Annotated in this window: 46 protein-coding genes, 1 pseudogene and 1 riboswitch (2 of these 48 cut by a window edge); of the genes and pseudogenes, 24 read left to right on the forward strand and 23 right to left on the reverse strand. The window is 41.2% G+C overall.

Annotation, left to right across the window (positions count from 1 at the left end; genetic code table 11):
- On the reverse strand, positions 1–658 hold the 5' portion of the coding sequence (locus tag ACX6CI_RS09870) for a mechanosensitive ion channel family protein (RefSeq protein ID WP_458777994.1). It extends 182 nt beyond the left edge of the window; only the first 658 of its 840 coding nucleotides appear in the window; the start codon lies at positions 656–658; its stop codon lies off the left edge, out of view.
- A gap of 444 nt (positions 659–1,102) precedes the next feature.
- Between ACX6CI_RS09870 and ACX6CI_RS09875 the strand changes: the two genes are divergently transcribed.
- Positions 1,103–1,945 (forward strand): rhodanese-like domain-containing protein, encoded by an 843-nt coding sequence (locus ACX6CI_RS09875; RefSeq protein WP_458777995.1) that lies wholly within the window; start codon positions 1,103–1,105, stop codon positions 1,943–1,945.
- Positions 1,942–3,051 carry an NAD(P)/FAD-dependent oxidoreductase gene (locus tag ACX6CI_RS09880; RefSeq protein ID WP_458777996.1) on the forward strand — a complete coding sequence of 370 codons (1,110 nt, stop codon included), beginning with the start codon at positions 1,942–1,944 and terminating at the stop codon, positions 3,049–3,051. Before ACX6CI_RS09875 ends, ACX6CI_RS09880 begins: the two co-directional genes overlap by 4 nt.
- Before the next feature lie 1,033 nt (positions 3,052–4,084).
- Here ACX6CI_RS09880 and ACX6CI_RS09885 read toward each other — a convergent pair.
- The 5 genes and pseudogenes from ACX6CI_RS09885 to ACX6CI_RS09905 form a co-directional block, all read right to left on the reverse strand.
- Positions 4,085–4,552: a DUF1643 domain-containing protein gene (locus tag ACX6CI_RS09885; protein ID WP_458777997.1), complete on the reverse strand. Its 468-nt coding sequence runs from the start codon at positions 4,550–4,552 to the stop codon at positions 4,085–4,087.
- Between the two features lie 88 nt (positions 4,553–4,640).
- Positions 4,641–5,108, reverse strand: coding sequence for a MarR family transcriptional regulator (locus ACX6CI_RS09890; RefSeq protein ID WP_458777998.1), 468 nt, complete (start codon positions 5,106–5,108; stop codon positions 4,641–4,643).
- A 1,107-nt stretch (positions 5,109–6,215) separates the two neighbouring features.
- A complete protein-coding gene (locus ACX6CI_RS09895; protein ID WP_458777999.1) occupies positions 6,216–7,067 on the reverse strand; it encodes a S8 family peptidase in 852 nt (283 codons plus the stop codon).
- An 18-nt stretch (positions 7,068–7,085) separates the two neighbouring features.
- A pseudogene (locus ACX6CI_RS09900) lies at positions 7,086–8,266 on the reverse strand (IS3 family transposase).
- A gap of 216 nt (positions 8,267–8,482) precedes the next feature.
- Complete coding sequence (locus ACX6CI_RS09905) at positions 8,483–11,836, reverse strand: SdrD B-like domain-containing protein (RefSeq protein ID WP_458778000.1); 3,354 nt, start codon at positions 11,834–11,836, stop codon at positions 8,483–8,485.
- A 190-nt stretch (positions 11,837–12,026) separates the two neighbouring features.
- Here ACX6CI_RS09905 and ACX6CI_RS09910 point away from each other — a divergent pair, with 190 nt between their 5' ends.
- Complete coding sequence (locus tag ACX6CI_RS09910) at positions 12,027–13,046, forward strand: hypothetical protein (RefSeq protein ID WP_458778001.1); 1,020 nt, start codon at positions 12,027–12,029, stop codon at positions 13,044–13,046.
- A gap of 111 nt (positions 13,047–13,157) precedes the next feature.
- Entirely contained in the window at positions 13,158–14,744 is a 1,587-nt protein-coding gene (locus tag ACX6CI_RS09915; protein WP_458778002.1) for a peptidoglycan DD-metalloendopeptidase family protein, read from the forward strand.
- Positions 14,745–14,777: 33 nt separating this feature from the next.
- On the opposite strand, the gene ACX6CI_RS09920 is transcribed toward ACX6CI_RS09915, so the two are convergent.
- The 7 genes from ACX6CI_RS09920 to ACX6CI_RS09950 form a co-directional block, all read right to left on the reverse strand.
- Positions 14,778–15,866 carry a hypothetical protein gene (locus tag ACX6CI_RS09920; RefSeq protein ID WP_458778003.1) on the reverse strand — a complete coding sequence of 363 codons (1,089 nt, stop codon included), beginning with the start codon at positions 15,864–15,866 and terminating at the stop codon, positions 14,778–14,780.
- A gap of 142 nt (positions 15,867–16,008) precedes the next feature.
- A complete protein-coding gene (locus ACX6CI_RS09925) occupies positions 16,009–17,628 on the reverse strand; it encodes a Tn7-like element transposition protein TnsE (protein ID WP_458778004.1) in 1,620 nt (539 codons plus the stop codon).
- Positions 17,609–19,138, reverse strand: a complete 1,530-nt coding sequence (locus ACX6CI_RS09930) for a TnsD family Tn7-like transposition protein (protein WP_458778005.1) — start codon at positions 19,136–19,138, stop codon at positions 17,609–17,611. The genes ACX6CI_RS09925 and ACX6CI_RS09930 overlap by 20 nt, the downstream gene beginning before the upstream one ends.
- 11 nt (positions 19,139–19,149) lie before the next feature.
- Positions 19,150–20,793 (reverse strand): AAA family ATPase, encoded by a 1,644-nt coding sequence (locus tag ACX6CI_RS09935; RefSeq protein WP_458778006.1) that lies wholly within the window; start codon positions 20,791–20,793, stop codon positions 19,150–19,152.
- The gene (locus ACX6CI_RS09940; protein ID WP_458778007.1) at positions 20,794–22,878 is read right to left on the reverse strand and encodes a Mu transposase C-terminal domain-containing protein; all 2,085 of its coding nucleotides are present in this window, start codon (positions 22,876–22,878) and stop codon (positions 20,794–20,796) included.
- A complete protein-coding gene (locus ACX6CI_RS09945) occupies positions 22,862–23,680 on the reverse strand; it encodes a TnsA endonuclease C-terminal domain-containing protein (RefSeq protein ID WP_458778008.1) in 819 nt (272 codons plus the stop codon). Before ACX6CI_RS09945 ends, ACX6CI_RS09940 begins: the two co-directional genes overlap by 17 nt.
- A gap of 237 nt (positions 23,681–23,917) precedes the next feature.
- Positions 23,918–24,154, reverse strand: a complete 237-nt coding sequence (locus tag ACX6CI_RS09950; protein WP_458778009.1) for a hypothetical protein — start codon at positions 24,152–24,154, stop codon at positions 23,918–23,920.
- 106 nt (positions 24,155–24,260) lie between these two features.
- Between ACX6CI_RS09950 and ACX6CI_RS09955 the strand changes: the two genes are divergently transcribed.
- Entirely contained in the window at positions 24,261–24,503 is a 243-nt protein-coding gene (locus tag ACX6CI_RS09955) for a helix-turn-helix domain-containing protein (protein WP_458778010.1), read from the forward strand.
- Positions 24,504–24,919: 416 nt separating this feature from the next.
- Here the strand turns inward: ACX6CI_RS09955 and ACX6CI_RS09960 are convergent, their stop codons facing one another.
- On the reverse strand, positions 24,920–25,819 hold the full coding sequence (locus tag ACX6CI_RS09960) for a WYL domain-containing protein (protein ID WP_458778011.1): 900 nt from the start codon (positions 25,817–25,819) through the stop codon (positions 24,920–24,922).
- Between the two features lie 259 nt (positions 25,820–26,078).
- Here ACX6CI_RS09960 and ACX6CI_RS09965 point away from each other — a divergent pair, with 259 nt between their 5' ends.
- Genes ACX6CI_RS09965 through ACX6CI_RS09980 form a run of 4 tightly spaced genes read left to right on the forward strand, consistent with a single transcriptional unit; the run spans position 26,079 to position 31,048 of the window.
- Positions 26,079–27,224, forward strand: a complete 1,146-nt coding sequence (locus ACX6CI_RS09965; protein WP_458778012.1) for a cyclic GMP-AMP synthase DncV-like nucleotidyltransferase — start codon at positions 26,079–26,081, stop codon at positions 27,222–27,224.
- Positions 27,221–28,939: a ThiF family adenylyltransferase gene (locus tag ACX6CI_RS09970; protein ID WP_458778013.1), complete on the forward strand. Its 1,719-nt coding sequence runs from the start codon at positions 27,221–27,223 to the stop codon at positions 28,937–28,939. Before ACX6CI_RS09965 ends, ACX6CI_RS09970 begins: the two co-directional genes overlap by 4 nt.
- Entirely contained in the window at positions 28,936–29,394 is a 459-nt protein-coding gene (locus ACX6CI_RS09975) for a Mov34/MPN/PAD-1 family protein (RefSeq protein ID WP_458778014.1), read from the forward strand. Before ACX6CI_RS09970 ends, ACX6CI_RS09975 begins: the two co-directional genes overlap by 4 nt.
- A gap of 49 nt (positions 29,395–29,443) precedes the next feature.
- Positions 29,444–31,048 (forward strand): SAVED domain-containing protein, encoded by a 1,605-nt coding sequence (locus tag ACX6CI_RS09980; protein ID WP_458778015.1) that lies wholly within the window; start codon positions 29,444–29,446, stop codon positions 31,046–31,048.
- Between the two features lie 165 nt (positions 31,049–31,213).
- Here ACX6CI_RS09980 and ACX6CI_RS09985 read toward each other — a convergent pair whose 3' ends face one another.
- The 4 genes from ACX6CI_RS09985 to glmS form a co-directional block, all read right to left on the reverse strand.
- The gene (locus ACX6CI_RS09985) at positions 31,214–31,792 is read right to left on the reverse strand and encodes a hypothetical protein (protein WP_458778016.1); all 579 of its coding nucleotides are present in this window, start codon (positions 31,790–31,792) and stop codon (positions 31,214–31,216) included.
- A 226-nt stretch (positions 31,793–32,018) separates the two neighbouring features.
- The gene (locus ACX6CI_RS09990) at positions 32,019–32,393 is read right to left on the reverse strand and encodes a molecular chaperone DnaJ (RefSeq protein WP_458778017.1); all 375 of its coding nucleotides are present in this window, start codon (positions 32,391–32,393) and stop codon (positions 32,019–32,021) included.
- Positions 32,394–32,568: 175 nt separating this feature from the next.
- Positions 32,569–33,192 (reverse strand): recombinase family protein, encoded by a 624-nt coding sequence (locus ACX6CI_RS09995; RefSeq protein WP_458778018.1) that lies wholly within the window; start codon positions 33,190–33,192, stop codon positions 32,569–32,571.
- A gap of 333 nt (positions 33,193–33,525) precedes the next feature.
- A complete protein-coding gene (gene glmS / locus ACX6CI_RS10000) occupies positions 33,526–35,367 on the reverse strand; it encodes a glutamine--fructose-6-phosphate transaminase (isomerizing) (protein WP_458778019.1) in 1,842 nt (613 codons plus the stop codon).
- 264 nt (positions 35,368–35,631) lie between these two features.
- Between glmS and pyrE the strand changes: the two genes are divergently transcribed.
- The 3 genes from pyrE to ACX6CI_RS10015 all read left to right on the forward strand — a co-directional run bounded on the left by pyrE (position 35,632) and on the right by ACX6CI_RS10015 (position 37,052).
- Entirely contained in the window at positions 35,632–36,183 is a 552-nt protein-coding gene (gene pyrE / locus ACX6CI_RS10005) for an orotate phosphoribosyltransferase (protein ID WP_458778020.1), read from the forward strand.
- A gap of 4 nt (positions 36,184–36,187) precedes the next feature.
- Positions 36,188–36,358 (forward strand): dual CXXC motif small (seleno)protein, encoded by a 171-nt coding sequence (locus ACX6CI_RS10010; RefSeq protein ID WP_458778021.1) that lies wholly within the window; start codon positions 36,188–36,190, stop codon positions 36,356–36,358.
- A 247-nt stretch (positions 36,359–36,605) separates the two neighbouring features.
- Positions 36,606–37,052, forward strand: coding sequence for a PilZ domain-containing protein (locus ACX6CI_RS10015; RefSeq protein ID WP_458778022.1), 447 nt, complete (start codon positions 36,606–36,608; stop codon positions 37,050–37,052).
- On the opposite strand, the gene hflX is transcribed toward ACX6CI_RS10015, so the two are convergent.
- Genes hflX through lon form a run of 5 tightly spaced genes read right to left on the reverse strand, consistent with a single transcriptional unit; the run spans position 37,044 to position 45,728 of the window.
- Positions 37,044–38,657 carry a GTPase HflX gene (gene hflX / locus ACX6CI_RS10020; protein ID WP_458778023.1) on the reverse strand — a complete coding sequence of 538 codons (1,614 nt, stop codon included), beginning with the start codon at positions 38,655–38,657 and terminating at the stop codon, positions 37,044–37,046. The genes ACX6CI_RS10015 and hflX overlap by 9 nt on opposite strands.
- Before the next feature lie 59 nt (positions 38,658–38,716).
- A complete protein-coding gene (locus ACX6CI_RS10025) occupies positions 38,717–40,519 on the reverse strand; it encodes a hypothetical protein (RefSeq protein ID WP_458778024.1) in 1,803 nt (600 codons plus the stop codon).
- A 5-nt stretch (positions 40,520–40,524) separates the two neighbouring features.
- Positions 40,525–42,171, reverse strand: coding sequence for an NAD+ synthase (locus ACX6CI_RS10030; RefSeq protein WP_458778025.1), 1,647 nt, complete (start codon positions 42,169–42,171; stop codon positions 40,525–40,527).
- A 56-nt stretch (positions 42,172–42,227) separates the two neighbouring features.
- A complete protein-coding gene (gene mltG / locus ACX6CI_RS10035; RefSeq protein ID WP_458778026.1) occupies positions 42,228–43,304 on the reverse strand; it encodes an endolytic transglycosylase MltG in 1,077 nt (358 codons plus the stop codon).
- 12 nt (positions 43,305–43,316) lie between these two features.
- Positions 43,317–45,728 (reverse strand): endopeptidase La, encoded by a 2,412-nt coding sequence (gene lon / locus ACX6CI_RS10040; protein ID WP_458778027.1) that lies wholly within the window; start codon positions 45,726–45,728, stop codon positions 43,317–43,319.
- A gap of 289 nt (positions 45,729–46,017) precedes the next feature.
- Here lon and ACX6CI_RS10045 point away from each other — a divergent pair, with 289 nt between their 5' ends.
- From ACX6CI_RS10045 to ACX6CI_RS10100, 12 genes are all read left to right on the forward strand, one after another.
- Positions 46,018–46,818 (forward strand): LbetaH domain-containing protein, encoded by an 801-nt coding sequence (locus ACX6CI_RS10045; protein WP_458778028.1) that lies wholly within the window; start codon positions 46,018–46,020, stop codon positions 46,816–46,818.
- A gap of 145 nt (positions 46,819–46,963) precedes the next feature.
- A riboswitch (cobalamin riboswitch) is annotated at positions 46,964–47,149 on the forward strand.
- A 199-nt stretch (positions 47,150–47,348) separates the two neighbouring features.
- Positions 47,349–48,071, forward strand: a complete 723-nt coding sequence (gene cobI / locus ACX6CI_RS10050; protein ID WP_458778029.1) for a precorrin-2 C(20)-methyltransferase — start codon at positions 47,349–47,351, stop codon at positions 48,069–48,071.
- 272 nt (positions 48,072–48,343) lie between these two features.
- Positions 48,344–49,312 carry a hypothetical protein gene (locus ACX6CI_RS10055; protein WP_458778030.1) on the forward strand — a complete coding sequence of 323 codons (969 nt, stop codon included), beginning with the start codon at positions 48,344–48,346 and terminating at the stop codon, positions 49,310–49,312.
- Between the two features lie 15 nt (positions 49,313–49,327).
- Positions 49,328–50,368, forward strand: coding sequence for a FecCD family ABC transporter permease (locus ACX6CI_RS10060; RefSeq protein ID WP_458778031.1), 1,041 nt, complete (start codon positions 49,328–49,330; stop codon positions 50,366–50,368).
- Entirely contained in the window at positions 50,361–51,158 is a 798-nt protein-coding gene (locus ACX6CI_RS10065; protein ID WP_458778032.1) for an ABC transporter ATP-binding protein, read from the forward strand. Before ACX6CI_RS10060 ends, ACX6CI_RS10065 begins: the two co-directional genes overlap by 8 nt.
- A complete protein-coding gene (locus tag ACX6CI_RS10070; protein WP_458778033.1) occupies positions 51,158–52,132 on the forward strand; it encodes an ABC transporter substrate-binding protein in 975 nt (324 codons plus the stop codon). The genes ACX6CI_RS10065 and ACX6CI_RS10070 overlap by 1 nt, the downstream gene beginning before the upstream one ends.
- On the forward strand, positions 52,132–53,472 hold the full coding sequence (locus ACX6CI_RS10075) for a cobyrinate a,c-diamide synthase (protein ID WP_458778034.1): 1,341 nt from the start codon (positions 52,132–52,134) through the stop codon (positions 53,470–53,472). The genes ACX6CI_RS10070 and ACX6CI_RS10075 overlap by 1 nt, the downstream gene beginning before the upstream one ends.
- Before the next feature lie 4 nt (positions 53,473–53,476).
- Positions 53,477–54,106, forward strand: coding sequence for a precorrin-8X methylmutase (locus ACX6CI_RS10080; protein WP_458778035.1), 630 nt, complete (start codon positions 53,477–53,479; stop codon positions 54,104–54,106).
- Complete coding sequence (locus tag ACX6CI_RS10085; protein WP_458778036.1) at positions 54,107–55,183, forward strand: cobalt-precorrin-5B (C(1))-methyltransferase; 1,077 nt, start codon at positions 54,107–54,109, stop codon at positions 55,181–55,183.
- Entirely contained in the window at positions 55,176–56,390 is a 1,215-nt protein-coding gene (cbiE, locus tag ACX6CI_RS10090) for a precorrin-6y C5,15-methyltransferase (decarboxylating) subunit CbiE (protein ID WP_458778037.1), read from the forward strand. Before ACX6CI_RS10085 ends, cbiE begins: the two co-directional genes overlap by 8 nt.
- Positions 56,387–57,190, forward strand: coding sequence for a precorrin-4 C(11)-methyltransferase (gene cobM, locus ACX6CI_RS10095; RefSeq protein ID WP_458778038.1), 804 nt, complete (start codon positions 56,387–56,389; stop codon positions 57,188–57,190). Before cbiE ends, cobM begins: the two co-directional genes overlap by 4 nt.
- Positions 57,190–57,671 carry the 5' end (the start) of a cobalt-precorrin 5A hydrolase gene (locus ACX6CI_RS10100; protein ID WP_458778039.1) on the forward strand. Its footprint extends 499 nt past the window's final position, so the window shows 482 of its 981 coding nt (coding positions 1–482); its start codon is at positions 57,190–57,192; its stop codon lies off the right edge, out of view. Before cobM ends, ACX6CI_RS10100 begins: the two co-directional genes overlap by 1 nt.

Here is a 57,671-nt window from a genome sequence, read left to right on the forward strand (position 1 = left end):
CTGTCTCTTCTTCGATACTCGGAGGATAGATAAACAACCCCGGAAAACGATCGGTAAACGAGATCATAGATGTTTCAAGCAGAGGTCTTAACTCAGGATAATGATTGTTACCAGAGATAGGTACGTCAATCAGACACCTGACATATCCTCTTGGATAATTGATAACGTTAGTAATGCTTCTGTTGGGAATATAGACTTGGGCTTTCATGCTGTTTTCAAGAAGGGTAAAGCGCATGCCTATTGACCTGATTATACCAGTTTGTCCACCTATCTCGACCATATCACCAATATCTATAAGATTTGAAAATACCAGAGTCAGTCCGGTAACCACATCCTGTACGAGGCCCTGAGAACCGAAACCAACCGCCAGGCCGATGACAGAGGCACTTGCAAGATAGGCCGTGAGTGAGACACCGAGAGTTTGAAGAATAAATCCTATCACCCAGAAATAGATGCTAAAGACAATGAAACTGTTCGCAAGACTTGCAATTGATCTGGCTTTAGGAGAAACTCGGCCCGTTTTATAATTGACAATTTTGGTGGAGAGATGTCGGATTGCAAGAATTGCCAGATGAGCAAAGGCTGCAAAAATCAGGATATAGATGATTTTTCCGGCAACACTGTCGATTCCAGGTGGATGATACGTGGAAAAAGTCATTTTCAGGTATATTTTTTATAGAGAAGATAAGTAATTGTCCTCTCAGTCTAACAGGGTCCTGATTTTTTTATCAAGAGGTAACATTGATACTGCCATAAATGTATCAAAAACATATTTGCAGGATGTATACCATTGCCCCGTTGCAGTCTTTAGCAGATAAATAGTATTAACACGAACCGACTGCACTATTTCTATACAGTTACGGAATTCAACACCCTGAACTATCAAGGATATTGTGCAAGGTTCTGCTGTAACTAACTGCAGTAATACTCATAATCTGGATTCATACCAATTTCACCTACCCTTTAGGAAATCAACTGAGTCTTACATTCAGAGAGAATATTAATCATTGAAGATATTTTAAAATATCGTGGTATAATGATCAACTAATCAGTCAGGCCCTGTCCTGTTCTCTACACTTTTTAATATTCAAGGAAGAAACCCATGAAATGGTTACAGTTTTTCACACCTGTCTCTTCAATTAATTGGGTCGAAGCTCACAAACTCCTTGAGCAATACCCGAAAGGTGATGTCGTTTTCCTTGATGTACGCCAACCAAACGAATATCAAAATGGCCATCTCCCTGGGGCAAAATTATTACCTGTTGGAGATCTTGGAGAGAGGATAGACGAACTGAATAAGGCCAAACCTCTTGTTATCTACTGCGCCACTGGTGGGCGCAGCCGGGTTGCTGCGCAGCTGCTTGCTGGAAAAGGGTTTGAGAAAGTCTATAATCTCACTGGAGGAATTAAGGCCTGGGAAAAAGAAGTTGCTGTTGGTCCTGAAGATTCAGGAATGTTTCTTTTTGTTTCAGAGGCGACTCCTGAACAAGCAGTTATCACTGGTTTTGGCCTGGAGGTAGGACTCAGAGATTTTTACGTTACTATGCAGTCTAAAGTTACAACAGAAAAAGCAAAAACACTTTTTGCCCAGCTTGCTGAAATTGAAATACTTCACCAAAAGCAACTCATAGAAATCTACATGACTATTACCGGAGAATCGACCACTCTAGAGGATTTTAACCAAAAGATAGTGCAACCTGCAATGGAGGGCGGCCTTACTACTCAAGAATATTTGAATCGATACAATATTGATCAAGAAAGTGAGGTTGAAATACTGTCTCTCGCTATGGCTATTGAGGTTCAGGCGCTTGATTTATATATGCGTGCAGCTGACAACAGTGGATTAGAAGCTACAAAAAAGACACTTTTAAAGATTGCCGATGAAGAGCGTAACCACATTACAAAACTTGGACAACATATAGATCAGCTAACGGAATCGGCATGAAACCACATCTTCTTCTTATAGGTGGAGGTCATGCGCACATGATCACCCTCCAAAATATCGATAACTTTACCGAAAAAGGTTATCAGGTAACGGTAATTCAACCTTCACCATATCACTATTATAGCGGTATGGGTCCAGGAATGCTTGGAAATACCTACCACCCTGATGACATTCGGTTTGCAACCCAAAAACTTGTCGAAAGTAAAGGAGGTACCTTCCTACAGGATACAGTTTATCGGATAGACCCCGAGCAGCAGATTGTATATCTTCAAAACTCCAGGCAAGAGTTGTACTATGATATGCTTTCATGTAATGCGGGATCTTATGTTCCAAAAGATGTTGTTCAGGGAACAAGCAGCAGTATCTTTACTTCCAAGCCAATTGAGGAACTGCAGCGTGCCAAGGAAACCATTTTAGAACTTACCCATAATAGTGGTGTTTCCATAGCTGTTCTTGGGAGTGGCCCGGCAGCAATAGAGATAGCCGGAAACATTCATCAACTCTGTAAACAGGAGTCGCTTTATCATCCTCAGATTCAACTTTTTGGAGGCCGGAAATTTATGTCAGGAAGGCCATCCAGAGTGCAAAAGTTAACTCGCAAAATACTACAAAATAAAGGGATTGAAATAATTGAGAGTGGTTACGTCAAAAGTGTTGTTGATGGTCAAATCACCCTGGAAAATAACACGAATCATAGGGCTGACATCATCTTCCCAGCTTTAGGTGTCAGGCCGTCAAAAATATTTTCCAGATCTGGATTAGCAGTTGGGCCTGACGGAGGGCTAAATGTTAATGAATTTTTACAGTCCACAAGCCATGCAAATATTTTTGGAGGCGGTGACTGTATCTACTTCGAGAAACAACCTTTAGACAAAGTCGGGGTTTACGCTGTTCGTCAAAACCATGTCCTTTACAACAACCTCATGGCGGCACTAGCTCAACAGCCTTTACAGAAATTTAGCCCCGGTGGAGATTACCTCTTAATCTATAATCTTGGAGATAAACAGGGTGTGTTATCGAAGTGGTCTTTTACCTTTTCGGGTAGACTCGCTTTTGAAGTTAAAAACTATATCGACAGAAAATTTATACAAACTTTTCAGGAGTAATGCTCAGGGTTGACTGCTAAATGACAGCTGATTGCAAGCCCCGTTAAATGAGGGCGCGGAGCGGTCTCATTTAACGGCGAGCTCAGCGGCAAAGTGGCCGCGCGCCGGTCACTTTGTCAGACTGTAGCGCCTTGTTGGGCGTAATCACTAAACCGCTGAAGTGCCCCACTTGGGGCTATAGTAATACGTAAAAAATCTATCTTAGGACATCTGAAATAAGAGGGTACACTTTCGACACTTCCTGCGCATACAAAACCTGCTCGCCTTTGAAGGTTGTACCATTTAATATCAGATCAAATTTTACTCGAACATACCAACCATCAACACACGGCACTGGTTCCAACTTTTCCGAATTATATGCGGTTTGGCCCTGTTGCCAGAACCCACCTGAATAGTCTTCGATCAATATCACAGGTTTTTGCCCTGGAAATTCATAGGAAAAGTTTCGAACAAGAAGTGATTCAATATTCGGATTACGGCCCGCTGTGGTGCCTGTAGTTCGTATAAAAAATTGAAAATATACCGATTGGGGAGCGTGTAAATTCTTATATAGGAAAGGTATGTGACTCTTAGTCTTTGGGAAACACGATGGAAACGTAGAGATGACTAATTCATTATCTTTATCGAGGGTGAAAACGTGTGATTCATACTCATACTTAGTGAACTTAGCACAGCTAGCAGAGACAACAGTGATTAGGACTATTGTAAAAAGTTTTATTAGGGAACAGCAGTATCTGTGTTTAATTCGCACTGATTAACTCCCTACAATATTTTTCATAGATTTTTTACACGGATATCGAGCTACCACCTGACCAATTTGTCGCCCAACGATCTCGCTCACCAGCTTAGCGAAGCGTAGTCTGTGTGAAGCGTTTAAATAACCTGCCACGGGAAAAGAGTATTGGAACTGTGGCGATTAAAAATTTTAAATACCTATGAATTCTGTTTCGGAGCTAGGCCCGTGGTCTGAGTTGATTTAGTGGTTACATTTTTTATGTTCTGTTTGTTTTTGAGCGACAGTTAGGTTTTCTTGTTACATGCTCATTTCAATTGGTGTTGCTGTCTTTTTCTGATACAGAGGATGAACAGGCTCACCACTAACATTTTGCTTCAAGCATTTTATGTTGGAGATTAGTTTTTTGATTTCGCTTGACCTGTTCATAAAAGAACCATGGTTTCCCCATGCTCCAACAATAACTCCTGCCTTTTTTGCGAACTTTATTAGGAAGGCATCATTTTCTGGACCGATTGGATCATCAGTATTTTTCATATCTGTTGGTTTGGTTGCTCTAAAACTAAACAGATTTACCATACAAAGTCCACCATATCCCCAATGCTTGGCGTAATTAATACATCTTCTTATTGTTGGATCATCTTCAGTCTCATCGGCAGTTGAAGGATTTAGACAGATAAACATTGCATAGGGTTTTTCAGAATCCCAAATTCTCCAAAGAGCATATCTGTACTTTCTACAATCCGAAAATTTCGCATCTTTAATCATATATACTCTGATGTTGATTTGAGAATGTAACGCCCAAGTTCATTTACGCGTTGTTTGCGGCCATTGAAACTTATGGTTGGAATGAAGTTTACATTACAAGGTTGTGCTTAAATAAATAGTCATGGCCTTCAGATGAAACATTCCATGTCTCATGTCTAAAGTAATAATGGGCGAGTTTTTTGTTTTCTAAGACCCTTAAACGATGATTTACAGAGGTTTTGGTTTGCTTTAATGAATCGCAAATGGTGTTAATATGGCTATCTTTATTGTCGGCAAGAAACAACAGAATGCTTTCGGTTTTCTCATCAAAACTCTCGCTCCCAGGAGGCTTTCTATCTATGCGCTCTGTGCACTGGCCACTATCTGTCAGTTCTGCTATCTCGTTTTCCTTGTTTTCAAGTTTGGATTTGAGATCCTCTATCTGAAGTTCAAGCGAATTCACCTTTTTTTCAAGAGCAGTATATTGATCCTGAGCGAGAGCGATCCTCTCCCGAAGGATGGTGGATGAGCCGTGTTCGTTTATCAGTTTCTCTATCGGAGCAAATATATTCATCATTTTTTTTAGGCTCGCTAACCTGTTTTATCAGGTTGAGCGTTTTGGTTGGGGCGGATTACGATTCCACATGGGAGACAATATCAAGGCCCCAACTAAAAGCGTTTTATTATTTGTCCCGCCAGCGTACCAACTCCCAACCTCCGTTGAATTCAATATTCCAGTCTCCCTTCTATTTGCTGGGGAGAAGCGGGATGATTGATAAAACGCTCTCAGTTAGTGTGTAAAAATGCCCCACTCCGAGCAACCGCTCAGTATGAGTCTTTACTCAGTATGATGCTTTATTGTCATCCGACAATATTTGTAGACAAGTAATAAAGTATCATACTCAAACTGACCTAACCAACTGATTTCAGGTAGCGTCAAAATCCACTTTTAGAAATAAAGTTTCATACTGAACGGTCGCTCGCCACGTTTGATGCAGTAAATTTGAATAATAAAGTATCATACTGAGCGATTCCTCAATATGGTGTTTTATTATTAAGGATGAGTCTTTACTACTCTCCGACAGGAAATAAATTCAACTTTTTTCTGAAAGTAGTTCTTCTCATAACAATCTTTAAAAGCTGTAAAATTAGACTTTATATTTCCCAATAACCCTCTATCTGACCAACAAACTTACTCTTTAATTCTTTATTATTTCCTAATTTAACTTCAAGAAATTCAAACATATAGTGACCATTATTTTTCCTCCTTAAAGCGAGAACAGAAGCATTCCAGACTTACCTCCATTGCCAACTTATCTATCTATAATTAACAACTCTTTTCGGTTGAGATTGTCTATGATTAAGCTCTGCTAAAAAGTCATTTCCTCACCATTGTTTACAGATTAATTTTTTTAACGAGATCGAGTCCAGTATAGTTTTTTGAAAAAAACAGACAACTTATCACGCACTAAAGAGAAAGCAACGATTAGCGTGTAAGCCTTTTGCGCGGGTATTTGCAGCAGATCATACAAGTCATGTAAATCTACTTATACGTCACAAATGAAAACTCAGATATTTTGACAGAAACTTTCATTTCAAATATACATTTCTGTGTTTATTGCGTAGGATTTATCCCACATATTTGAAAATATCAGCCACAATATTTTCAGCACTGTAACTTCGTTCAACTGAAATCTTTTGGATCAAGATCAAGTAAACTTTTTGCGTGTACAATGCCTGCACCGAATCCATCGTTAGGTAATTTGTGATGAGTATTCGCGGAATGTTTCAACATCCTGACAAACCCATCAGACAAATTCGCTTTACCTCCAAAAATTTCTACTAGATTTTGTTTCCCCCAATGAGCAAGCCACAATGCTGCAACACCTGCGATATTAGCCACCGCATAACTTGTCCCACTTGATCGCTTCACCTTATTAGGTGTATTGATATCTGCTTTCCAAACGTTCTCTCCTGGGGCTGTTATGTCAACTTCTTTACCGCGACAGCTGCCACTCCATTCCGAATTTGAGTAATTGCTGGCAGCAACCGCAATGACATTCTTGTATTTTGCAGGATAAACTACAAAACGAACTCTGTTACCTGCAGCTGCTAAAATAATACTCCCTGCTTTTTCTGCTCTGTTGATTGCCTTCTCTAACGCCTTACTCTGAGAAATACTTTTAGTTCCACCAAGACTGATGGACACAATGTTTGCACTTTCATTTTCAGCATGCTCAATAGCTTTCCTCAAGCAGCGCATCCCTCTACCAAGCAATACTGGCGCTGGCACCAATTTCTTTACTTTTGCAATTCGAATTGGAATTAACGATGCTTTTGGTGCTATTCCTTTTATAAGTCCAGTTTCATTGCCGAGGATTACACTCGCTGTAGCTAATCCATGGGTGGCTTTTGAGTATGCAGCATCATTGTCATTATCAACGAGATCAAGCTGTCTTTCATTTAGTACCCTCCCTTCATCTTGTGCTAATTCCCTGTGATCGATATAGCCTGAATCAGGATGTGATCTTGCCACAATAATGTGGAGCCCCAGTTAAGCCGCTTTCCTCTCAGACCACCACTCTTCTTCAAAAAGAGCAGGAGCCTTATACCCGTTGGTTGAATGCTTCCGTCGGCGGTTAAAATAAACTTCGATATAGTTGAACAGAGTTCGCTCTGCCTCCAGGGCGTCCTGGAGTCGAACATGATGAGTCAGTTGCGTTTTCAATGAATGGAAGAAAGATTCTGCCACTGCATTGTCCCAGCAATTTCCCTTGCGACTCATGCTCTGCACAAATTCGTGCTTCTTCAGAACAGATCGAAAACCGTTACTGGCATATTGTACTCCTCTGTCGCTATGAACCAACAAACCTTTCTCTGGCCTTCGTCGCATGATCGCTTTATTCAATGCACGAATAGCTGAGCTTTGCTCCAGGGAGTCACTCAGATCCCAGCCAACAACAACCCTGGAAAAGAGATCTATAAAAACTGTGAGGTAATACCATTTTTTTCCCACCCTCAGGTAGGTGATGTCACTTACCCACGCAACATTGGGAGTATGTACAGCAAAATTACGATTCAAAATGTTCGGTACAACTGGTTTGTTGTGTTTTGAATCAGTTGTAACAACAAACTTTCTGGTAGTTTTGCATTTCAGATCCATTTCCTTCATCATACGTGCGACACGAGGCCGACTCACTTTGGAAAATTCCCGATCATCACGAAGGTCTGCAGTAATAATAGAGCTGCCAACCATCTCATTGTGAGAAGCGAAGATTGCTTTTATTCGCTCTTTGATCCTTAAATTTTCTTCTTTCCTTGGAGAATGTGGCGATTTCAACCAACGATAATAACCGCTCTGAGAAACTTGTAACACCTGGCACATCTTCTTTACCGGAAATGATGAGCGGTTCTCTTTGATGAAGAGATATGTCATTTCGGTACCCTGCTGAAGATGGCCACGGCTTTTTTTAAGATATCTCGCTCCATCTCAGCATCTTTAAGCTTTTTCTCAAGGTCCTTGATTCTCTTTTCCTGCTCCATTAAAGCCTCTTTACCATGGCCGGGAAAGGCGAGTCCGTCTTTTAACCGCAATTCACGGCGCCAATTATAAAGAAGGTCTTTGGATATGCCGAGGTTGGCTGCTACTTCTTTTACTGTGCGACCAGGATCTTCTGTCAATCGAACAGCATTTCTCTTAAAATCGGAATCGTATTTTCTTCGTTGAACACTCATGGTTTCCTCCTACCAATTCTCTTAATATTGGCTTAACCATGTGTCCACTCTTATATAGCAGGATCATAGTCTCCTAAAGAATCCTGAAATGAAGTCATCTTTCGATATGATCCAGGCGCCACTCCAGCTAATTAGTTGCAAAAATAGCAACATTAGCTAGCTGTATCTGGTTAGACAGTAGTCATTTTTATTATCTATATTTGTCGGTTGCCTACCCTAAGGACTTGATATTGGTTGCCAAGACCATTCCATAAATGATTCTCCCATTTTGACAGGCACAGGCGAGCTATCTTGAGTATAGCCACTGCAATCACAGGATCTCTTATGATCTCTAGTTATTTTTGCATTATTTACATTCCTTTTACAATCAGGTTGTCCAGGGAGAGGAGAGCAGTCGTCAGGTATATGTGTATATTCATCACATAATCCAGTCTTAGCTTTCAGCATTTCCTCATTATCATTGAATTCATATGAATCTGTACCACAATCACCTGTGCTATATTGATCGCACCTACCTACTTGACCATCACACAATTCCCAATTCCACTTATCTTTCCACACTATTTTGAATTTTTGATTAATATGAAGAACTATTGTCCCTAAAATCGAATTGTTTGGATCTTTTAAGTATACTTCACCATCACCTTCTTTTGGCATCATGTTTTTATTAATTTTGAAGTAGATAAATTTATCCCAAGAACTATTACCCTCTTCAATACTTAATTCAGAGATCCAATTCGATCCTTCCAATTGAAAGTTACACCCATTGACACCAATTTTATAATTTCTACCTTCATTAATTACCCAGATTTCTTCATGCTCAATTTGGTCGACAACAGCTAATGTCTCGCCTTCATTCTTTCGGTATGAAACACCACCAATAGGCCCAAATTTTGGGTCGATAGCAGTCCATCCCAATCTAATTGATCCATTGGGTCTCACCTCTATTCTACCGGTCTTCAGGGTAAAAGGTCTTTGCCCAACGTTGTCGATAATCCCTTCTCCTGTAACCTTTGCAGTGTAAAAGTTCTCTGGGTCAGGCTCAAGCGTACCCTTCCAATAAAAGCTCCCCACTTGGGTGCCACCTTTAAACAATTTGTGAGTCAACTCAATTTTAGAATTCACAATTTTTGCATTTTCTTTGTGAGTATAATCTCCTAACTGTTTGCTGCATGATGTATATTTCCCATCATAAAAATGTGTTTCGACAAATCTTAAGACTTTAGGAGTACCCTTAAATGCACTGATGGGTAATGATCGAGGTCCTCTAGGTGGTAGAATATTAACAAAACATCTATTTGGCCCGCCAGTTGAAGAGATGAAACGGTTACTTCCAGCTGCAATTTCTGCGATACCAATATGTTTAGGCCAAAGCAGTATATCGGATGGTACAGTTGGAACATTTTTTACCAATGCCGCTTTAACTCCCCATCCTGATGGAATCTTCCAATTATCCGGACTACTTAGAGTGACCACATTCCCTTTTGCTTCAATACCTGCAAATTCAGCTATATTAGTAATAAGACCTGAACAATCTATGCCTGCAGTTAATTGGTAGTTACAAGAATCTATTGGTTTTGACCTAACGTATGGATTTTTGCCTCCAAAGACATAAGTCAAACCTTTTTGGGCGGGCATCCAATCTGGAAAAAAGATGTTAGCCTCTCTATCCCAGTCTGTACAGGGGGCAGGATCACTCCTGCGAGCACAAGCAAAGTGCTTGGCTTTTCTAAGCATGATTTTTTGTATAAAATCCAATTTGTCACCTGCTGAAGACTCAAGAAAAAGCTCCTTATCAACGGGTGGATCTGATAGTCTTGACCCATTTGGCATTATTATCTCATCTGGGGAAAGATACACATCGGGAAGAGTGGCAAGATAATTATCTTCTTGTTCTGATAACCCTTCCACTGCAATAGGATTGAATTTTATTCCTGATATATTACTGTCTTCAATCCTCATATTGATGGATTTTGGATCAAAATCATAAAACTCACTTTTAGGGGAAAGTGTGTAATTCCCGTTTTTTAGTCCTGTGAATATGAACTCTCCTAATATATCTGTGGCAACCTTTCCAACTGATGGTCCAGATAAATGAATGTCTACATTTGAAATTCCATCAACAACACCCGATATAGTGTATGGTTTACAACACCCATAATACAATGCGATACCATGAGGACCTCTACCATAATCACTCACTACTTCAACATTTTCTCCATTTAGATTTGATCGTTTGATCACACCTTTTATCTCTGTCCCACTGGCTGCCCAATAAATTTTCTTTTCACCCAAATCTAATTTGATACCTTTTGGGCTGATTTCGTTCTCAACAAGCGTTTCTAGCTGCTTATCAACAATAGATAGTTTCATTATTGAACTACTAAAACTACTTTCCGAATTTCTTATAATTGAACGAGAAGAATCTGTTTGCGAATTGAAAGATGTAAAATACAGTGCTCTTTCTTGAGGATCGAGAGCAAGCATATAAGCCTGTTGGTTGGTTAATTTTTCCGTTTCTGTTCCATCCAGATTAGAAGAAAAAATGCCGTCAACCTGATCTGCCCAATAAATCTTTTCTCTGATAGGATCAATTTCAATTCCTCTAGGAGACATTAATCCGCTTTTAATAACCCTTATCTGACCATTTGAGTCGAGTCTCAAAATCTGACCAACATCGTCTTGATACAATCTCCTTGTAAAATAGAACTCTCTTTTATCGGGTGCTATCGCGAATCCAAATATGCGGCCTTCTTTATCAGAAGTGACGTTACGTTGATTACTGCCAGTGAAATCTGAGCATACGATTACAGAAGTATGATTACTCCAAATCCAATTTCCTGTCCAACACAACTCTTCTCCCTCAATCTGTAAATCCAGTGGATAGACTATGTCTTTAACAAGTTCATTATTATTATTACCATCCCTATCCATTGAATAAATTCTTTCCAGGGTGCTATCTGACCAAAAGACATCAATATCATGATATTGCTCAACAAATATTAAATCTGATACATTTTTCTTCTCTATAACAATGTTTTTGTTTGCAGGCTTATATATATGACCATCCTTAGAAGGAGTAATGGTGTACTGACCAGTTTTAAGATTTGAGAAGACAAAAGTACCGAATTCATCAGTAATTGTACTCATTGAAGCAGTGCCATTCAGTTGGATTTTTACCCCCTCACTACCACCTTGCACTATTCCTGAGATAAAATAGTATCTTTCAAAATTCACACCACTTACATCCTCATCTAATATGCGGACTGCTTTTCTTTGGGGGTTAAAAAAATAACCCTCCTGCTGGGGGGTTACGGTGTAATCCCCAGCTTTTAGTCTAGTAAACTTGTATTTACCTTTATCATCTGTGGAAGTTGATTTTATTTTCTTTCCGGAGAGATAAACAGGAACCCCCTCAACAGCTTTGATTGATCCAGAAATCTTGTAACAACCAGTCAAACCTATTAAGCACAAAATTAGAACAAAAGGTGTTAATGAAAAACCCCAACTATCTTTTTCCATAGTTTCAGCTCCTTTAACATAATTATCTATTTTGTTTTCAAAAGGCATTACAGGGCATGAGATTGATAGGCACAGGGCCCTGTTTTATAAAACAGCAACAACAAATTCGATTAATCTTCCTTTCAATGGTCTTTATCACTATATTGCATATTGACAATCAATACAATTGATAATACCCTATACCCTATCAAATTGAACGACCACCTAATTGTGAACTACAATTATAAGGATATCCATCATGAGGACACTTGTACCTTGGGTTTTATTGATAATTTTAGCTATATCTCTATCAAGTTGCTGTGGGTTAAATAACTTTTCTGTTGAAGACCAACACCATCAAGAACAAGACATTTGGGGTATCAAGCAATCGTTGAATAATAAAATCGATATCGTTTTTGTTCATGGAATGGGAGGATACGCATCAGGTGATCCTACTACAGCTATTGAATATATTGTAAAAGAATTATCTCTCACAGAACAGTCACAAACGCTAGTGACAATACCATCAAACAATCCGGATATCCCCAATAGTGGGACAATAAAGATTATTAAAACAGAGAGTAAGGACAGAAAAAAAATCGTTGTTTTTTACATAGTTAAATGGAGTCAGATCACAAATTCATTCACTACTCCATTGTACAACAATGATGAATTTTACAATGACAGAATGGTTAAAGCGAACAGAAACATTAAAGAAGGACTACTCAACAATAGATTAGCCGACGTACTGCTGTACCAAGATACTATTGTTGGCCCCGCAATACGCAGCACGGTTGAGGGGGTTTATAACTACATTCAAGATGACTCTGATCTAGTTTTCATTACTTACAGCCTCGGAAGCAAGATAATTTTTGATCTCTTTTTTGAGAAACTTCAAACACTTAAAGACAAAAAAGAATCTAAAAAATATGCAAACCGTTTACAATCAGTCTTTATGTTGGCAAATCAGGTTCCATTACTTGGAATAGGGCCAGGTAATACCTTTTGGGCATCTGTAAAAATGATGACAAAACTACGCACAAACCCAAAACATTGGATGGTAGCCTTTTCTGACATAAACGACATTTTGTCCTATGCCTTAGACACAGACCTCCCCGTACTTGAAGATTCTTTTATAAACGTCTTGGTCACTAATGAAAGGTGCTCATACTATACTTTCAGTAAGTTTGGCAAAATAGTTAATCCCTATCCCGCTCACTTAGGATACGGAACAAACAATGAAGTGCTCAATATTATTGTTAATGGATACAGTAGATGAAAATGAATTTGATCGGACAAAAATTACTTTTCTATGACCTACTGTGGTAACTAAATTCATAAAGTACGCATAGACCAGACCTAATTTGTAATAGCAAAAGGAGTATTGGCAATGAGATCCTCGATACTTTTTATTACATTTTTTGCCTTGACGACGTTAATGGCGTCTTGTGCTAAAATAACGTCCATTCAGCCCAATCCTACTGTACCTGGTGCAAACGTAACAATAAAGGGCTGGGGATTTGGAACTGCACAAAACAATAGCCAAATTCTATACGATGATTCAGAGCTTACAGCTAATTTTTGGTCTTCCAGGAAAATCATAACACAGATCACTGACGGACAACGCGTTGGAAATTTTGACTTAAAATTAACCTTAAAAAATGGAAAAAAATTATCATCTAATTTAGCCATAGAATGCGCTCCTCCTGAATGCAGAAGTATCTTATTACCCCCTTCGGGTGGTGAAATCAGTCTACCTGGAGTTATTGTTCGTTTTTATGATTATGCATTCCCCTCTAATAGACAGGTTCGTGCCGAAATAACCGAAAACCCTGGTACTGATATTCTATTTAAATCATTAGCAGGGTACTTAACGACTGCTGCAAGGATCTCTAATGAAATTAGAATAAACACAGGAGAAACACCGCCACTCAATAGTAAAGTAACTGTTTCACTCTCAGTACCTCACCGTCACTTTAAGGCTTTGCCTCCTCGTTCAACTATTATTCCTTTTGTTCAAGTTGACGATTTCACAGACACTGAATTGAAAACCTCTTTCATTGCTATCAAGCCAACAGATAAAGTCGACACAGCAAATGATAAAGTGAAGCTGAATTTTGACCTTAGTAAAGACTTTTTTACTCAAAGCCCAGATGGCTCGTATGAAGCAATTATTATTTTAGCACCTACCTACAATATTGATGAAGTATCTAATGTTAAAACAACAAGTACTTGTCAATCCGTTCAGATTAGAGCACCTCTTTTAGGGAGTCCTAACGTAACCGATCCTTTCGACCCTACAGCCGGTCACCGCGGTGTTGATTTTGCAGTAGCAAACGGCACCACTGTAGTTGCTGTAGCTGATGGTAAAGTTGTGTCCAGTCCAGGGTCTCCAGGAAATCCCCAAATTCGGCAATGCTATCAAAATGAAACACGCTGTACTGCTTTGGGCCTTACACATAGAGGCGCTGGAAACTTTATAATAATTAAACATGGTACTGGTGATACCTCCAGATATACCACGTATTTCCACCTCTCAGATGATAGTAATTTCCCAGCAATGGGAAGTTCAGTCTCAAAAGGGCAAGCTCTTGGGCTATCTGATTCAACTGGCGGTGTTACCGGTCCACACCTTCACTTCGAGTATAGGAAAGCTCGTTTTGGTGAACACATCGACCCTGAACCTTGTTTCGATTGCACAGGTTGTATTGAAAAATATGTCGAAATGCTACCAAATGGTTGCCCTAACGATCCGCCAAATTACAGATCATTTGGGGTAACAAATAGCTGTGAATCAGATGAGTATATGCATTATCACTGTTTCAATCCTTCAGACTCAAATCCTTGTAAGGGTAAATGTGGACCACACTTAGTTGCGTGGTTCTGTAGAACAGGTCAGACCTGCCAAGGAAATGGCTGCTCACCAAGTTGTTCAGGCGGTGAATCCTACAGAATTCATAAAGCTCCGTGCCCTTAATAATGATTTTCGCCTATATTCTTCGTGAAAAAGTCACTGTTCAGAAATATCGATATCATATGGTGTACCTGTTTGTGAATTTACAACTTCCATATTCGTTCCATTCTGATCTGCACTAACCACTTCTCCCCCTTTTTGGGTCCAGTATAACTTTTGTCCCTCAGTATCGAGGACAATCCCATTAACTCTTTCTAAAGTCCCCCCTATAAGGTCTTCGGATTGTGTTCCGTCTGTGTTCACCTTTTTAATATACGAGTGTCCACCTGCTGTACTATAATAAAGTTGCCTATTCTCAATATCGAGGGTAGCGAAGAACGGTTGCCCCCCAATTACTCTTCCAGAGTCCATCCCATCTAGGGAAACCCAAGATATCCCATCCATGCTGTCAGTCCAATAAAGTCTGTCGTTTTTCAAATCTATCTCCAAAGAAAACGGAGCACGTAACCCTGTACGGATATCATCTATATCCCCACTACCGAACCTTCCTTTACGAATTTTGCTTTGGTTCTCCCCTATAGTCTCAATCCAAAACACTTGTTTTGGTCTTACATTTGGCCGAATAGCGACATCTGTAACATTCCCCAAATTTGTAAAAATATCTCTCTGGTTCGATCCGTCAGTTTTTGCTTCTACAATACGCCCATTTTTCGAGCTATCTACCCAATAGATATAGTTTTGATAGACAGTAATTCCTAAAAGGTTATTCAAACCAGATACAATTTCCTGTCTGACACCTCCAGGAATTTTTAAGCGTTGTATGCTCCCTATTGAGGGCTTAAACCCAATACGGTTTACCCAATAGAGATATTTGTCTTTTACTTTCTTGGAGAAGTCTATATTGTATACATCGTCATTAGTTATTGTAACGCTGGATTCTCCTGGAGTAAAAATAACATCTTGCTTTTTAGGTACGATGGTATAATCGCCTTTTTCAAGTCCTGCAAAATAGTAATTCCCATCAGTAAGGGTATTCGTTGAAATGCCATTACCAGATATAGTAATGAGAACATCTTCTGCACCCTCAATCTTTCCCGAAACATTTTTATGAGGACAACATCCAGCTATAGAAGACAAAAACAGCACGCTCCAAATTGCAATTATTTTATAGTTGAAATCTTTCATTTCCCCCTCCCTTTTTGATTAAGGCGCAATTACGGCTGCTCTGAAAATGCAGCACATATTCATCCTCCCACTTGTTTAAAAAAATTATTCCAATCAGAAAATGTCTAATGGTCCCCCTAACCAATCTTCATATCTTTCAACTTTATACTTCCCGCTTATCATAACAAAAGGTAGCCCAACTATAAAAACGCTCTGCCCAACTATTTATTGAATAAGATGTATCGTCCAAATCATCACCTGTACTTCTAGGGTGAGGAATACGCTTGTAACCTTTGGAACCACATAAGGTGTTCAAAAATGTGCTAGGCCAATTAATCGATTTCTTTAACAACTTCTTTTCAAAAGTAGCAACATTCTTATTCCATTTATCATGACTATCCAGCATCAACAATAACGTAGACAAGGGGACACCATCAGAGGTATCCACCTCAACGACATGGAAACACCGACCACCAACTTCTAGCTGCACGACTACATAACATCGGGCATCTTCCCCGTTTGCCATTACATGTTTCTTGCACCTTTTTATGGATGGGAGTTTTCTTTTTTCTAGGGATAAAATCTTGCACTTGTAGTCACTCTGCAAAACTTTGATCATCTGGAAAAAATTATTGAATCGATTCTGAAAAGTACTGTTCCCCTCTTCCTCCTCAGGAGTATCCATCCAGTCTATAGGTTTAATGGTTCCACTTATTGTTGATTCTTCTAGGCTACCGACATTTGATGGATTGTCAGAGATGGTGTCATCAGGTCTACCAGCACTACCGACCTTTTGCTTTTTATAGACAAGTTTCGTTTCTAATTTATTTACAAAACCAAGTGGAGCGATGCCAGCATCCAAGAGCCGATGGTTCATGTCAGCATTAGATTCATCATCAGTTAAACTATGATCGTCTGCTCCAGAATAGCTTGGAAATCTCCCCCTTTGACCTGATCCTCTTACATTTTCCTCCATCCCATGATGAAAGAATTCAACATAAGGTGGTGTCTTATTAATTAGCCGATCTACTGACAATATTTCATAAACATACAGACAATTAATCTCTTTTATGTACCTGCCCCGTGTCTCCATATACACACCTCTTAACGGAGGCGGGCTAAAACTGAAATCAAATCTACGATAATTTTGGGTGTCTTCCCCAAATTTTAACTGGTGCATCCCAATACTTTCGTACGACCGGCGAATCTCATCGTCTAATAAAATCCACGCCAATGTCCGCTTTTTTTCTCTATTTTGGACTGACGCTTTTGGATAACTAGACACAGGCTGGATATTAATAGTTATCCCACCATCTTCTGATGTATCAACGCTAAACTCAGTTTTCAATGAATTTGGCTCAAGTGATAACCTGGCTAAATATGTATCTCTAAAGAAAAGATAGCGAGCTAATTCAAACTGAGGAAGAACAATTTTTCTTCCTGTAATGTCTGTAAAATAAAAACAGTATTGGCTCTTCTCAACTTTTAACAATGGGATATTTTGCAGCACATCACATTCACCAATTCGCATCGCTTGCCAATCAGACGTATCTGAAATTTTTATTGGGAGTTCATAACCACTTGGAGCGTAGTTTTGAGTTGGATTAAGGTATTTTTTACGAGCTAGCAATGGAGCATATGAAAACGTTAGTGAGTCATTTTGTTGATAGGGCTCCACTTTGAGACGGATTTTCCATTTTCCAGGATTCTTAGGGCGATACAGATATCTCACCGACAGAATTTGTGTGTCATCCCCTAGCCCTTCAATTTGATATTTTTCCATTGCTTTTCACGATTTGTTTTAGAAACATTTTTGCTTTAAACGTTATCCTCTCCTCACTCAAACCTGACATCCGCAATATTTTCCAAATCACTAACTGTTGTTGCTGCCTTAATACGTTAACAGCAGTACGGATTCTTCGAATTTGAAAATCCTCTCGATCTTCACAGTATTTTTCAAAAAACTTGCTAACGACTGGAAGTTTATGGAGATTTTTCTCAACCGTAGATTTACGCTCAAGCTGTGCCAGAAACCAATTTTTTGTCATCTGTGGCGATGCGCAATTCTTTCGAGCCAAATTCTTTATTTTTATTAAATGTCGAAGAGTGTTTCTATCTCTTTTCAGCCAATCTACTCTCGTGTTTACTGGCTCAAAATCGATTTTATTTTTTCCATTTACCCTAAGGAACCATTCTCTGTCATTCCTATAAAGCCAGGCATAGATTCCCCCACCACCAGACAAACGAGCCTCTTTAATTCCCTTACAAGTCAACAACTCCAACCATTGACTACGGTATCTATCCCTCGCTTCTATATCCGTAGCGATACAAGATGGCTTAATTGATTTTTCACGTACTCTCTCAGAAGTTTTCTTCACTTCCTTTAATACATCTGCTATTTTCCAACCTTTCGGTAATAAAGAATCAAGAACGATAATATGCTCAAGATAGCTGAATGCCTTGCGGTGTTTCCTAAATATTGCGCGCAACCAACACGATTGTTTATCCGTCAATCGAAGGTTATGCTCTTCCAACCACCCTTGTGTCCATTGGTTCATCACCCGCTCGTGAATCTCCAAATAGTTTATATGATGCCCTCGACCACAGCCATTTTGTTGTGCCAATTGCTTATAGTATGAAGTCCACTGATTATATGAAGGCGATTTTAGAGGTGAACAATCCAACAGTTTCAAGACTTGTCTTGAAATTCTGAGCGACTCATCTTGTCTGTTATTCTGTGTTTTTGCAGGACAGGTTTTGGGGGATGCATCAACATAGGCATGTCGTTGATAACCAAAATTATCAATAGCGGCATCAACTAATTCACCATGCTCAATACAGCTATTGGCTCCACTTACCTGCCATCTTCTATCCCAATAGTACTCACCCTGTTCTAGTTCTTGGAACTGCATACATGTCGGACAATATCTCAGAACACTCAGTCTATTAATTTTTGATGCAGCAACTCCAAGTGCCAAGTGGGTGGCCCCTTGTGACATGTCTACCATATATTTCAGGCAGCGCTTGCGACGAGATTCTTCCACAAAAGGTGCATAAACCGGGAATAATGTATGTTTGTATATTAGTTTCTCTACAGTTATGTTTTTACTTGCAGGAAAATGCTTTGCAATACTCTTTATGTAGCAAGGTAGATCAAACGTAGCAATGACCTTTCTATTATTAAAAACTTCACTCAGGATCTGTTTTGGACTTAACAAACCCATATGCACGCCTGCCCTAGCAATAACACTATAAAGAAGCTCGTTTTGGTAAGGTAGCGGGAAATTTTGCATAGTTACCCTGTTCACTCAAGCCATTGTTCAATATCAAAAATCATATCTGTTTTTTTCAATTGATCATACATAGTTTCACCTTCTGATAACTGAGAAAACTTATATCTTAGATCTTCTGATTCCAGAGTATGCCATTCTTTTTGTTTTATTGAAGGAGCTGCTGTAGTTTTTGGAGGAGTCTTTGAGATAGGCGGTTTACACAGATCTAACGCAATTGGGACCAACTCTCTTGTATTTTTGCCTGGGTGCAACTCAAAAGCTCGTTTTGCGGAATCAGAAGCCGGCTGAGGTTCTATGTCACATGATTTTAGAATGTTGAACAAAAGCTCTTCCTTTTCGTCTCTATAAGAACTTCTTTCGGCTATATGGCTATCCTCCCTTTTGTGCTGGAGATGATTATTATCCCTTAATCCAAATAATTTCTTTTCAAAATTATGAAATTTAATATCTGAAAAGTGGATAATTTTTTCAGGGTCACCAGACCTCAATGCGTCCAGCATAGGATGAACCGGAGCCAACTCTTCATCATAGACCACTTTCATCATTTTTTCGTCTATACGTTCAATGCCTGTTGCAATTGCCCGAGCCTGACAAAGAATGAACAACTGCACTACAATTGCTAAAACACCTTGTGATAAGTCGTACCAGAGATTTTTAAGTTCAGTGCTAAGAACCTCTTCACGGTGATGCAGTAATTGATTTTTCCATAATGTGTTAGCAAAGTAAGTCCATTCACAATGCTTTTCCGATTCCCTCGGCTTCATATTTTCCCAAAACAACGCACCAAAGCCGGCACTGCGACGAGCAGACCTAAGATCCCTCATAAAAATTTCATTAGCCAAAGGAGTTCCTACTAGAAAGACTGGCAACCCAATAACATTTACAAGATTCACGAAGAAATTCATCATTTTACTCTCACCGCCAGACCGCTGAAGGCTCAAATGTTGTATTTCATCTATCACCAGTATGCCTATCGCATGAAGATTGGCAACTTGACTCATCAGACCAACCAGATCTTCTATACTGTGCCTTTTTAAAGCATATCTCTGTTCATAATTCGTTTGTAAAACAGCATCTACTCCACGAAAGAAATTGATACAGAGGCTTTTCAATGACCCATCAAAAGGACAATCTATTTTCAGATAAGGAATTTGTAGAAAATTGTGCTCTTCATGGAAAATACCCTGAGGGTAACCCGTAAAAATCTGTTTAAGGGATCTACTTTTCCCACAGCCAGAACATCCAACAAGAGAAGCGCTCAAAGCAGTAGACTCAGCTTTTTTAAACCGAAATGCCTCCCAGTCTCCCTTCATAATTCTTTCATAACCATTTTGCAGGTGGCTATTAAGTGATCCGTCCTGAAGGTTTCGCCCTTTATAACCTTGACGAATCATAACAGAAATTTTTTCTTCCAGCCTTATATGCTCAGCAAATGGCAAAAAGAACTTATCCACTATGGAAGCTATCCGGTCAACACGATTTGACCCGTCTTTAAAAATATCTTTGGACTCAAAGCTTACATTCTCCTCCAGTAACAAACCGACCTGTTCCTGATTCATTCTGCGAGGTAAAGCCTCTATAAAAGGATTTCCTCTATATTCAGGGACCCCAGTATCTCTATAGACGGCCGGCACAACACCTGGAGGAAGTGTCATTTAATCCTCCTTATCAAACTTCTTATTAATAAAGTTAGGATATTGATAGCTTGTCTCGTCTTCCTTAGATATAGGGATTACACGGGCAGAATCCCCTTTACGCTTCTTTGGTTTTACATATGATGCATTTTCACGCTCATTTTTAAGTGACTTTGCTCGATTTTCTCTAATACTCCCTATGCGTGTCTTTTTCGATTCGCCTTTTCTAGTAACAGTACCGCTCTTTGCGTCTTTTATAACTCCATCAATGTAATTCTCGAGTTCTCTTCTCTTTTTTTCTGAATTCAGCTTACTTTTAGCCAGTGTTTTTTTCTGTTCCTCCTTCAATTGCCAAACATCATAAAAAGAACATCCTGCAAACTCTCGACTCCTTGGTGTTAAGCTACAAATCCAATATTCGATGCTATTTGCCTCAGGAATCAAATAGATATTTTCAGCATTTCTTGGATCATAACGGACTTTTACTTTACCAGGCCTTTTGACCACTTTCGATCTATGCAGCCATCCTTGCTGAAGAATTTCTGAAGAAGTATAGTAAACCCCAAAAAGTTGCACTCCTTTCTCAGACACTGTTGCCAATGCATCTGGCATTAAGCTGACTTTCAATGCGTCTTCGGAAACAACCCTCAGCCGACCAGTTCGATTTGAGACGCCCCAATTCCACAGTGATAGCGGTGTCATTTCCAAATCCGGAGGAATATCAATATCTCGATCATATTTTGAAAGTGCCTTGTCGCAATTATGATACATAATCGATTCAATTATTATTCCAGTAAATTGGTGTAACGTGAATGTTGCATCTAAACGATAGTCTTTTCCTCCACGTTTTTTTATATTCGTCCCCAAAACAACACCAGGTGCAAACGGTTTGAATTCAGCCTGTAAGGTTTTAAATTTTCTCTCAACAATACCTTTTGCATCACCACGATAAGGTGGTGTATTTTCAATCCGAACTGAGAATACAGTTTCTAGAGCTTCGATCTGATGCCCAAACAATTCACCTCTGTCGGCTAGAATTGCGTCCGGAATACCAACCGTAGGCCACTCCTCAGCCAAGATTTCTATCCCAAGTGTTTTGCAGTACTCTACCTTATCCACCATTGCCATGGTAACAGCCTGCATTGCAGCAACATAGGATGGATTTTCCAAGCCGATATAAAACCCTGCAATCATCCTACTAAAAACATCAACGACCAGATAAATAACAGGACGTCCTATAATGTTCTGTCTTTCACTGTCTGATAAAAGATAAATATCTGCTATTGTTGCATCGATTTCATATCTGGAACCAGGACCGAGAACTTGAGTGTTTGCTGTAGATGTTAATGGTCGAACATCTTTATTATAATCAATGTTTGACAATCTCTTTTTTATACCGTCAGTAATGGAGTACTCCCGGTTATAAAAATGCATCATTTGGGAATAACTTGGTATTTCTGATTCCGCTATACCAGGATTCAAATTAACATAGAGAGATTTGAACTTACGATGTGCGTAACCAAAAGTATGTTGTTTCTTCGTAAGTATGTATCTGTCAATTGCTATACGGAACAGTCCTTCAATATGGTCGTCGATTATTGCACCAACACCGGGTGTATATTTCCGTGGTCTTCCAAGTTTCTTGTTTTTAGCTTCGCGTTTTTTCCCTTTTGCTCCAGACTTCCTATAATCGGGAATCAATGCGTTAGCGGTTTGTCCCCTTTGCCAATACCTTCGAATCAACCTCAACAAAGTTTGCTTGGTAGATTTTCCTTCAGCAACTATTTCCTCGATTAATGGCCCACGGACTTTTGGATGGAAAAATTGTGAATTAGTAACAATTGGTTTAATGAGCTGGAAATTATGGTCTCTTTTAACTTGTGATGTAGATCCCTCTTCCACTCTTAAAAAAGCTATATCTGAATTCGGGTCATCAATTCGAATTAGAGCTTCATCCAATATTGCTTGTGACAAAGTTTCAGTATTTTCGATGCAGGGAAAAGCTTTTTCATTATCAAGTTGAATCCATACGATTTCATCTTTAAGAATAGCTAATACCCGGTACCATTCTTTATCATATTGGAGAACTTCATTGACTCGAAACACGCCATGCCTCCTTTACTATCCCAACATCAGCAGCTTTCAAATCTGTTATTTTCAACTGCCGGACAGGTATATGCATATCAAAACTGAAGTACCCTTGGGCAATCAACTCTCTAATTTCCCGTAACGACTCTCCATTTAGCATATCGTAGGAAACATCTAGCTTTTTGCAGAGATTTATAATCGTATAATCTGGATTCTCATGAAATTGGTATACATAAAACTGAACACGATCTTCAATTTCACAAGCAGACAATTCGACCCTTTGAGCAGGATACAACCATTCAATATTCCTAAATGCTACAGAGGGTACCTCTTGCTCGGTCACAATCCACCAAGGTATGTTTTTACTCTTCCAATATAGGTTCTCTATCTCTATCTTTTCTACAGTTTTGGGAGATTGCAACGATTTAGAGTAAATTGCCTGGAGTGCAATTTTAGGAAAAGAGGAATTTATTGTGTCTATGAGAAAATCAGATGTTTGGATCTGGAAAGTCCCACCTGCAACCGGGTGCTTTATTTGAGCCTTTTCAGCAAGCGCGCATGTATCAGAAATACCCAGGGGGAAGTGTTCCCTTATGTCAACAGTTTCAGAATGCCACTCAGAAATTAAAAAGACAGCTAACTCTAGGTTAGAGGAAAGCTGGTGGGTTCGCCGCGTTTTATGGCCAAAAACCCTATGTACTTTACCGCCTGACGTAAAATCCCTAACGGTAAGCCAAGGTTTATACTCTTTACCATGGCCTTTACCACGACCTTCTTTAATCCATTTTTGTATTTTAGTTTTTGATAGTGAACGTTTCACAGCTCCATCCTAAGCAAAGTTTTCAGGATTACCATAAAACAACAGTTAGTTACATCTTTTGAATATAATGATGATTATAGCACAAAGAAACACATGCCGCTCCTTTTTTGCGCGAGGCAGCACTCACCAAATTATGTTAAGCGTTTAATATATACTTCTATCAAAATCTCATCTTGCAATCTCCCAATGGCAATAATCATCATTATTACCATTAGCCTACTAGCCCTCATTAGAGGACTAATCCTCCCTATTCAGCAGGATGTGACAAATATAAGAACTTGCATTTTTGAAACCCTGTTCTTCTGATTCAAATTTAATTTTCCGCCTCAAATCCTTCGGTATTGATAGGAGAAATTTCCCCATATCATCCTTTATAGATCCTTCATTTTTCCCCTCTTTTTTCAGAACCTCCTCAACATTTTCATAGAGATGCCCAACCAATACGACTTTTTTACCGCTATTCTGTTTTGACATGAACCAAGCCCTGCTAATTGTAAATCAATAAGTACAACACCTTGCCCCTATTTTGGGAGCACGCCAGTTCTATCTTACTTTGCTCCTAAAATGGGGTCAAGATAAGATGGAAAAGACAATTCATAGCAATACATACAAAGCCGTCCGTGACTGGCTTATCAAAATGCGTCACGAGCGCGGACTTACCCAGCGTGATCTTGCTGATCTACTTGGTGTTCCACACTCATGGGTGGGGAAGATTGAGGTCGGAGAAAGACGATTGGATCTTGTGGAGTATATAAGAGTGTGTAAAATTCTTAAGATTGATCCTCATGAGGGTATCGATATCGGCCTAAACAACATCGAATAGGCCCCCCCCATTTTGACTATGTGATTCTGCACCCAAATAATTCTCCTTTGATCTGGGTTCCATTCTCCATCAATATTTTTTTTACTTTATAGATATCTTTACTTGTCAATCGAGCCAATGAACGGCTTCCTCTTGAAAGTATCTCTACCGAAATAGGCGGTCTCGAGATTGAATCAGATGTTGAAAAAAATATGATTCCAAGACGTTTGACATTTATAGCGGAGCGAGTATCCGAAATGGTCGAGCTAGTGACGAACACGGCAGACATTTCTACATGCCTAGATATCTCTGCAAGTAAAACAAATCTAGAAGAGACCTAAGACAGATAAATGGCTAATTTTTGAATAGCACTTATCTACAAATTTAACTAACCTGGAAAAATATTCTCAATATGGAATTTTTGAGCAACCTAGCCCCTAAATAATTTGGGCTCCCTCTGATATAGTCTGGGCTATCGCTTTGGCGTTCATCTCTTGAATAATTTCTAACTTAAGATTGACCTCTTCATAATTTTCCAAAACAATTTGTTGTTGTTCACCTTTGAGTGTTTGGTTCTTCACGTCAAAACCAAACAATTTTTGAGCGTAAAAATAAAACGCTGCTTTGATGCTAAATTCTCTGCGCCCATCAATCATATCGTAGTCCAACTCGATACAAGATTTTTTCCCACCTTTTAATTTAGGATGTGCGGTTATTAGTAAACGGATATCAGTGTTCCAAGCATAATCAAGAGATTTACCAAAATCAGATTCGCACATATCGTATATTTTCAGCACTCTGCCAATATTGAAATCACAATAAATATTTTTTTTGTAACAAAACGCTCGAATATGCCAACGATTACCATCATGAGCCAACGAGTGGGGTGAAATCCATCTTTTTTGGGGAAGATCGCTAGACATTGACTGGTAAGATATTCTGATTGCACGTTTGTCTTTTATTGCAAGCACGATGCTTTTCAAAATTTCTCTATCAACGTACCTTCTTATTCTAGGCATTTCTTCATAATCAATGATCGTTCCACAAAAGAATTCACTTGACGGTCCTTTTCTCTTTAAATGTAACAGTCTCGTTAGGTAGTCTTCTGAAGTCGGTTCACCAAAGTGTGGTGTGAAATCCTTAGTAGCAACATACTGCTTGGCTTTAGTATCATAGTTAATATTATTTGGAGCCAAATTTGTGTACATTTTGATGTCTTTGGTAGCTTGTGGTGTAGATGTTCTAAAAAAATCCTCAAGATTTTTCCTACGAATACAACCTTCCCAAAAAAGCCTAGAATCAATAAACTTCAACCGCTTTTCCATTGCTAATTTCATACATTCTCCATCTTTTAACGACTACTACAATGTAGCCCGACACAAGACACTCTAAGCTTTTTAAATATATCAATCAACTGCATCATTGACATACTTTATATTCGGACTTATCTTTGTTTTTGTTCTATTAACATTCGGACTCTATGTCAAGAATAGTTTTTAATTGAGCGAATCGAACAAGGAGGGACATAAAGGCAGCTACTTATTTGAGACCGTAAAAAAACTTTAAAATAAACAACACCCTGCATAAGGAAAAAAAATGTCTCTTCAAACACAATATATAAAATTTGCAGATGCAATAGCACTCACTCGAAAAAGTGAAAATTACAGAGAAGCCCGTGAAAAAGACAACTTAATTACGCCGAAAGTTGAAGCAGCTTTCAAAGAAGAAGGTTACGAAATAAAACCAAACTTCCTTCAAGGATCTCTAGCCACAGATACTGGAATTATACCACTAGATGGTGACTATGACATTGATCGTGCCATAGTTATCACAAAGGAAAGTTCCCCCGACAACCCCGTTGACACTAAAAAGATTGTTAAACAAGTTCTTTCTGATCACGGTTTTAAAACACCAGTGATCAAAAAGCCTTGCGTTACCGCAAATTATAAAAACAAACCCATACACATTGATTACCCTATTTATCGCCTTGATAATTCCGAGAACTATGAATTAGCTGTAGGGAAGGAAAATTCTGACGAAAACAATAGGTCTTGGGACAGTGCTGATCCAAAAGGACTTCTAAACTGGATAAAATCTAACACGAATCATCAATCATTTCTGAGTTCTGAAGAACTAACTAGTAAAGAAAAATCACAATTTTATCGGCTCGTTCGGTATATCAAGCGATGGAGAGATGTTAAGTATGGATCGGAGAGCCAACGGAAGAAAGTGTTTTCAATTGCGCTTACTGTGATGTTCAAAGAGTCTTTCTGCCCAAACATTGATACTGAGAATGGGAAAGCTGATGATCATACAGCCCTGAAAGACACGCTTGATGTGATTTTGAATCACAAGGAATATTTTTTCTCAAATGATGCTGATAGCTACAGTATAGGTGTAAACCTCCCTGTCACACCCTACCAAGACATTTTTAACGAGAATAGTAAAACTGTTGGTACATTGTTAAGAAAACGCTTGAAGAGACTAGTTGATGTGCTGTTAGAAGTAGATGAAAAAGATAGTTTAAGGAAAAAAACTGAAATTTTAAATAAGCATTTTGGGAACGATTTCCCTATATTTGAAAATATAAAAAAGAAAGCAGCAAGTAAGCTAAGCACATTGTCAGCAACGAGCGGGCCAAGTTTGCTCCAAGCGGCGACATCACCAGGTAAAGAGAGTAACGCTGATTATTCTTTTTCTAATACCAAAAGAACTCCATTACAACCAAGGGGGTTTGCATGAGTTGGTGGATATTTCAGGCCAACCGAGCAAATACGGAGAGGGAGTCAATAACTGTACTCGAAGAACAATCACCCTGGTTGAGTAATGTTTGTTGGTCATTAGATGATGATCAGTTAATTGTGAGTTTTGATATAACATATGACGGTGAGGTATTTGAGCTCAAAATGTTGTACCCGCCTATCTTTCCAGATACTCCCCCTTTAGTCTATACCAGAAAAGAAGTAAGAATATCGGACCATCAGTATGGACCAACAGGTGAATTATGCCTCGAATATAGGTCAGACAACTGGGAAGAAACATTGGATGGCTCCAACATGATAGAAAGCGCTCATAGATTAATTCGTGGGGAAAGATCAACCGATGAAGGTTTGATTGAAATCAGAGATGGTCATAATGTATCTCTTGGGCAACTTTTCAGAAAGGAATCTCTAAGATTTCTTATAGACCCTGAGCAAGAAAAAATATTTAACGGTTTAACTCCTTATGCTCCGTATACCATAGAATTACGATCTAATTCTGTGCAAAAGATATACTCTACAAGAGTTGATAGTGTAAAAGATAAAGACACATTAGTCTGGAGGGACGATTTATCCATAAAACCAAATACATGGATCGACAAAGGGTTAATTATCTTTGATCCAGATGGAAAAATTGACACAACAAAAGAACTAGAGGAAATTGATAAAGACCTTGAAATATTTGTTTCTAAAAAAGGTGTCCTGTCAGGAGTTAAAAAGGGAAAAGACGTTAATTTGCTTGTTGGCTCTAATGAAAAGTGGTCATTAACTTGGTTTTACGAGAAGGAAGGCGAAATAAAAAGATTTCATTATAAAACGATTCAATCCCCTAGCCATCAGGAGAGACTACCTGCAACTTTTCAAAATCTCCAAGATAAGACTGTTGGGATTGTTGGGTGTGGGTCGGTGGGGTCGAAAGTTGCCGTAAGCTTAATCCGTTCGGGTTTGAACAATATTTTATTGATAGATGACGACATATTCTGGTCAGGGAATTTAGTCCGTAATGAACTGGACGGCTTAAATGTAGGATATCATAAGGTAGATTCACTTAAAGAGAGAATTGAGAGAATAAACCCTTCTGCAAAAGTAGAAATTCGTAAAGTTGCCTTTGGTGGACAAGAAAGTTCAGCTACAACTACGTCTGTTTACCAGAAACTTGGCAAATGCAATGCGATTATTGACGCAACAGCTAATGATAAAACATTCAGTCTTTGTGCTTCAATTTCTCAGAGGTATAAAATTCCATTAATCTGGTGCGCTGTTTATGCTGGTGGTGTCGGAGGATTAATCGCAAGAGCAATACCTGATATTGATCCTATTCCTCAACTGGCTAAAAAACAAATATATAAATGGTATGAAGAACAAAACACAGAATGGAACTTTGTAGGTCGTCAAGAAAATTACTCTGTATTGACTGACAATGAGTTACCAATGGTTGCAAGTGATGCTGATGTATCAGTCATTAGTTCACACGCGACCCGTTTCCTAATAGATTCATTATTAAATCCTGAAAATCCTCAGTTCCCATATTCTGCATATGTTATTGGCTTATCAAATGAATGGCTATTTGAGCAACCATTTGATACCAGACCAATCAAATTAAAACCTGCCGGGCAATGGGGAGAGCTAGAAAAAAATATCAATAAAGAAGAAATTATAAAATTACTAAAAGCAACGTCAAACGATGTCAGAATATGACGGTTAAAGTTACTCTCCCAAATGAAAAGACTATCGAATTCAAAAAAGCTTTACGCCGATCCGGTCGACGAGAAATGGGTGGAATTTTAATGGGAGAACAATTTGGTCCTAATAATTTTAAAATCGTTGATTTTACTATTGATGATAAAATCGGCAGTGAAGCACATTTTTGTAGAAATCCTGAAGAGCATTTAATAGCACTTGAACAATTCTTTGCTAAAACAAATCATGATTATTCGCGATACAATTACCTTGGGGAATGGCATTCTCATCCCACCTTTACAGTTGAGCCAAGCCTACAAGATATTATAGAAATGAATAAATTAGTTAGAGGAGAACCAAATATTCATTTTGCAGTCTTGTTGATTGTTAGGCTGAGATGGTATTTTAAATTGGATGCAGCCGCCACAATATACTCATCTTCAAATCCTGAAGAAGTTGAACTTTCTAGATGAAAAATTCTACATTATTAATGTACCACTAATTGCTCAAAAGGAGCTCACATTGACCTTTCACGAAGCTATGTTCATCCAGACGACTCATCCTACACTTGATGACATGGGACTTGTAGAAGCTCATCATAAATTAATATCTACAAATCTTGATTGGTCTAAAGTAGGCATATTCACTGACCAAGAAGCAGGAAGCCAAAAATCTGTTTTAACAATTCTTTTAGACAAGGAAATTGTAGCTGCGGTTTTTAGAGTCTGCCTTGAAACACCAGAGAAAACTCTTGAGGCCATAAACCTGTTTGTTAATGATGAAGAACCAAACATCATATTTCGAGTTTACCAAGGCGAATACTTTACTTTAGAAGAGATCCGATCATTACCAACATTGAATAAGTTATGGAAAATTACAAGTGCGCAATCGACAGAACTCAATCCAATACAACAGATTAGTGTCTATAAAAAAATATTTTCTGAGTTTCGAGAAAAAGGTCGTGGAAAGGACTTTAGTTCAGGTACCAAGCAAAAAGTTAACATGGATGCACATGGAAGATGTATGTACAGAGGGTGCGGACTTAATCTTAAGATAGATGGATTATCTGGTGAAGCAGGTAACTATGGCTACCTTGCACACAACGTCGCTTCTGCTGAACGAGGTCCAAGAGGAATACCTGGGATATCTGAAGAGCTTTCCGATAATCCATCGAATGTTCTATTGTTATGTGACAAACATCACAGGCTAATCGATAAAATAGCCGCAGTTGATTATCCTGCTCATCAACTGTCTAAAATGCGATTTGATTTTTGTAATACAGCTGCTCGCCTTCTCAATGCTCTATCATACGACCCTGTACCAGCTACTGCAGTTCTCTGGCCGGTTCAGCGAACTGTTATATCAGCTCCAAGTAATTTACAAATTAGCCAAAGCCTTGCTAAAAAGAAATGGAGATTGTCATCAACCTTAATCAGTCCATGTTCCGATAACGATTCCATATTTCGTAATTTGTCTCCTGACAAAATCCGCTCATTATGGCCAGACTTGATTGTTAATGCAGCAGAGAAGGTGATGTCTTGTATTGGTGACAACCAGTATCGATCTGCATTGTTTGCATTCGGGCCTATGCCCCAATTAATAGCTTTAGGTGCTAAATTAGGAAACAAACAAGAAATCATTCCAATGCTACGTTTCAGAGACGGCAATCAATGGATATGGCCTGCCGATAAACCTCAAGGGGCCTGTTATGATATAACGGGATTATCTGAATTAGGTGAAAATGAAAACGAAATAATTCTACTGTTAAATATAACAAATAAACCACCTCAGTTTGATTCTTTTGTGGCCCAAAAGGGGCTTAAAAAAGTAGAAATCACGGCTAATAACAATTCTATGGGCAATGGAGCAATAGGGCACCCGCATGATGGGATTGAGTTTATGGCAGATATTCAACGGCTTCTTCATAAGTTAAAAGACTCACATGGAGTGAAAACAGTCCATTTACTCCCGTGTGCATCAAATGCGGCTTGTGTCTTTTTCGGTAAAGCCTTCGATATCCATCATCCAGAACTTATTGTCTATGATTTCTCAAAAAAAGAGATGATACCTTTTCTAAAAATCACTAATAAAAAGACACAATGTGAAATAGAACTTGTTGACGTCTAGACAAAAGAGTGAAAAGCCATAAGATAATACTGGACTCCGAATTAGACCCATTATCCTTCATCCCGTATAGCTGGTGTTTGATTGTTGATATCATACAGGAAAAAACTAGAGAGTATATTTATACAATCAAACTTTATGATATCAACGGGGTGTTCGGTTTCAGGTCTATATGCTACTATTCTCCCGAATATGCCAATCTTCGAATGATAGATCTAGACCAGACTCTTTCCATCTTTTGACTAATCCAGCCGCGTTATCTATGTTTTCAGCAACAGCCTTTACCGCATCCAACCATTCTTTCAAACCTTGAACAATTTGGACATCTCCGGCTTCTAATTCGGAATGATAAACTAATCTTCGATTCTTATACGATCCCCTTGTAGATTCAAAATCATCACCAAAAATCATCTTTTCGATTATGACTGACACATCATCCTCTATTCCATCAGTCAATATTCGTACTAAACGACGACTAGACACACCTCCCAATTTATCTTTTAAAAGGTTACCTATTTTTTCAATATCATGGCCATTTCCAACCAGCCTTCTTTCTCTAATCTCATCCGCAGAAGTTAATGATGATTTTTCCCCTAACTTTTTTAATGAAACTTCAATAGATTGAAACAAAGCATTAACGAACTGAGGGACCATATCTGGATTATCATTGAGATACGTAACATCATCACCAAGTATACGCTCAGCAGCTTTGACATAAGATGTGTTGGTTGATTCGAAAATAGGCACGCCGCGCCCCCCTTCCCTAATTAAATGTTTACTAGACCCGTATGGCCCACTGCCTGACGGATGTGTTCACGATTCTCTAAAGTTGTGATACCAAGCAACACACCTTAGTGCTATAAGTGGTATATCTCACTGTCCAACCTTTAGTAAATAACGGTGAAATAACCTACCACCACGGGAATCCCCCCTCTTTAGAACGAAATTTATTCCAGTTAGGCATATTAATTGGTTATGTGTTTATATGTTTTGTGCTTGTAAAATAATATGCAACAATACCGCCAATAAGAGTAGAAGCAAAAGCTAGGACCTCTGTAAAATGAGGATTATTGGTGAATGCCAATAATGACAAAATTGTTAACATTACGAATACTATTCCCATCGCCAGTAGAGGTTTTGTTCTCTTGTTAATTCGTTCAGTAGTCGGCTCTGCTAACCCAAGACCGCCGCACGTTCCACATGTTAACCCAAAATACTCTTTTCCTTTTAATTCATGGTACTTGCTACAAGCAGCGCAACTTGCTTCGTTTGAACCATTCTTGCATGTACCGGTACCCGCACAATGTGCGCAGGGAAAAAGATTAGCTTTAATTTGTTCCATTTCCATCTCATCGTCCTTCTAAAACATCACAAGTGATCATGCAAAATTGCCCATCACCCTATAAATGTATTATATGCTGTAAAGACATTATCATTTACTGAAAATTCTCTTCTGCAAATGTCAACATTTTTCCACTAAACTTTGACAAAAGTTTAACCCCACACTCACATGACCAGCCCTCCTACGACTCAAGATCACTATCCAATAAACGTTGCCCCTTTTCTTTAACTGAGCCATCACCATTTACATAGTCATAGAGTGTCGTTGTCGTGATCCCAAGACTTTTGGCAACATTTGAGGAATTTGAATTCGGGTCAGTCATGGCGGCCATTGCCATCTTTAAAGTATCTTTTGTCATTTTTCGTGGTCTTCCACCCATACGGCCCCTAGCTCTTGCTGCAGCAAGGCCTGCCATAGTGCGTTCTCTTATTAATTCGGCCTCGAATTCAGCAAGTGCTGCAAAAACACCATAAATAAGACGACCATTAGCAGTCGTTGTATCGATTTCGGCTCCGGCCCCAGCAAGAACTTTCAAACCGACTGATCTTTTATTTAAATCTTCAACAATATCTATCAGGTGCTTTGTGCTCCGCCCTAAACGGTCTAGTTTCCAAATCAAAAGAGTGTTTCTAGGCTGCAATGCCTTCATACACTCTCTCAATCCTGGTCTGTCATCTTTTCGACCGGAAGCTAAGTCTTCATAGATTCGATGTTCATCAACTCCTGCAGCTAATAGCGCATCACGTTGTAAATCTAGTACTTGACTCCCATCATTTTTCGAAACTCTGATATATCCAATCAACATATCTACTCTCAGTACCAAAAAACTTAGTATCAGGCCAACAACCTGCCATTGTTTTTCTTATTGGGTTTTCTTGTCACCCTAACAACAATAATGTACCGTTTTCAAGTTAACAAGGAAAACGTTCGTTTTTCTGGTGAAGGAGGAGGTACTACGAAAACTGAAATTATGAGAAAACTAAACAAAGAGAGGAAAAAGGACATACTGAACGAAATGCTGCAGGCTAAATCCTGAGCATACGTTCAGTATGAAACTTTATTATTAAGTATGATACTTTATTATTTGGTATGAAACTTTATTATTCACCCACAATATTGTCCAAAAGAGTAACCAAAATTATTCCACAGTAACGCTTTTGGCAAGGTTTCTGGGCTGATCCACGTCACATCCACGCCTTGTTGCTATTGCATAAGAAAGCAGCTGAGCGGGGATGGTATAGAGTATTGGATTCATCCAATCAGCAACTTTAGGAAGATAGATAACATCATCTGTTATGTTTTTAAGGTGTGTATCCCCTTCAGTTCCAAATAAAATTATTCTACCCTGACGCGCCTTAATCTCTTCAATATTAGAAATAGACTTTTGGTACACATCATCCTGGGGTACTAGGCCCACAATCGGCATGTCTTTATCAATGAGCGCTATGGGACCATGCTTGAGTTCTCCGGAGGCATAACCCTCTGCATGGATATAGGAAATCTCTTTTAGTTTGAGTGCACCTTCAAGGGCAATTGGGAAATTAGCTCCACGGCCCACAAAAAGAAAATCCCTGCTATCGTAATAGGACTCAATCATAACGTCGACATCTTGCTGGATCTTGACGAGCTGGTTTTCTACAATACCCGCGATATCAATTAAATCCTTACCAAAGTGCAGACACTCTTCATTGGTTAAGGTCTTTCGTTTTTGTCCAAGAAATATTGTAAAAAGAAACAAGGCGGCTAATTGGGAAGTAAATGCCTTGGTTGAGGCAACCCCAATTTCAGGTCCTGCATGGGTATAAATGGTTCCATCAGCCTCCCGGGTCATTGTTGAGCCGACCACATTACAAATGGTGACAACCTTTGATCCTAAGTCTTTAGCTATCCTGAGCCCTGCAAGCGTATCAGCTGTTTCTCCTGACTGAGAAAGGGTAATAGTCAGGACACGATCATCGATTAATAAATGTCTGTAACGAAACTCAGAAGCAATATCCACTTCCACTGGAATGTTTGCGTATTTCTCAATCCAATACTTTGCGACCAGTGCTGAGTGCCAGGACGTTCCACAAGCAACAAAGACAATACGGTCAATATTTTCCAGTTCTGAATCAGTAAGATTAATCTCGGGTAATTCAACCACGCCTGTTTCAGGATTAACACGCCCACTCACCGTATTTGTGATGGCTTGGGGCTGCTCGTATATTTCTTTGAGCATGAAGTGTTTGTAACCAGCCTTTTCCGCCATTGCGGAGTTCCAGTTAATAATTTCCACCTTCTTTTCCACAGACTTTCCGGTTTCAAGGGAAAATACCTTCTGTTCACTGTCTGTAAGAACAGCTAGCTCCATGTCCTCGAGGAAAATCACCTGATTGGTGTATGGAAGAAGTGCCGGAATATCTGAAGCGAGAAAACTCCCCCCCTCCTCACTCACACCTAGAACAAGTGGACTCTGGTTACGTACTGCAACAAGTTTTCCAGGTTCTTTGGCCCATAACACACCAAGTGCATAGGAGCCTTCAACAAGAGCAACAGCTTTTTTAACAGCCTCAACCAAATCACCATCCAGATTATCTTCAATAAGATGGGCGAGAACTTCGGTATCAGTTTCAGAGGTAAACGTGTGACCTTTATCTTTTAGTTCATTTCTAAGGGAGTGGTAATTCTCGATAATACCATTGTGAACAACAACAAGCTCTCCAGTACAATCGCTGTGGGGATGCGCATTTTCTGTCGTCGGAGCACCGTGTGTTGCCCATCTGGTATGACCGAGTCCAATGTGTGCAGGAGCAATAATTGCGTCATCTATTATAGCTTCAAGTTTTGCAAGCTTTCCTTTGGAACGATGTTTAATCAGCTCACCGTTTTCAAGGTATACGATACCAGCAGAATCATATCCCCGGTACTCAAGACGTCTGAGACCTTCAAGGATTACCGGAATAACTCGCTTGGGACCACAATAACCAACAATACCACACATAAGCTTCCTCTCTTTATATTATAAATTTTGTAATAGATACAAGTGTATCGGATCACAGGGATTGCTCAACAATACAATTACGTAAGCAATAACTGTTCCGGAAGTGAAGAGTTTCAGGCTAAGATAAAGAACCTTAGCCTAACTATCCTTTTGCTACAATATACAAATTTTGCTTTCAACAATACTTAAAAGAAGGTAACATTGCCGCAATTTTTTAGAAATGTTCCATTCCCCCATTATTATAGCGAGAGTTAGAAAAACACCATGGATGACAGACAACGATTAAAAGAAATTCTTCTGGAAAAATCATATAGAAAAGGTACATTTACCCTTACATCTGGGAAAACTTCAGATTTTTATATTGATGGAAAACAGACCTCCCTCTCAGCAGAAGGTGCATATCTCTGTGGGAAATTACTCTTTGAACTGTTGCAAAAATCACCCACTCCCATCGATGCAGTTGGCGGTATGACTCTAGGGGCAGATCCCCTTGTCACAGCCGTATCCATCGCAAGTTTTCTTGAGCAAAAACCTATTCCGGCTTTTATTGTACGTAAAGAAGCAAAAGGACACGGTACAGGAAACTACATTGAAGGTCTTAAAAACATGCCTGAAGGCTGTACTGTTGCCCTTCTTGAAGACGTTGTAACAACTGGCGGCACTCTTATAAAAGTTATCGATAGAGTTGAAGATGCAGGTTTTAAAGTTGGCTTAATTGCAACTGTCATCGAACGCCAGGAAGGTGGTACAGAGGCCCTTGCAAAGGCCGGTTATACCCTGGAGTCAGTATTTACCCGCGAGCAACTGTTAAGCTAGTTTTATGAAATGTCGTAACTGTTCAGGAAAACTTGAGGTCCATCGCATGTGCAGAAAAGTTCGCATGCGATGCACTTCCTGTAAAAAAGAATATCAGATTCATGAAGTGGCATCTGATCTTGACGCAGAAACAGAAAAAATCTTAGAACGATACACTGCTATTGTTTACGATTGAACCGCAATTCCCCTCCGCATCTTAAATTTGTGGTATTTCAAAGTACCTAGACAATTATTTTTAGAAAAAAAAGCCCTTGTAATTGTGCCTTCTTCACAGCTATTTTATACTTAAATAAAGATACATTACAATTAGTTGTAGTTTTTTTGTAGTATATTATTATTATTTTGCATGCAAAATTTGATAAATTTCAATTCGGTTTATATAATATAGCATGACAAATCATACACCTAGTAATAAAACATTTGTGAAAGACGACAGTCAGGCAACCATCGTTTGCCCTGCCTGTAGTTCTGCAAAAACCATATCAGTAGAAGAGTTTCGCCACCGGCAACATGTGCTAAAGGTAAAGTGCAAGTGTGGGAATTCTTTTAGCCTGCAGTTAGAATTTCGTCAGTTTTTTAGAAAAGATACAGAACTGCAAGGGGTATATGACATTAAGCCGCCAGCAAGAGGTGGTGGGATTGCCAATATTGTTAATCTCTCACTGGTGGGTGCATGTTTTGAAGTTCGCGGAGTTCACGACCTGAAGATCGGACATAAGGGTTCTCTTGTGTTCACACTCGACAACAGAAAAGAAACCGTACTATACAGGCAGGTTATTATCCGATCTGTGGACGGTAACCGAATCGGCGTTGAGTTTGTTGCAGAACGAGCCTTTGAAAAAGAGCTTGGATTCTACTTGCTACCATAAGTCCCTATCAAGATCTTTACCCATTAGCTTTTCACTTACATTCAGGAATTCCCCCAGGGTCTCAGAGTTCACAGCTGAGACCACTATACCCTCTTCACCAATATTTTCCCGAACAGTCGCTTCATCTTCAACCCTATCAATCTTGTTGAACAGTTTCAAAATTGGAATTTCCCCAAGCTCTAACTCTCCAAGGATCTTATCCACCACCGCCATCTGCTGACGAAAGGACGGATTAGAGACATCAATTACATGGACCAGCAGATCCGCCTCTTCCAATTCCTCCAGTGTCGCCATAAAAGCTTGCACCAGTTCTGCGGGTAGATTTCTGATAAAACCAACCGTATCGGTCAGAATAACCTCCATCTCAGTGGGGAAACGTAATCTCCTGCTTGTAGGATCAAGGGTTGCAAAGAGCTTGTTCTCTGCAATGATATTACTATTGGTAAGGGTATTTAAAAGCGTAGACTTCCCGGCATTGGTGTACCCAACAAGGGAGAGTACGGGGAGATCTTTCTTCCTTCTCTTGGCCCGACGCCTGTAACGCTCCTGACTTACTTTTTTTAACTCTTTTGCAAGACGTGCCAAGCGGTCATTGATACGCCTTCTATCAATCTCCAGTTTTGTTTCACCGGGTCCACGTGCACCAATTCCACCTGTGAGTCTTGATAGGGCATCATCTCTTGATGATAAACGGGGCAGCATGTATTTAAGCTGGGCCATCTCCACTTGCAGCTTACCCTCGCGGCTCAGCGCTCTACTTGCAAAAATATCTAAAATAAGTTGCGTACGATCGATGACTCTTAAATCAGTAAAGTCGGTAATGGACCGGATTTGAGATGGGTTCAACTCTTCATTGAAGATAAGCAGATTAGCATCAACCTGAAGGGCCATAATCATGATATCAGCAAGCTTACCCTTACCAAGTATCAGCCTTGGATTAACCCGGTTACGTCGTTGCAGTACAGTCTCAAGCACCACGACACCTGCTGACCGCGTCAGTTCGGCAAGTTCACTGAGTGATTCTTCAGCCTGAAGTTTTTTATCTGTGGATACTGAAACAAGAATTGCCCGATCCTTTTTCTTATCGACCTGGCTGACCTGTTGCCTGCGACTGAGTTCCCCTTCAATGGCGCTGATCAGTTCTTCTGCAGACTCTGTCTGGTTGGCTGGGTGAACAGGGTCAAGAAATCCCCAGTTCTCACCAGGCACAGCACCGGGAAGGAGATGAGCCGTATAGAGCCGCTCAGGCAGTCCATCAGCCGTCACCTTAATGACCGACATAAAGTCTAAACGCAAAAAGAGAAGATCCATAAGATCTTCATCACTTATATCTTCACCTGCCAGGTGGGTATGAATGAGCCTGAGCCCACAAAGCCTGCCACCGGATGCACGGGAAGTCTCAAGTGCTGGAATCATAACGGAAGTATGACTTCCAACTATCACCGCCTCAACCTTGCCCGAGCGCTGAACAAGTATACCTAGCTGACGATTTAACTCCGAAGAAAGTTGACATAGAGTTCTTGCCATCTCCGGGTTAATCATTAAATCACGCTGGACTCTTTTTTTGCCAATACGCTCAAGCGCCTTAATCTGGTTCGTTTTCAAGCCAGACGTATTTCCTGATACCAGTCCGATGGTACAACCTCTTATATTGATGAATAGATTTAATTTAAGATGCGATCAGCTTCACTTTGCCCAGGCCGCTTACAAAGGGTATTCACATTGTAATCTTTCCAGATAGGATCAGCATAACTATCATGACAGCCAACGCACAGCCCAAGCCGGAGAATAGAACGAAGCTCATCACCATTAAAGGGGCGTAGCTCAGGCCTTGAACTATGCTGTTTAGCTACACCATCCAGGCCAACATAGGCATCAAGCGGAACAGTCTGTCCAACAGCTGTCACTATACCTTTTTCTGTGGACTCAAAAACCAGTTTTCCATCAACTTGTTTTATACGGCCTTCACCGAGCCCTACTGTTTTTGTGGATGCATGACAGTCAAGGCATTCACGACCTTTTGCCTGGGTAGTATGGGGATTAATTGCAGCCATGGTAAATCTATCAAAGGCTTCTTCAACTTCCCCCTCATCGTTCACCAGAGTAACTATATCCTGACAGCCTGGGGTAACCACAACAATTTCATCTTCCCAGACGCCGAGCATTGGCCGTTCGTATCGTATGTAGGATCGACCTTCCTCCCAGAGACCTTCTGTTTCTTTAAGTGCGAGTTTATCAAGGTGTTTACCGGAGGCATCTCGTTTTACATGACACCCATAGCACTGGGCCACCCAAGTAGAATGACATGCCTCACAGGTAACCCTTTTGTGACCTGGAAAGATGCAGACACCCTGTTTAGGTGGTTTTAATGTATGTCGTTTTTCTTCAACCTTACCAAACAGAAAATGTTCATCCCCTTCTGATTCAACATTAGTAAGATCATCACCCTTTCTAGTCTTACCAGGATTGCTATCATGGCAGGACTTACAGGTAATTTCCAGTTGGTCTTCATAGTGCGCATAGCTAGTTCCATCACCCATAATTTCATTGCGGGTGTGGCAATCTATACACTCCATCCCCTTAGCGTGATGTATATCATCTGCAATCTCAAGGTAAAAGCGTCTTCCCGGCAACTGTTTATCATTCACGCTACCGTTTTCAAAAGGAGTACCGTAACCCTCAGATTCAAAAATCCCCATATAGGAGATACCAATTCGACCAGAACGGTTGTGACAACGAACACAATTGCTACTACCGACTTTTTTAGTGATAAGAGGATGGGGCTTTTTCTTCTCATCGCCCTCTTCCTCTTCAAACTCGTCATCATCGGCTACAAGTACGAACTCGTTACTATGTGAACCTGGAGTAGCAAAGTGACAAGCGGTACAACCACCACCCTTATCATTGAAAAACTCAGGAAGTCCGGGAAGGTCGTTTTTCTGTTTCCAAAGATGACAGGTAGCACACAGTTTTCGGTAATAATCAAGAGCAAGGGAGCTTTCACCGGACTCAAGCAGTTCTTCCACCGTGAGGTCTGTATCCTGACTGTCAGTCTCTCCCCAATAATAAAGAAGTGTCCCGAGGATACCACGGTTGGTGGCCATAAGTGAGTTTTTCACCTTATGCAGATCAGTGGGGTGACAACCTTCAACGGAACAGGATTTTTCGGCTACTCGCAGATCACCAGGGTTAATTACCATCCCTTTATGACCTTCTTTTTCTGTAACGGCAAGAGGGTCACCAAGGTGACAGACAGAACAGCCTATCACATTAGCGTCATGGGCTGCATCAAGCGCAACATCTTCATGACAACTCAAACACATCTCAACGTTGCCTGAGCTTGTTATAAAAAGCTTTTCAGGGCGCTTTGTTCTCGACTCATTATATATAAGGTAGAAAAATGCAAACAGCAGCACGCCACCGAGCAAATACCCACCGAGGGTTCTGTATGGAGTGGATTTCTTCAACAACCTCAGCCCTGGTAATTTTGAACATTGGGATAACGACGACCAAAGCCAAAAGCCTTAGATGTCACCTTAAGTCCCATGGGAGCCTGCTTACGCTTATATTCGTTGATGCGAATTCTTCTAAGGAGATCTTCGACAATTTCTTTGTCATAACCCCGTGCAACAATTTCCCGCAGTCCCTGTCCTTTTTCAAGATGTAACTCAACAATTTCATCAAGAACTTCATATGGAGGGAGATCATCCTGATCGGTCTGATCCGGTTTGAGTTCAGCAGATGGAGGTTTCGTGATTATCCGTTTGGGAATGACTTCTCCATCTCGGTTCCTGTATTCTGATAGTTGATAGACCAACTGCTTTGGGACGTCAGAAATGACCGCCAGGCCACCGTTCATATCACCATAGAGGGTGCAGTATCCAACAGCCATTTCACTTTTATTGCCGGTGGTCAGCAACAGGTTGCCAAATTTATTGGAAAGAGCCATGAGTAGGTTTCCTCTAATTCTGGCTTGCAGGTTCTGTTCAGTAACATCCTCATCCATTCCCTCAAAGAGCGGACCAAGGTTTTTACTAAAGGTTGCAAACAGTTCCTCTATGGGGATTACTTCAAACCTGCATCCTATATTTTCAGCAAGTTGCTGGGCATCTTCCAGAGACTCTTTGGAGCTATAGGGTGATGGAAGAGCCACAGCAAGGACGTTTTCAGGCCCAAGGGCATCCGCTGCAACTACTGCTGTAAGGGCTGAATCAATTCCTCCTGAGAGACCAAGAACGGTGGTGGAGAAGTGACATTTCGTCACATAATCTTTTACTCCAAGTACAAGGGCGTCATATACAGCTTCTTCCTCGCTGATTTCAAGTGCGCCCTTCAACTCCCCTTTCCAGCTCTTTGTGTCAACAACCAGACAGTCTTCTTCAAAGCCTACAGCCTGGGCACAAATTTCACCAGACTTGTCAATTACAAAGCTTCGACCATCAAATATCAGGGAGTCCTGACCGCCCACCTGGTTACAGTAGAGAAAAGGGACCTCGTATTTTTCACAAAATTCTTTGAAGATACTCTTTCGTACACCTTCTTTGTCACGTTGAAAGGGTGAGGCTGAGATATTAATTATACCATCCAGGCTGAAACCAGATTCTTTTGCCTTTTGGATAAGAGAAGCAACCGGCTTAACTGTATAGTCATGAACAGCTTCACTCCACACATCTTCACAAACAGTAACGCCAAAGCTCATATCACCGATAGTGTAAATCTCGCTACTCGTTCCCGGTTCAAAATAGCGTGTCTCATCAAACACATCATAGGTTGGTAACAGTTGTTTACGGGCACGAAAAACAATTGCCCCATCTCGTATAACTATGGCTGAATTATAAAGCTGCTTTCCATGGGCAAGTTTACTCTTTTCAAAGCAGCCGAGCATAACGTCAACCTCAGGCAGCTGGAATAATAACTCTTCCAGAGCACTGTTATGGTCTTCAATAAAAGATTGTCTCTCCAGTAGATCCTGGGGAGGGTATCCGGATATAGCCAACTCTGGGAAAACAACAAGTTCACAACCCTGCTCTTTGGCGTGAATTGCCCACTTAAGTATTCTTTTACAATTATTGGCAAAGTCCCCAATAACGGGGTTAATTTGTACAAGGCCGATTTTCACAGTGTTCTCCAGTTATCCAGACAAATTTTTTACAAAAGGCGTTTTAATTGAAGCTACTACTTACCTTTTTTTACCTTTTTTTTCCGCTGATATTTTTGTACTGCGCGATTATGGGCGGCAAGATTTGTAGAAAATTGATGTGTGCCATCATTTTTAGAAACAAAATAGAGATTAGAAGATGGTTCGGGGTGTAATACAGCAGTAATCGCTTCTCTGCCTGGATTGCAAATAGGGCCAACGGGTAAAGCAGGAATGGTATAGGTATTATAGGGGGTCGGGGTTCGTAAATGTTTCTTTGTAATGACACCATCATAGTCAGCTACTCCATAGACGACAGTGGGATCAGACTGCAGCCGCATACCACGCTTTAGCCTGTTGTGGAACACACCTGCTATAAGGGGGCGTTCAAATGGTGCAGCTGTCTCTTTTTCAACAATAGAGGCAAGGGTGACCGTCTTATCAACGTCTGGAACAGGCTGAATTTCAGCAACCTCCTCAACCCATACTTTTTTGAACCGATCAAGGAGGATATCAATAACCATATCAGCCCCTGACACCTCTTTTGTAAATTGATAGGTATCAGGATAGAGAAAACCTTCAAGAGATGGTCCCTTTGTAAGGCCAAACTCTTCTATCCGCTCACTATCACCAACAAGTTGCAAAAACTCGTCTTCCTTACACCAACCATCTTTGGCAAAAAGGGCCGCAATTTCAACTGCGGTCAAGCCTTCAGGGATTGTGATAGAATAAGAAACTGCTCTGGCAGAAGAAAGAAGTTCAAGAATTTCAAGCGGTTTACTGCCAAAAGGAAGAAGGAATTCTCCTGCTTGCAGGCGAGTGGAGTATCCAGAAAGCTTAGCTAAAATCAGAAAACGAATATCATTTTTGATAATACTTTCTTTACCCAGGATGGCTGCAATACTTTTTACTGAACTACCTTTAGGAATAGTTATAACGATACTTTTTCCGCTGTTATTACCGTCAGATTGACCAGTGGGTCCGGGAGCGTTTACATAGCTCTTGTAATACGCAAAAAGAGCAATAGTGATAAACACAATCAGGAGAATTGTTCCAAGAACAATCCTCCTGATTATAGAGCCACCGGACAAATTACATACATTGAAATCTGTCACTTTAAAACGTTATTATGCTTTCTTTTTTGCTTTGGGCTGTACCGCATCCTTTACAGGAAAAGCAAATTGTACAACCTCATCCATATCCTTGACAGGGAAAAACTCCATTTTATCCCGGATATCCTGAGGGATTTCCATAAGGTCCTTCTGGTTCTGCCAAGGAATGATAACCCTGTTAATACCAGCACGAAGCGCAGCCAGGGCCTTCTCTTTAAGCCCACCAATTGGCAGGACCCGACCTCGAAGCGTAACCTCTCCAGTCATTGCAGTATTGCTTGCAATGGTCTTTTCTGTAATTGCCGAATAGAGTGCGGTGGCCATGGTTATACCAGCTGAAGGTCCATCTTTAGGGATGGCTCCTGCAGGCACATGAATATGAAAATCCACCTTATCAAAAAACTCATCATCTATCTGGAGATCTTCACTCCGACTCCTGCAATACGTGAGTGCCGCCTGGGCAGACTCTTTCATCACGCTACCAAGTTGCCCCGTGAGTGTGAGCTTTCCTTTTCCAGGCATTACGTTTACTTCGATCTGGAGAATCTCTCCCCCAACCTCTGTCCAGGCAAGGCCGGTAACAAGCCCTGGCTGCTCAAGCATTTCCATTTCGGACTCTGGTAAAATCTTAGGAGGCCCAAGATAGAGATGAAGATTACGCATGGAGACAGAGTACGGTCCTTTACCGCCTTCGGCCACTTTTCTGGCAATCTTTCTACACACCTTACCTATTTCACGCTCAAGGTTTCTAAGACCAGCCTCAAGGGTATAATGGGTGATGATATTTTTAAGCGTATCATCATTGAGTTTAATGTGACGGGGTTTGAGACCATTCTCTCTAATCTGTCGTGGTAAGAGATAACGTTTTGCGATTACAATCTTTTCTTCAAGCGTATATCCGGAAAGTCTAATCACCTCCATCCTGTCCAAAAGCGGCCCAGGAATGGTGTCACTCATATTGGCGGTGGTAATGAACATCACCTTAGACAGATCGATAGGCATATTCATGTAGTGATCAGAAAACTCTGAATTCTGCTCAGGATCCAGCACCTCAAGAAGTGCAGAAGAAGGATCGCCACGGTAATCTGAGCCAACCTTATCAATCTCATCCATCATGAAGATCGGATTATTTGTACCAACGGTTTTTAACCCTTGGACAATACGTCCAGGCATAGCACCAATATAGGTACGTCTGTGCCCGCGAATCTCAGCTTCATCACGCATACCACCTAAAGAGATTCTATAAAACTGCCTTCCCATTGCACGGGCCACAGATTTACCAAGGGAGGTTTTACCAACACCTGGAGGCCCTACAAAACAGAGGATCGGTCCTTTAGTGGAATCATTGAGTTTACGAACTGCAAGATACTCAAGGATACGCTCTTTAATTTTATCCAGGCCATAGTGATCCTCGTCGAGAATCTCTTTTGCATGGACAAGATCTAAAAGATCTTTGGAGCTTTTCTTCCAGGGAACATCAAGTATCCAATCAATATATGTTCGTATGATTGTGGCCTCAGAAGAATCGGGATGCATCATTTCCATCCTGCTCAACTGCTTATTCGCTTCCTTGCGAATCTTCTTGGGCATTTTGGTCTTCTTGATTTTCTTCTCAAGCTCGTCAATCTCCTGACCGCGCTCATCGGTATCACCAAGCTCTTTTTGCAGAGCATGGAGTTGTTCGCGGAGGAAATATTCACGCTGAGACTTACTCATCTCTTCTTTAGCGTCATTCTGAATTTTCGCCTGAACAGTGGAAACCTCAAGCTCTTTAGTCAAAAGTTCACTAACAAGCTTTAACCTTTTAACCGGATCAGTCTCTTCAAGAATCTTTTGCGATTCAGAAATTTTCAATCTAAGATTTGACCCCACAAGATCAGCAAGACGGCCAGGCTCTTCGATGTTATTGATAATCATCATAAGATCAGCAGAGAGAATCCCTCTAAGAGACATGATTTTCTCGGTCTGCTCACGAACGGTGCGCATGGTGGCCTCAACCTCCACACTCACATCTTTTACCTCAACATCTTCAATGACTTCAACTGCGACCTGATAGCTTGGCTCTTTCTGTTCAAAGCTTTTAATGCGCGCCTTTGACATGGCCTGTACCAGCACCTTCAAACGTCCATCGGGCAGTTTCAGAGTCCTCATAACCATGCAAACCATACCAACATCATACAGATCTTCCTCTGCGGGATTATCCTTGGTAGCATCTTTCTGGGTCACAAGCATCAATAACTTGTTATTTTCAAGGGCCTCATTGACAGCCTCCACAGATCCTGGACGGCCAACAAACAGAGGGATAATCATATAGTTGAATACGACCACATCCCGTACCGCCATCATGGGCAGAACTTCAGGTATTTCCATTTCTTCATTATTTGAAAAATCGTCCATACCTATACTTAAAGAATCATTAAATTCCACTCAATCCTCCATCAAAACCCTAAAAAGTATTCACCTCATAGAAGGCGAATAGCACATATATCAATCAACACAATTTCGTATATTTATCATCGTTCCAGACAGATAGACACTCTCGCAGTAACTGTCCGTAAAATTCACGGAAATACTAAACATGCAAGCAACTTAAGTCAAGCCACCAATATCGACCATCTCGTCATATCAATAATTTCGCTTGAACTCTCTGTCTAATTCTTTCATAGTAACTTACGTTATTGCAATACTTATTATTCTACAATCTATGAGGAACCTTATGATTTCAGTACAATCGTTTTTTAATCTAAGTGATTTTCCGAACGCTGACCTCTTTGATGCTACAAGTCCTGTCTGGCAACCACTTAACGATCTCAAAACATATATGGATGGCTACAACTATCCCAAATATGAGCAAGTATATTTTACAACAGGAATGCCCCTTAAAGAACATGTAATCATTCATGAGGGCAAGATGCTCTGTTTTAATGATTTTGAAATCGAATTTGGGGATACAACCAAGAAAGGCTTGCAGGTGAAACGTGGCGGAATGATCCTCGAGGGCGCTTCTGTCATCATGGCGGGTTCTGTCATCACCGGCCAGCAGATTGCCATAGGCAAGGGCGTACTCATTGAAACCGGTGCGATGGTTAAATCTCCTGCCATTATCGGTGACTACTCAGAGGTGAGACAAGGAGCTTACTTACGTGGCTACTGCCTGACCGGAAAACATTGCGTTCTTGGTCACACCACTGAAGTAAAACACTCCATTTTTCTCAACAATGCAAAAGCTGGGCATTTTGCCTATGTAGGCGATTCAATCCTGGGCGGAAACGCCAATCTGGGCGCTGGAACCAAGTTTGCCAACTTGAAATTTATTGGCGGCAACATCCATATCCTGCTCGACAACGAGATGGTCAACACAGAAAGAAAAAAATTAGGCGCAATATTAGCCGATGGTTGTCAAACCGGCTGCAACTCTGTCACTAGTCCCGGAACACTTATGGGAAAAAACGCAGTACTTTTACCCAATATTACGGCTAAGGCAGGTCTCCATGAAGCAAGGGCTATTATCAGATAGTATATACCTGTTGCAAATTAGGTTTTTCGTTCAAGATCAAGCCACCCACGACACATGATTACAACACTTGAAGTGCCGGCAGCAACATAAGGGTGGGGGGAATAAGTTAGATAATTATATTGACTTATTGGTTTCACCTTTGTTAAGTCTCTATTACGTTTTAGGTGCTATTATTTTAGCCTATGAGGGAATTCCGTGAAAATCGGAAACGGGCCCGCCGCTGTAACTGGGGACAGAATCCACCTTAATGAACCACTGGGAATATTCCTGGGAAGGTGTGGATGAAGGATGATCCAGAAGTCAGAAGACCTGCTTGAAACGCTGATGTAGGTAATCCCGTGGACAAGGATAGCCGCACCCGAGACGAGGAAACAGGGAATCCCCGGATCATTAATTTGATCCGGGGATTTTTTTATTCCACCACCTGGTGTTGCTCAGCAATCTTTTACATGTTGGATTTTGGGTGAAGAATATAAGCCGAAGTACGTTATTCGTCACTATATTGAATTCTATGAGAAGGTGGACAGATAATGCAAGGAACGTTTTATGTAGTAGGTGTTGGCCCGGGTGACCCACAGCTAATGACTCTAAAAGCCGTGAATGTGCTTCAAAAATGTGATACCTGGTTTGTTCCCTCCGCCTTTGAAAACGGTGGCAGTATGGCCCTTAAAATTGTTGAGGGCACTGTACAGTCAGCCGAAAAAAAGATACTCAGTCATCATTTTCCCATGAAGCAGGTGAAAAGATGTGCTGAACCGGACGCTGAGGTTAAAGCAGCATGGAATGAAGCTGCTAAAACTATCATAGAGATTCTCGATAGTGGAAAGGATGTTGTCTTTCCCACCTTGGGAGATCCTGCAATCTACTCCACTGGATTTTATGTCTGTGAAACACTTCAGGAGTATGGTACCCCGTTCAAGTTAGAGATTATTCCCGGAGTATCAGCCATTGGAGCAACATCTGCGGCTTCTGGGATGCCTCTCTGTCTCGGAGATGAGCGCCTTGTTGTGATTCCCGCGACTTTTGAAGACGAAAAGATAAAAGAAATCTTAACAAATAGTGACAGTGCTGTTTTCATGAAGGTTTTCAAGGTGATGGATAAACTTGTGCCACTGCTTGAAGAACTGGACCTGATCGATAAGGCAGTGCTGGTTGAGCGATGCAGCCTTGAAGATCAAAGGGTGTGGACAGACGTTAGAGAAACTGTCGGTAAGGAGCTCCACTATTTTTCCACAATGGTTGTACGGAAGTAATTAACTCTTCTATACTATTCTCCAGACTGTAGCAGTACAGCCGGGAGTTATCATACTGAGCCACTTGCAAAACTCACTTTTGCCCAGTCTCGATGTTATGCTCATTTTTTGTACTTAGAGGTAAGCGTAGACTCCAGGTAAGCGTAGACTCCAGGTAAGCGTAGACTCCGATATCAAGTGCATGCCTGGGAAATAAACACATGCCTTGCTATTGAAAAAAGCTGTCATTTTTACAAAAGGCTTCATTGTTTTTTAATTTTTCTTTTGAGAGTATGGAACAAGAACTCCTTTCAGCGCTATGGCCACAGGTCATTCTTCCCATTGGCCGAATCACCTGCTTCATCATTTTAGGGTTATTCATTGCAAGCTTTATAGAAAGCCTCAATTGGACCCACAAGCTCGCCACACTGGCACGGCCGCTTATCAGGCGCGGACACCTCTCCACATTAACAGGTGCAAGTTTTTCCGTAGCCTTTTTCTCTGGTGTTTCAGCCAACACACTTCTTGCTGAGGCATATGACAAGGGACAAATATCACAAAAAGAGCTGGTCCTTGCAAATCTTTTTAACTCTCTTCCACGTTTTTTTCTCCATCTGCCAACGGTATTTTTTCTTACTGCACCACTCATAAAATACGGAGCCATCATATATGTTGGCCTCACCTTTAGTGGAGCAATATTACAGACCATACTGGTAGTTACCTTAGGGGCCGTTTTACTGCCGAAAAATACTGAACCGCTCCCTGATCCACCGGCAGGCAAAAAGAAAACAACCATCCCCGAAGCCTTTTCAAAAAGTGTAAAGAGGATAAAAAAACGAATAGTTAAGATTCTTAAGTTTCTTATCCCTGTCTATCTGGTTTTCTTTTGTCTTAACTGGTATGGCATCTTTGAGACCCTAGAACACTATTTTGCAGAGAGCAGCATCCTGATAAGCTGGTTAAATCCCAAGGCTGTGGGTATCGTTTTGCTACACGTTACAACCGAATTTTCGGCAGGTCTTGCAGCAGCCAGTGCACTACTGGCCGAAAACAGCCTCACCTACAACGAGGTTGTCATGGCGCTTCTGGTCGGTAATATTCTTTCCACACCAATACGGGCAATACGACACCAACTCCCATACTATACCGGGATATATACACCACGCCTTGCTGTTCAACTTGTAGCAGTAAGTCAGTTGACAAGAGCCTTTTGTCTTATATTTGTTTCTGTAATTTATTTTAGTCTGAGTGCAATATTATAGGCCTTTTGGAAAACTATGCGCACAAACCCTTATAAAAAGAACCTGCTATTGAGTTGCTGCCTGATAGCCTTGCTCCTTTGCACAGTTATCATTTCAACCAGCATGGGCTATATGCAGATCCAATGGCAGGACATTCTACGGGTTATAGGAACCCATCTTTTTAGTGCGCCTGAATTGAGCATCAATGTTGAACCTTCTGTTCCCTATGTTGTAATGGACGTACGCTTGCCCCGCATACTCACAGCAGCTCTAGTGGGAGCAGGCCTTGCTCTAAGTGGAGTTATCTATCAGGGAATCCTACTGAATCCCCTTGCAGACCCGTATACCCTTGGTATCAGTAGTGGGGCCGCATTTGGGGCCTCTCTTGCACTACTGGCAAACCTTACTCTCTGGAGCCAGTTTTCAACACCACTTTTTGCCTTTGCAGGTGCCATTGCAACACTCTTTGTTGTTATGCGCCTTTCCACTTTCAATGGCCTTATCTCTGCCCAGACTCTTATACTCTCCGGGGTCATTGTCGGTGCAATTCTGTCCGCCGGAATAAGTTTTATGAAGTACCTCGCCGATGAACAGGTTGCCATTATCATTTTCTGGCTGATGGGAAGCTTTGGTTCATCCACCTGGAGTGGAGTTCTACTTCTTTTAGGAACAGTAAGTTTTGGACTCTGTATCACCCTCTACTTTAGCAGAGACCTTAACATTATGTCCCTTGGTAAAAGGTCTTCAGATTCCCTTGGGGTTGAAACGGCTAAAATTCGCAAGATTCTTCTTATCAGTGCATCCTTTGTAACAGCAATATGTGTGGCTCTTACCGGAATAATCGGTTTCATAGGCCTAATAGTTCCCCACCTCATGCGATACATTGTGGGGCCGGATAACCGAAAACTCATCCCGGCCTCCGCCCTTGCTGGAGCTATTCTACTTCTCATTGCCGATACTATTACAAGAGCCGTCCTACCAATGGAAGTACCAATTGGAGTCTTGACAGCACTCATAGGCGGGCCATTTTTCTGTATAATATTTAGACAGAAACAAAAGGGGCGGGCCTATGAGTAATACAATCGTTCTTGCCTCTGAAAACGTCGACTTTTCCTATGGTAAAACAGCTACGATAAAAGACATTACTGTTAAACTGGAGGCAGGTAAGTTTTATGGCATAATTGGACCAAACGGCTGTGGAAAAACAACCTTTTTAGATCTTCTGACAGGTAATAAAAAGCCATCATCAGGTACTGTGCGCCTCTTTGATACACCACTCACCAGGTACAGTAAACGCGATCTTGCCCGGCAATTGGCCCTTGTACCCCAGGAATATGACACAGGCTTTGGTTTTACAGTGGAAGAAGTTGTGTTGATGGGAAGACATCCGCATATTCCACGATTTGCATCTCCTTCAAATACGGACTGGGAAAAAGTCGATCAGGCCATGGATGCAATTGGTATTTCAGATCTGCGTGACAGATACACCTCCACACTTTCCGGAGGTCAGAAACAGCGAACAGTAGTGGCAAGGGCTCTTGCTCAGGACACTCCCCTACTGCTCTTTGACGAGGCTACTTCAAGTCTTGATATTAAATACACCCTGCAGATCTTCAATCTCGTAAAAAAACTAGTGGAACAGCAGAACAGAACCGTCATTGCTGTCATGCATAATCTTAACCTCGCAGCTGCCTACTGTGATGAGTTGCTCATTATGAACAACGGCACCATTGCCAGGACTGGTGCCACCGCCAGCACTCTCACAACAGAAATCATTGAAGAGGTTTTCGGGGTGGAGAGCACCATCGTATGGGATGAATACAACCAGTCACAACAGGTAAATTTTCACTATCAACAGGAGATATAATGACTGGTTCATTCTTCATTAATAGTGCCAAGGGGTGTAGATCGAAATCATCTTCTATTTTTTTGGTATGTGCTCTGACACTATTTATTACAGCTGTAAATAATTCCTGTGCTGGAGAAATTTATGACAGTCACGGGAGAAAAATTATAGTGAGCAAACCGTTCACAAGAATTATATCCCTCTACTCAGCCCATACAGAAAATCTCTGTTCCATGGGAGCGATGGATCAACTGGTCGGCATATCACGTAGTGATGATTACCCTAAAGAAATACTGGACAAGCCAAAGTTTTCCTACCGCGAGGACCCTGAGAAATTTATCGGACAAAACCCTGATCTCGTTCTTATCCGCCCCATGGTGGAACGATCATATCCTGAGTTTGTAAAAAAATTACGCTCTGCTGGAATTGAGGTTATTTCACTCCAGCCAACCAGTACAGAGGAGATGCTTACGTACTGGAAAAACCTTGGGATTTTAAGTGGTCACGAGCAGGAAGCCCACGCCATGGTGGAGCAGTTTGAAAAAGAGATTGAAAAAAATCGACAGATTGTTGCAGGTATTCCCATGGAAGATCGGCCCACGGTCTATTTTGAAGCTATTCATAAGAAAATGAAAACCTTTGCTGAAACAAGCATTGGTATCTTTATTCTTGAATCGGCGGGTGGTATCAACATTGCGAGTGATGCAGACAGGGTCAGAAATACCAACATTGCCTACTTTGGTAAGGAAAAGTTACTCAGTCGAGGCAATGAAATTGATATCTTCATTAGCCAGCACGGACGTATGAACCCAGTCAGCATTGAAACAATTGCGAATGAACCCGGATTTAAAGCCATACGTGCCGTACGTGAAAATAAGATCTACCTTGTTGAAGAACAGCTGGTATCAAGACCCACGCTACGAATCTTAGAAGGCATCAGCAGGCTTCATACTCTGTTTTTTGAGCCCCTTGATCCTGTATCGGAGATACAATAATGACAAACAAGATCCCTGCCTGTGTTATTTCAGGAACATCCAGTGGCTCCGGCAAAACAACTGTTACACTAGGACTCATGGCGGCCTTTAAGCAAATGGGGCTGCGGGTTCAACCGTTTAAATGTGGTCCTGATTTTATTGATCCCGGCCTCCATGAACTGGTCACAGGTGTAAAATCAAGAAACCTTGACCTCTGGATGAGTGGGGAAGAGCATACAAGAAAATGTTTCTCTACCAATATCCAAGATGCTGATATAGCGGTTATTGAAGGCGTCATGGGGATGTTTGACGGGGGAATATCGTCTAGTGGCGAACTCTCACGAACCCTTGGTATTGCCAATATCCTCGTTTTAGATGTGCGTTCAATGGCAGACAGTGCTGCAGCCATCGTTAAAGGTTTTGAGACCTACAAAGAAGGCGCTGACATCAAGGGCGTAATACTCAATAATGTTGCAAGTGAGAGGCATCTACAACTTGTAACCGATGCCATCAAAAAAAACTGTAAGGCCGAGATACTCGGATATTTACCTAGAAACCTTGAATTTTCTATTCCCTCAAGACACCTTGGCCTGCTCACAGGGGATGAAGCACCAATATCTTACAAAAACATTGCAGTTCTGGCCCAGACAATACAACACCACATTGACCTCGACAGACTCATGGAACTCTGTTCCACCTTTGCCCCCATTCAGAACAAAACAAAGACCGCAGTTGAACCCAAAGAACCCTGTAGAATTGCAGTCGCCCGGGACAAGGCATTCTGTTTTTACTATGAAGACAACTTTGACATCTTCAAAGAACATGGGGCCGAGTTGGTCTTCTTCAGCCCTCTGACTGACAAGAAACTACCTGAAAATATTAATGGTATTTATCTTGGTGGTGGTTATCCTGAGCTCTATGCAATGGAGCTGAGTGAAAACAGTTCCATGCTTGAAAACGTAAGGACCTGGATTGAAAATGATGGGGCTGTTTACGCAGAATGTGGCGGCTTTATGTATCTCACAAAGGGTATAGTCGATCACGATGGAAACCAGCATTCACTGGTTGGTGCATTTCCGGTTCTATCTGCCATGCAGAGCAAAAGAGCAAGTCTTGGGTACAGGGAGGTCATAACGCAAGCCCCCTCCTGCTTTGGACCAAAAAACACAACATTGCGTGGCCACGAATTCCATTATTCTAACATTGAAGAAATGGACAGTTCTATCCCGCGCATATATCAGGTAAACAACGGCGCCCAGGAAGGATACAACTATCGCCGTGTCCTTGGGGGTTATATGCACCTGCATTTCGGTTACTCACCACAGGTGACAACCGCTTTTATCAACTATTGTAGAGAGTAAGAATATGGCTGTAAAATTACAACAAATTGCACCTGCAGATATAGAAGCTGAAAGTTTTAGAATTATTGAACGTGAGATCGGGGACCACTCTTTTGATCCCATCACCTTTAAAATTGTCCAACGCGTCATCCATGCAACCGGAGATTTCGGGTTTGCCGAAAATATGCGTTTTGCACCGGGTGCTGTTGCGGCTGGTATTGAGGCCATAAGAAGTGGGAAGAACATCCTTACTGATGTGAACATGGTCGCAGCCGGCGTCAGTAAAGCGATGCTGAAAAAATTTGGTGGCGAAGTTATCTGCAAGGTTGCAGACCCCAATGTAGCAGAGGCTGCCAAAAATGCGGTTACCACAAGATCTGAAATGGCGATTTCACAATACCTTGATGACTCCATTGGAATTGTTGCCATGGGTAACGCCCCTACAGCACTTGTTCAGGCCATCCGTACAACGGCTGAAATGCAAGGGAAGCGCCCTCTTCTAGTTGGTGTTCCCGTTGGCTTTGTTAATGCTGCTGAGTCAAAGGATCTTCTTGTGGAGCAGAATGACTGCTACATAACAAGCCTTGGTCGTAAAGGTGGCAGCCCCGTGGCTGCAGCTATCGTCAATGCAATGATCAGATTGGCTGCGGAGTAAATGGCAAAACGACTAAGAAGTGGCTTCACCACAGGTGCTTGTAGTGCAGCTGCAGCAAAGGCTGCAACTATTGCTGCTGTTACCGGTGAACCACCCGCAAGTGTTGAAATCACTTTTCCGGATTCTTCTCAAAAATCTTTTGCTGTACACTCGTGTGTCACTGAGGGTGATACGACCACTGCGTCTATTATAAAAGACGCAGGAGACGACCCTGATGTCACTAATAAGGCCGAGATCTGTGCGACAATTACGCTTCAACACCCCATAAATCCCGATGGGCCCTATGTTGTCTGTAACAATATTCAACTATATAGAGGAAAAGGGGTTGGCGTGGTTACCAAACCAGGGCTTGCTATCTCTGTTGGTGAACCAGCTATAAATCCAGTTCCAAGACAGATGATATTTGGGGCAATACAAGAAGTTACCCGAGAGGCGCTCACAGTTACGATTTCGGTGAAAAATGGTGAACTCCTGGCGGAAAAAACCTTGAACCACCGACTGGGAATTATTGGTGGGCTGTCCATTCTTGGAACAACGGGTATAGTCCGTCCTGTTTCTGCCGACGCCTGGACTGCTACGATCTCAGCATGTATGGATGTGGCAAGAGAAGCTGGCATTAATGATGTTGTACTTTCCACAGGCAGAACATCTGAAAAAGGTGCCCAGCAGCTACTCGATCTCCCCGAAGAGGCCTACGCCATGATGGGAGATTATTTACACTTTTCACTTAATGAAGCAAAAATCAAAGGTTTTAGCACAGTCCACTATTCCGGGATGTGGGCAAAGGTCATGAAGGCTGCACTTAAAATCCCGCAAACCCATGTGAGAAATGGAGCACTGGAAGTGGCCCAAGGGGCTGACCTACTCATTTCCCTTGGGGCCAAGCCTCCACTAATAGAACTGCTGCATAAATCAAACACTGCCCGGGAGATGCTCACTCATATTGAAGCGACGGGACAGACTGAGCTCATCACCAAGGTGTGCCACAAAGCAAAAGAGTATGCAGAAGAAATTGCCGGGACAACGGTGCATATTTATCTGATTGATCATAAGACTGAGGTAATTGCCCATGTTTAAGCTCTTTGTCATCGGTGTCTCAGATGAATTACTAACAGCAACCAACAAACAGTTACTGACTCAATGTTCCTACCTGTTTGCAACCGAGCGCCTGCAAGGTCTAGCTGCAGAACTTAATATAGCAATTCACAACATCAGCCCGGTCTCAAAAGCCATTGAAGAGATCAAAGAAAAGCTTAATTACGGGAACGTGGCAGTACTTGCTAGCGGAGATCCTCTTTTCTATGGAATAGGCAAAAAAATCTTAAATGAAATTGGACCAACACCAGTTGAGTTTCATCCGGCACTCTCCTCCATTCAACGAGCAGCCGCCCTCTGTAAGACCCATTGGGACGATGCTATTATTCTCACACTTCATGGCCGTGAACATGGGCATATCCCAGGCCTTGTATTACCCCATAAAAAATCCATATTGCTTACGGACAAAACTAACAGCCCCACTGTCATTAGCCGTTCCACTCTTGAATACCTTAAACTCATTGAAGAGGACAGGCTGGTAAGTGACATCCGCGTCATGGTTGCAGAAAACATTGGGTTACCGGACCAGCGACTCTTTTCAGGGAGTTTAGCTGAGGCCAGTACCGAGAGTTTTGCGGCTCTTAATGTGATGATCATCACAACAAACAGCTCTAAACAGGAATCACTCCCTGCAACCTTTGGTCTCACTGAAGATGAGGTAATTCATAGTCGAGGACTCATTACAAAAAATGAGGTTCGGGCAGCAACCATACACCAACTAAGGCTCCCAAAAAAAGGAGTACTCTGGGATATTGGGGCTGGAAGTGGTTCAGTCTCCATTGAAGCGGCCAGAACACATCCTGAGCTCACCATTTTTGCCATTGAACACAAGCCAGAAGAGATTGCTAACATAAAGGCTAATATAAGAAAGTTTGGTTGCTATAATATTGTCCCTGTCTTTGGCAAGGCCCCTGAATCTCTTCAAAATCTTCCAGGACCAGATCGGATTTTTGTGGGCGGAAGTAGTGGTACACTCCCCTCAATCACCAAACTTGCACAAGAACTGCTCCCCGAAGATGGGCGTATCGTCATAAATGGCGTTATTGCAAAAACAATCGAGGAAGCCCCGGAGCAGCTCAAAATCAATAGTTTTGCAGTGGAAACAACGACTATCAATGTCACACGAACCGACTGTAACAACACTACAGTTACCTTTAACCCCATAACCATTACTACAGGCAGTCGATGAACCAGACACCACCCAACCAAAGCAATGAGCAACCTGCCAACCTCGTCCACTTTGTCGGTGCCGGACCAGGTGACCCCGAACTCATTACGGTAAAAGGTCAGCGCCTCTTAAAAGAGGCGGATATTGTAATTTATACTGGCAGCCTTGTGCCTAAACCTCTTATCACAGGGCTTTCTGCTACAATACATAACTCTGCTGGCCTTAACCTCGATGAGGTCTTCGCCATCATTCTTGCAGGATATACAAACGGTAAAAAGATTGTTCGTCTCCATACCGGTGACCCATCAATTTATGGGGCGATTAATGAGCAGATTGCGCTCCTGCGCGAGAACGACATCCCCTTCAAAGTTATCCCAGGCGTAAGTTCAGCCACAGCTTCTGCTGCTGCACTGCAGACAGAACTCACCCTGCCGGAAGTATCGCAAACTGTGATCTTTACCAGAAGAACAGGAAGAACACCTGTCCCTGAGAAAGAAAGTCTAGATCTTCTCGCCTCCCATCAGGCCACAATGATGATATTCTTAAGCGTTGGAATGATAACTGACGTTGTTAAAGAATTAATCGAGGGTGGATACACCAGTGAGACCCCTGTGGCTATTGTTGAAAAAGCCAGTTGGCCTGAAGAACGCCAGATCCGTGGAACACTTGGGACCATTGCCCAGCAGGTGGCTGATGCAAATATAACAAAAACCGCAATGATTGCCGTTGGCGATGTACTAGCCGACAGTCCACCTCCCGCTCTTTCAAAACTGTACGACAAGGCCTTCACCCATGAATACCGAAAAGGAGTGAAGCCTTAATGAAGCTCGGTCTCATTGCAGTCACAAAGGGTGGCAAAGACCTTGCTTCCACCATTGCGGACAAACTTGAAACAGCCCACCTTATTCCAAGAAAAGATTCGGATAAGGTGGCAGACCTCTTTGCCAGACACTGGGATGAGTACGACGGCTTTATTTGTATAATGGCAACTGGAATTGTTGTACGCTCCATTGCCAGCCTGCTTGGTGATAAAAACTCTGATCCCTGTGTGCTCGTTTGTGATCAGAACGGTGCCCATGTTATCAGCTTACTATCCGGCCACCTGGGTGGAGGCAATGCACTTGCAACAGAGATTGCAACCATAACAGGTGGAAGACCTGTAATAACAACAGCATCTGACACCTTAGGGCTCGTCGCACTGGATTTGTGGGCTAAAGAAAACAACCTGACACCACCAGGTAGAGATGAGCTAACAGCAGTAAGCACAGAGCTTGTAAACTCCGGCTGCCTCCCTGTCTATGT

Source organism: Desulforhopalus glucosivorans (genome assembly GCF_054397165.1).

Coding starts and splice junctions, on each gene's coding strand:
- ACX6CI_RS09920 (WP_458778003.1), bottom strand. CDS start 15,866: ATGAAAGATTTCAACTATAAAATAATTGCAATTTGGAGCGTGCTGTTT.
- ACX6CI_RS09935 (WP_458778006.1), bottom strand. CDS start 20,793: ATGACACTTCCTCCAGGTGTTGTGCCGGCCGTCTATAGAGATACTGGG.
- ACX6CI_RS10010 (WP_458778021.1), top strand. CDS start 36,188: ATGAAATGTCGTAACTGTTCAGGAAAACTTGAGGTCCATCGCATGTGC.
- cobI (WP_458778029.1), top strand. CDS start 47,349: ATGCAAGGAACGTTTTATGTAGTAGGTGTTGGCCCGGGTGACCCACAG.
- ACX6CI_RS10080 (WP_458778035.1), top strand. CDS start 53,477: ATGGCTGTAAAATTACAACAAATTGCACCTGCAGATATAGAAGCTGAA.
- ACX6CI_RS09975 (WP_458778014.1), top strand. CDS start 28,936: ATGACGGTTAAAGTTACTCTCCCAAATGAAAAGACTATCGAATTCAAA.
- ACX6CI_RS09960 (WP_458778011.1), bottom strand. CDS start 25,819: ATGAAATTAGCAATGGAAAAGCGGTTGAAGTTTATTGATTCTAGGCTT.
- ACX6CI_RS10065 (WP_458778032.1), top strand. CDS start 50,361: ATGAGTAATACAATCGTTCTTGCCTCTGAAAACGTCGACTTTTCCTAT.
- pyrE (WP_458778020.1), top strand. CDS start 35,632: ATGGATGACAGACAACGATTAAAAGAAATTCTTCTGGAAAAATCATAT.
- ACX6CI_RS10075 (WP_458778034.1), top strand. CDS start 52,132: ATGACAAACAAGATCCCTGCCTGTGTTATTTCAGGAACATCCAGTGGC.
- ACX6CI_RS09955 (WP_458778010.1), top strand. CDS start 24,261: ATGGAAAAGACAATTCATAGCAATACATACAAAGCCGTCCGTGACTGG.
- ACX6CI_RS09995 (WP_458778018.1), bottom strand. CDS start 33,192: ATGTTGATTGGATATATCAGAGTTTCGAAAAATGATGGGAGTCAAGTA.
- ACX6CI_RS09930 (WP_458778005.1), bottom strand. CDS start 19,138: ATGCAAAATTTCCCGCTACCTTACCAAAACGAGCTTCTTTATAGTGTT.
- ACX6CI_RS10060 (WP_458778031.1), top strand. CDS start 49,328: ATGCGCACAAACCCTTATAAAAAGAACCTGCTATTGAGTTGCTGCCTG.
- ACX6CI_RS09990 (WP_458778017.1), bottom strand. CDS start 32,393: ATGGAAATGGAACAAATTAAAGCTAATCTTTTTCCCTGCGCACATTGT.
- ACX6CI_RS10055 (WP_458778030.1), top strand. CDS start 48,344: ATGGAACAAGAACTCCTTTCAGCGCTATGGCCACAGGTCATTCTTCCC.
- ACX6CI_RS09890 (WP_458777998.1), bottom strand. CDS start 5,108: ATGATGAATATATTTGCTCCGATAGAGAAACTGATAAACGAACACGGC.
- ACX6CI_RS09965 (WP_458778012.1), top strand. CDS start 26,079: ATGTCTCTTCAAACACAATATATAAAATTTGCAGATGCAATAGCACTC.
- ACX6CI_RS09915 (WP_458778002.1), top strand. CDS start 13,158: ATGAGATCCTCGATACTTTTTATTACATTTTTTGCCTTGACGACGTTA.
- glmS (WP_458778019.1), bottom strand. CDS start 35,367: ATGTGTGGTATTGTTGGTTATTGTGGTCCCAAGCGAGTTATTCCGGTA.
- ACX6CI_RS09880 (WP_458777996.1), top strand. CDS start 1,942: ATGAAACCACATCTTCTTCTTATAGGTGGAGGTCATGCGCACATGATC.
- ACX6CI_RS10085 (WP_458778036.1), top strand. CDS start 54,107: ATGGCAAAACGACTAAGAAGTGGCTTCACCACAGGTGCTTGTAGTGCA.
- ACX6CI_RS10070 (WP_458778033.1), top strand. CDS start 51,158: ATGACTGGTTCATTCTTCATTAATAGTGCCAAGGGGTGTAGATCGAAA.
- ACX6CI_RS09875 (WP_458777995.1), top strand. CDS start 1,103: ATGAAATGGTTACAGTTTTTCACACCTGTCTCTTCAATTAATTGGGTC.
- ACX6CI_RS09905 (WP_458778000.1), bottom strand. CDS start 11,836: ATGCCTTTTGAAAACAAAATAGATAATTATGTTAAAGGAGCTGAAACT.
- ACX6CI_RS09950 (WP_458778009.1), bottom strand. CDS start 24,154: ATGTCAAAACAGAATAGCGGTAAAAAAGTCGTATTGGTTGGGCATCTC.
- cbiE (WP_458778037.1), top strand. CDS start 55,176: ATGTTTAAGCTCTTTGTCATCGGTGTCTCAGATGAATTACTAACAGCA.
- cobM (WP_458778038.1), top strand. CDS start 56,387: ATGAACCAGACACCACCCAACCAAAGCAATGAGCAACCTGCCAACCTC.
- ACX6CI_RS09970 (WP_458778013.1), top strand. CDS start 27,221: ATGAGTTGGTGGATATTTCAGGCCAACCGAGCAAATACGGAGAGGGAG.
- ACX6CI_RS09885 (WP_458777997.1), bottom strand. CDS start 4,552: ATGATTAAAGATGCGAAATTTTCGGATTGTAGAAAGTACAGATATGCT.
- ACX6CI_RS10045 (WP_458778028.1), top strand. CDS start 46,018: ATGATTTCAGTACAATCGTTTTTTAATCTAAGTGATTTTCCGAACGCT.
- ACX6CI_RS09925 (WP_458778004.1), bottom strand. CDS start 17,628: ATGGAAAAATATCAAATTGAAGGGCTAGGGGATGACACACAAATTCTG.
- ACX6CI_RS09910 (WP_458778001.1), top strand. CDS start 12,027: ATGAGGACACTTGTACCTTGGGTTTTATTGATAATTTTAGCTATATCT.